The sequence below is a fragment of the Rossellomorea sp. NPDC077527 genome (assembly GCF_044542955.1).
Taxonomy (GTDB): domain Bacteria; phylum Bacillota; class Bacilli; order Bacillales; family Bacillaceae_B; genus Rossellomorea; species Rossellomorea aquimaris_E.
Window position 1 is genome coordinate 517,670 of the sequence record NZ_JBITVL010000003.1, and the last position, 57,671, is coordinate 575,340.

Consider the following 57,671-nt stretch of genomic DNA (forward strand, 5'->3'; position numbering starts at 1 on the left):
TCTGTGGGGTTTGGGGTACAGTGGCAGTAGGATTATTCGATGTTCAAAATGGGGTAATATATGGAGGAGGCGCGACACTCTTAGCTACTCAAGCACTCGGCGTCATCGCTGTCATTGCCTGGACATCCATCACTGTCGGGGGATTCCTCTACATCGTAACGAGAGTATCGAGCATTCGCGTATCACGTGAAGAAGAGCTTTCAGGACTTGACTTTACAGAACATGGATCCAATGCTTATGAATTAAAGGACACTGTGTTGGAATCAAACGTTTCTTCCGTTTCTCCATTCGGTTCTGATTTAGTAGAACGATTGAATTCAATTGGTTCAGGGCAAATGAGCGATAGCGTGAATCAACGAAACACAATTTAATGAATAGAAGGGCTGCTTTTAGCGGCTCTTTTTTTTGTTTGAAATGTTCGATATACAAACATAAGCTCATATGGTAGGCTTTCCAACAGCCTCCATACGAGCTTATTTAAGATATAGAAGAAATGATTTTCTCTTTTGCATCCCTAGACACAAAGTGCTTCTTGGAAAACACATTATAATGATTACCCCTAACCTCATCCAGAATCGCACGATATAATAAGGCAGCTCCCTTTACAGGGGTTCTCGAATACACCGGGTAGAGATGCATAGTACGAAAAGCTTTATCGTAATAATCCTCAGCAAGCTCGGCCATCTCTTCCCATATGGAACAAAAAGCTTCGTTTGCTCTATGTTCAACCAGGTCGTTAATCGTATATTCATATTTCACTAATAAATCCTGGGGAATATATAACCTGCCTCTCTCCAGATCTTCACCGATATCCCTCAGTATATTTGTGAGCTGCATAGCATACCCGAGATGAATGCCATCCTCTCTTAAGTACTGTTCTTTCCCAGGAGCAAGAATCGGCAGGAGCATCAACCCAACAGTACTTGCTACGTGATAAGAATAATCAAGGACATCGTCCATTTTCACATACACTCTTTCACCAAGATCCATCCTTTGACCTTTTATCATGTCCCTGAAGGATTGAACATCCATGTTATATCGCTTGAACACATCATCCAATGCGACCCACATCAGTTCATTCTGGTTATAATCCCCCTTTAAAAAGGATTCGAATTCCACCTCGAATTGACTTAATTCCTCTGAAGGGCTCATGCCTTCATCAACAATATCATCTACCTTACGACAAAATGAATATACAGCCCAAACCGCCTTCTTCTGGTCTTTCGGCAGTAGGGAAAATGCTCTGTAAAACGTTTTAGAATGCAGTTTAATAATATTTTCACATTGATCGTATGCTTCCGAAATCCTGCTCATGCAAGGACACATCCTTCCTTTCAGATTCGATTTTATACTGGTCTTTAAAGGCTTCTGCAACTAGTTTTGCGCCCTGCATGACAATCGGAACTCCTCCACCTGGATGGATGGATGCACCGACCGCAAAGATATTCTTCTCCGCAAACGGTTGTACTTGGGGTCTGAATGGCCCGGATTGTCCTAAACTTGGCGCAATCCCAAAGCTTCCCCCTGAATATAGCCCTTCTTGAACCGCGTCTTCCGGGGTCCTGATCTTTATCCACGAAATCCGTTTCTTCAAGTCAGCGTATCCCCTTTCTTCCATTGTATCCAATACAAGATTGGAAAGATATTCTGAAGCTGATTTCCAGTCTATTTCATCTGAAACTGGAACCGGGATCAAGACATATAGGACGCTTTTCCCTTCAGGAGCTAGTGTAGAATCAACCTTGGAAGGATTAAATACATAAAATGATGGTTCTTTAGGAATTCTCTTATTCTTGAAAATATCCTTCATATTCCCAGAGAAATCTTCATTCAAATAAAATTGATGTATTCTTTTATCATCATAATTCCCGTCGACCCCCATATACAAAAGCACACAGCCTGATGAAGGCTTATAGGATTTCGGTGCCTTCTTCTTCACTAATGTAGATGCAGTGGGAAAATCACCGTTGATAATGACGGATTCGATTTTTTCACGCCGGTCCCCAAGAACGATATGAGTTGCTCTACCACCCGAGGTCTCTATTTCAGAAACAGGTGTACAGGTCTTAATCACAACGCCATTCTTATCGCACGCCTTCCTGAGATGATCAAGCAAACTCGCATATCCGCCTTTGATATAGTAGATGCCGTGCTTGTGCTCACTAAAGGAAACAAGGCTGTAAATAGCAGGTGTGCTGTAAGGATCCCCACCGATGTAAAGTGTTTGCAAACCGTAAGCTGTCTGCAGTTTCCCATGCTGAAAATAATGCTTTAAATTCCCCATCACATTCCGGTAAGCTTTCAACTTAAACAATGAACTCATCGTTTTACGGTTGAGAAAATCCCTCGTTTTCAAAAAGGACGATTCCAGGAACTGAGGTTGCCCGATTGTAAATCGTTCATCCATATCCTTCATAAAACGAAGAAATCCTTCTTCATCTCCCGGGAATTTTTCCTTGATTTCTTCAAATTGCCTATCGACATCAGCATACTTCGTATATGTCAGCCCATCGGCAAAATGGACATCATAAAGGGGGTCGCAGCGGACGAGTTCTATTTCGCCCGTGTCAATTCCAGCCTCCGTCAAGATGGAAAGGAGCATTTCAGGTAATAGAACGATGGTCGGCCCTTTATCAATCTTGTACTCCCCTTCTTGTATAAAAGCAAGACGTCCTCCGATGGTCGCCTCTTTCTCATAGACTGTGACATCATGACCATCCTTTGCCAACAACAATCCAGATATCAGTCCACCAATACCAGACCCTACAACGGCTACTTTCATAAAGCTTCCTCCATCGCCGTTTGTCCTTCCATGAATGAAAAGGACGGATCCTCATTCATCAGCATATTGGTCGAAATCCTTGCTGATTCTAGGATCGTCGGCAGGCCGCTTCCAGGATGCGTCCCCCCTCCGACTAACCAGCAATGTTCCAGTTCTTCAAATTTGTTATGAGGGCGGAGAGCCATCATCTGAGTCAGTTGATGACCAAGGTTAAAGGTGGCTCCTTCATAAATATTGAATTCTGATTCCCAATGATGGGGAGAGATGATTTTCTCAACCATGATATGATCACGGATGTTTTCCAAGCCCGCTTTACGCTCAACCAGGTCTAAAACAAGCTCCCGGAAGGTTTGTTCATTCTCTGACCAATCAATACCGCTTATATTATTCGGTACAGGTGCAAGGATGTACAAGGTGGAATGTCCCGTGGGAGCCAAGGTAGGATCCGTTACACATGCATTTTGAATGTAAATGGAAGGATCACCGGAAAGCGTATAGGTCTCCGTAATTTCTTCAACATTCCTCTTATAATCCTCAGCAAATAGAATACTATGGTGGGGAAGATCATATTGTTTGTCGACTCCCAGATAGATCATAAAAGTAGAACAGGAATATTTTTTCTTTTTCAATTTTTCTTTACTGTATTTCTTCAATACTCCATCTTCAACCAGGTTACTCATCACATGGGCAAAGTCCCCGTTGATGATGACTTCATCTGCCTCGATCTTCTCCCCGTCCTCTGTCATGATTCCCTTCACGACATTTCCATCTTCAATCCACAATTTCCTGACCCCTTCACCGAGATGAATCACACCGCCATGCTCTTTCACGACTTTCTCCATGGCTTTTGATAATTGGTTCAAGCCGCCGATGGGGTGAAAGATCCCGTATTCATGCTCCATGAATGACAGTATGGAGAAAGCACCCGGACATTCCCAGGGGGACATTCCTAAGTATTTTGATTGGAAAGTAAACGCCAATCTCAATTCATGGTCCGTAAAATAATCACTTAACACACTATAAAGGGATTTACCCAGGGACAATTGAGGAAGTGCTCTCAAAACCTTCCAGCTGATATATTGATAATATCTATCCATCGGGCTTTGCAAAATCGGTTTTAAACGGGTCATTTTCTTACGGGTATCATTCATAAAACGCTTATACCCTTCTGAGTTTCCAGGATAATGACGCTCGATTTCCCTGGATAATTGTTCAGGATCCTTATACATTTGCACCTTTTTATCGGTAAATATAAGTTCATACATTACAGAGAGTTCCTTTAAATCCACATAGTCATGAAGATTTCTTCCTGAAGCTTCGAATAATTCTTCTGCAATTTCCGGCATACTTAAGAATGTCGGTCCGATATCGAACGTATAGCCATCCATCGTGACAGAGCCATTTCGCCCTCCTACAAATGATTGCTTCTCAAATATCTCTACATTATATCCCTTACTGGCAAGGAGCATCGCTGCAGCCAATCCTCCGGGACCCGCGCCGATGACAATTATCTTTTTGGCCATTGTGATAGCCTCCAATATCATTTATTTGTACAATTATTATACAATACTTATACAATTGTTTTCCACCAGAATGAACCTTCAAACTGTTTTTTTCAGAATGATCGTCTTCTTTCATTTCTAATGAGCTTGTCCTCCTCATTGGAAACACTAATTAACCGCCATCAGGACTCTTTCCGTTCTATGTTGCTGCTATTAAACAACAACGTTCATTCATTCAAAACTTGAAAGAAGAAAGAGACACAGTAAAGAGAGATTTCTCTTTTTACTATGCCTCCTTTTCAAATCATTATTACTTTAAATCTATGTTTGTACCGTTCTCTTAATTCTCATTCCCGGAATGAACCAATGCCCTATTCCACGATTTCGATATTATAATCCTTGAACCACACATGGATCTGGGCAAGATGAGCAAGTAACTGCGGACCGGTCATGAGTTGGCCGTACCAGGGGACTTCAAAGGCGGCTCCACCCGTTGCGGCAATTTCTTTCAGCTTCTCTTCATCAAACAATTCATACAGGACGCTTGATTGGTCTTCAAGTATCTCATTCAACCAATCACTGACCATTTTCGTATACACGGGATGATGGGTTTTCGGGTACGGACTTTTCTTTCGATACAGGACTTCATGAGGCAGTATTCCCTCCAGTGCCTTTCTGAGGATGCCTTTTTCTCTTCCTTCGTGCATTTTCATCTCCCACGGAATGTTCCACACATATTCGACAAGTCTATGGTCTGCAAACGGTACCCTGACCTCAAGGCTTGCTCCCATACTCATGCGATCCTTCCGATCTAATAATGTCGTCATGAACCATAGAAGATTCAAATAGAATAATTGTCTTCTCTTGGTTTCCACTTCATTCTCCCCTTCAAGCAAAGGGGTTTCCGCAACCGTGCGGTCATATTGCTCGAGGACATATTCCTCCAGATTCAGTTTCTTACTCCACTCTTCCTTTAGAAGGCCCTGACGTTCAGCTGTGGAGCGCATCCACGGGAAGCCTCTGCGATTAAAGTCTTCCGGCCTGTGGAACCATGGATATCCACCGAAGATTTCATCTGCACATTCTCCGGAAAGTCCCACCGTGAAGTCCTGTTTAATTTCCCGGCAGAACCATAGGAGAGACGAATCAACATCGGCCATTCCCGGCAGGTCCCTTACATGAACCGCCTCAATCAGATGATCCTTTAACGCTTGTTGACTGATCTCACAGCGATGGTGGATCGTATCAAATTCCGACGTCATCTTTTCAATCCAAGGTGCATCTGAGTTCGGCTGAAAATCGTTCGCTTTAAAATATTGATCATTTTCCTCATAATCAATGGAATACGTATGGAGATTCCCTTTCCCTTCCTCTTTATAACGATTTGCTGCCACTGCCGTAATCGCGCTGGAATCAAGTCCTCCAGATAAGAATGTGCAAAGAGGAACATCGGACACAAGCTGCCTCTGAATGGCATCCGTAAGCAGAAAGCGTACTTTAGAGACTGTTTCTATAAAGGAATCGGTATGTTCCTCACTTTTCACATTCCAGTACCTCCAACTATTGACCCCTTTTTTCGAGAAGATCATGGCATGGGCCGGACGCAGCTCCTTCACTCCTTTAAACACACCATTTCCAGGAGTGCGGGATGGACCGAGACCCAGCACTTCCGCTAAACCTTGAAGATCCACCTGGGGCCGAACATCGGGGTGAGCAAGCAAAGCTTTTATTTCAGAACCGAATAATAACCCTTCATCCTTTTCGAAATAAAATAAAGGCTTTACGCCCATTCTGTCCCTTCCTATAAATACATGTTCCTTCTCACTGTCCCATACCGCAAAGGCAAAAATACCATTTAAATGATGAACGCATTCCTCCCTCCACTCAATATAAGAGGTTAATAACACCTCCGTATCAGAATGTCCCTTGAAGGCATAACCCTTTTCAATAAGTACTTTTCGCAAATCTTCTGTATTGTATAATTCTCCGTTATAGCAGATGGTGAAGAGATGGCCGTTATGTTGAAGGCTCATAGGCTGCCTTCCACCTGCAGGATCGACTACGATCAATCGTTTATGGCCAAAGGCAACGTGTCGATCCATCCACACGTTCGTTTCATCCGGCCCTCTTTTAGAAAGGGTTTCTGCCATTTTTTCAACAACATCTTTTTGATTCGACAAATCTTGTTTATAATGGATCCAACCTGTAATTCCGCACATGGTGATCATCCTCACTTTCTCGTCAAACAAACTGGGCTCACTGACACATAAATTATTCTATGCTCACAGCCATAAATGGTTAATTGTCTCAATCAATCTTTACATGAATGAAATATGATAATTATGACAAGAAATGTAGTTAAGGAGGGATATTCACTTGAGCAACATATTTCGATCAAACATTTTAAAATCCCAAAAAAGATCCTTTTCCGAAGGCACTGCATTATTCGAAGAGGATACGTGGTTCTTTTTCGAAATCGATGCAGAGGAAGAATCCGAGCTCGAATTTTACCTCAATCATGAATTAAAAGTGTATAGAGATGGGGACTGGCTCTCCGGTGTTCTCTTAGAAGACGGTATCATTGTCACACCTTATGAGCGAATTAGAATCGAGAATGGCGATCGAATTCAAATAAAGAAGAATATATTGTATTCGCTGGAGAATTTATTAGAAGAAATTTCTGATGATGCCTTTCATCAATTTACAACGGCACTGAATAATCTGGGTTACTCTATCTATGATAGTATCTTTTGCCACAATCACCTTGTGTTCCTCGGCAACCAAAAAATCAAAGAAGGCGTGAACTTTATCACCTTCGATAACGGTGTCGAAGTGTGTGCCGTTCAGCATCACTTCACCTATTATAAAAAGAAACGGGATCGCTTCGAATTCACCCTGAGTACAGGTAGACGCATCGTAATTGAAAGTTTCAACCTTTGATTTGCCAACATACTCAAAAAAAATAACAAATGCCTGTCAGCTCTATCGACAGGCATTTGTTATGTTAAGAATCCTGACTCGTCACAAGGTGCAGATTCTTTAAATAGGTGTTCATATTATCCAGCGTCATGGGTCTTTCAATAAGATATCCTTGTGCATAATCGCAGCCAAGCTGGTCCAGAAGCTCTAATTGTTCCATTGTTTCCACACCTTCTGCCACAACCTTCATATTCAAACCTTTCCCCATTGTGGCGATCGACTGAACAATCGCTACATCCGGTGTATGGTCACTCATATTCTGTACGAAGGAACGATCAATCTTCAGAATATGAAGAGGAAGGTGCTTTAAATAACTGAGTGATGAATAACCTGTTCCAAAATCGTCAATTGCAAGCTTCACTCCCAATTCAGCCAGTGATCTCATCACTTCGATGGTATGAGCCGCATCATGGAGCATGATCGTCTCTGTTAATTCCAAACAGAGGTATTCAGGCTGCAGTCCGGATAGTAATAATGCTTCTTTCACATCACAGTGAAATGTAGGATGCTGGAACTGCTGTGCAGACACATTGACGGAAATATAAAACTTCGCATTTTGTTGATCTAACCATTTCTTCAGCTGTAAACAGGATTCCACCAGCACCCATTTTCCAATGTCATAAATCAGTCCCGTTTCTTCTGCAAGCGGAATGAACTCAGCTGGGGAAATTAATCCCCATAAGGGGTGCTGCCACCTTAATAATGACTCGCAGCCGATAAGCGATTGATTTGAAATGTCAATAATCGGCTGAAACGCGACGAACAGCTCCTCCCGCTCTATCGCTTTCCGCAAATGGGCTTCCATTTCAACCTTGCGGGTATTCTCTTCCTTCATCCCCTTGGAAAAGTAAACGGTATTATTCCCACCCTTTGATTTCGCCCATGTCAGAGCAGAATCGGCGTTCCGCAACAAATCGGTCGACTCTTCACCATCCCGCGGAAAAATACCTACGCCTATGCTGACTGAAATGTAGAACTCTTTGCCTTTATACGTGAAAGGTGCCTGTATCGTTTTCAATATATCTTCTGTGATAGCTGAAATAGAGGATTCATTCACATCTTTCGTGAGCAGAACCGTAAAGGTATCTCCACTGAATCGCCCCAAGTATGCCCCTTTAGGCAGAGTGCCCTGGATCCTCAGGGCAAGTTCTTTAATGATTAGATCCCCAGCCCAATGCCCGAGAGTATCGTTGATGATCTTAAAACGGTCCATATCCAGGAATAAAACAGCCATTTCCCTTTTTTTCTTGTTGGCCCTCTCAATATGTTCATCTACTAATTCTCTGAATTTCATTTTATTGGGAAGATCTGTTTCACCATCGAAATAGGCAAGCTGTGTAATCTTCTTCTCGAATTGCCGCTCTTTCGTGACATTTCTACCTATCCCGAAGATCCCTACACACTTTCCATCAACGGTGATGGGGATATTTTTGATTTGAAAGAAATTGACTTCACCGTTTTTGGAGGCAATCGGAAGATCATAATACTGCTCTCTCCCGTCCATCGCACGGTAAAAATGTCTTCTCACACGCCCCACGTCTTCTTCCCTGATAAATTGCAGGGCTGACTTCCCAAGAATCTCTTCTTTCGTGTAGCCAAAGGTTTTTATAAAGGAAGGGTTGAGTGAATTAAATCTCCCACTCAAATCCGTACTATAAACAAAATCTGTATTATTATCGAAGAGTGACCGATAGTACTCCTCTGAGATTTGGATATTTTGCGTCAGTTCCTTGATATCCTTTTCTGCTGTATTGATTAAGTGGGTTAACGACATCATGACATCGGAATCAGGCGTTAACTGAAAATCCACCTTCATATTCCGGATGGGTTCACGTACCCCTTCTGACAGACCAAGATACGTTAAGGAATGGGCCAGAAGTTTCACTTTATCGTCCCTCTGCCCGAATTCACCATAAGTAAAGAATCCACTCACTGGTGATATACGATTGAAATAGGTGAGTTCCTGGTCCGTTACATCACGTATGTATCTTCTTCTTGCAACACAATGATAGACAAAATGGGCTTCCACTGGATGGCGTTTCAATTGGGACAGAAGTTTCGTAGTGGAGTAAATCAAATCCTCCACGCTTACAAATCCAAAGGATACCTTATCCCCCACTCTCACTTCATGACTCAGTTCCACACTTCCATTTGGAAGTACATTTATGATATAGACTGCCATCTTTTTCTTCAATTCCTGCAAAAGAAATGGGAATTCGATGGATGAGTCCGGTAGATCCTTTACAAACCTCTTCCCTAAATAGGTTTCGAGGATCCGAATGGGTTTCACGTCATTCATTTCCTCAAGAATATTCCCCTTTGCCTTCGTAATGTTGAACGTCGGGCCGACTTCCTGCCATTCTTCTATGGCATTGGAACGAACCAATAATTCTTCATGACTCAAAGACGCCGTTACGAATCCGTCGGGTGATATTCCATGATTCGTGAATACATAGGTCGGTCTTTTATTCGGCAGGTCAGACGAAACACCTCCGACGATGACGATTTCATTTCCTTCCTCAGAAACACCTTCCAGGAATTCCTGAACCCCCAGCTGTAAGTGACTGGAAAAAACAATAAAAACCTTTGTATCAGATTTCCTCATCTCTTCGTACAGCCGTTTACCTAGTTGCTTACTTGAACCTGTTTTCTCTTGTAACAGCGAATCGACCTTTGTTTTCTCAAATACCGTAAACGATAAGACGACCTCTGTAACAATCCGCCCATCGCTCACTTGACCGTTTGAACTGCAGCCAATGAGTGTCCCGTAGGGTAACAGCCGATTGATTTGACTTTGCAGTTCTTCGATGACCGCAATTGGGGAATCCCCGACAAAGGCCTGGATCAAAAGATGAGCGTGTTGGTCTAAATCATGCTTATTTATGAATTCGCTTAGGGAGTGCTCGTCATGATATATGAGTTGAAAGGACTTTATCATTTTCTACACCTACTTGATAGACATCGTTTCTACCAAAATACCACAATTCGACAGATTTGGATATTCATTTATATAGAAATGGCCCCGTCAGCATCTCACAGATCACCTTTCTAAAGCCGCAATGAATATAAAAAAAGTTGACCCATTATAGAGCCAACTTCTTCAACCATTATGCAAATGGATGCCAACCTAACGGTAAACGTAAACCTAAATACAGAACAAGTAGTAAAGAGACCACCAACAATATCCAGAACATATTGGTGCTTTTGCCTTTATTCGTGCGGACGAGGACCATTTCAAACATTCCGATCACCCAGATACCGACTAGGCCTTTGATGCCATAAAGAGCTGGGTCAAGTCCTTGGTGCTTCCAGAATAAAAGAGCACCCGTTAAAATGATCAGCAAGTAGAATAATCGTAAAATCATATGTACAATTTTCATGCCTTTGTTCTTTCCTGCATTATGCAAGCCGACGGCTACAAAGAAAAGAATGATGGCAACGACCCACGTTGTAATATGGGCATGTGTAGTATCAAACATAATGAACCTCCTACAGGTAGATAGTTTACGCTCATAATATTACCACAGTCTGTACAACAACAGAAATTTAAACTAGGCCTGTAACGGATTTGTCAAAATTCCCAACCCTTCGATTGTGATTTCCACCTTATCCCCCTTCTTAAGAAAACGCGGAGGCTTGAATCCTTTTCCCACTCCTGATGGGGTTCCTGTCGCAATGATATCTCCCGGTTCAAGAGTCATTCCTTTAGACAGAGTGGATATAATGGTAGGAATAGTAAAGATCATTTCTCCTGTATTGGATGATTGCCTGATTTCACCATTAACCTTTGTTATGATGAACAGGTTGTGAGGATCATCGACTTCATCTTTCGTCACAAGATAGGGTCCCATCGGACAAGTTGTATCCAGGCTTTTCCCAATGAAGAATTGTCCGTGCTTCTTCTGAAGATCACGAGCTGTCAAATCATTCAAAATGGAATAACCAAATACATACTCCATTGCATCTTCAGGTGAAATCCCTCTCCCCTTCTTTCCGATGATGACGGCGAGTTCTCCTTCATAATCAAGTTCTTCCGTGATATCGCCGTGATGAAGCACCGTTTCTTTGTGACCGATGACCGTATTGGTCGCTTTGGTAAACATCATGATGCTTTTAGGGATATCTTGTTCACCACCCATTTCGATGGCATGATCCCGATAGTTTTTTCCTACACACATGATATTTCGCTTCACTCTCGGAATCGGTGCTAGCCATTCCACTTCATTTTGATCAAAAGAAGGGAGGTCCTGACCTTTTTCATTAATAATGTGATCCACATTTTCCAGAAAATCATTTCCCCGTTCAATCCCCTGAATCAATTCACCCGGCAACCCCATAACCCCTGCTAAATCAAGGATTCTTCCGTTCCGTTCCACCCCGAATGTTTCTTTTCCGCCTACCTTATAACTAATGAATTTCACCGCTGTTCATCCCCTTTTCAAGTTATCCTTTTCCCTTTTCAACTACGTTCCTTTTGCCATAACTTAATACCCGCCAAATCTTTTCAACTGGACCATATGTAAACTTGGATAACCATATCTCTGATAGGATCACTTGTATGACATAGATCCCCACTGCGAGCATCGTCCCAGTCGTTAAAGTCACTTCTCCATAGAGTCCAAAACCATATGAATAGAAAAGAAGTGTTCCGATGATCGATTGCATCAGATAATTGGTGAGGGACATCTTCCCAACTGAAGCGAGTGGCTTGCTCCATTTCATGATTTTTTGATTCAACAATAATAATGAAAGGATTATTGCATAAGATACTGATAAGAACGGACCTCCAAAAAAGTCCTGGATATAGGAATAAGCAAAATTATGTTCTATGATGAGTGGCAGTGATTTGATGATGATTCCAAAGAGTAACGTGATTCCTCCAATAATCATCCAAATCTTCTTATAGGATCTTACTTTTTCTAATAGTTGACATTTACTTGCCCCTGCCCCGATCATCATCATTGGCAGGATCGACAGTAACAAGAATATGAGATTGTTAGGTGAATTCACCATATACCAGTCTTGAAAGCGTTGCTCCATGATACTGCTGAAACTTCCCGATGCATAGGCGGCAACTGAATTCTGCAATGCGGCAATATCCGTATACTCAGTCACACCCGTCGGATCTGCAAAGGTCATCAATACTAGTAGTATACTGAAAAAAGCTTGAGGCAACAGAAATAAGATACCACCCAGCCACATCAATGCCTTTCCGGAAAGCCTCATGAATGCCAGAAGAACTAATCCAAACACGGCGTAATTAATCAGGATATCCCCTGACCAGATCAAGAAGGCATGGATACACCCGATTCCCAATAAAATAAGAAGTCTTCTGATTCCAAATCGGTAGAAGGACGTTCCCTTATCCTCAGCCCTTTGCTGCTGGATCCCTAGTCCATATCCGAACATCATGGCGAATAACGGATAAAAGCTTGCTTGAATCAAAACGTCAATCCATGGGTAGAGGGCGACATCTTCAGGCGTCTTCCACCACGTATACGGATCCAAATACAGAAATGGGGAATGAAAAGAAATCATGTTAATGATAAAGATGCCGAGTAATGAGAATCCCCTGATCACATCAAGGCTAACGATACGTTCTGTTTGTTCAATTGGTGACATGGTGTTCATTCATTTTCCTCCGATAAATTAATCTTGATTCCATTCTAACCTGAAAAAGGAAATTAGGCGATTATCACCTATTCATGTTCTTAACATAGAATAACAATAATTAACTTTGTCTTAAAGGTGTGAGTCACAATGCCCGCAATCGTAGGAATTGCTCAAGTCGTCAATGTCGGTTCCAGCGCCGTTTTCCATATTGGGGATGTATTTAACATCAGTCCGATTTCAACAGCCAAAACCTTTGCCGGGGCAGGTTCATTCATAACAGGAAAGGGAATTTCGGTTTATAATGAAAGCTCCTTGACCTACACCGTGGATGACGATGGAGTGGATCAGGGAATAAACTTTAACTTATGAGTGTGATGCCGAATGTCGAATTATTATATTCAACAATCTATACAAATTCAATTTATTAAAATAGGAGGAATGTCCAATTCTTCCATCCTCCAGATTGGAACATGCGGTCAAATTACGACCAATGACTTTCTTTATAATACAGGGGGCTATACCGAGCCTGCCCCTGAAGCCGAGAAAAACGGAAATGGAGGTACTCCTCCTTCTGTTTCACCACTTGTTCCATTGCAAACGCCAAGATAAGTGAATCGCGACAAAAGAAAGAGGTGGCAGTATGAACAATTACTATATGACCCCACAACAACTCTATCAATATATCGAGATGTTGAATTCGAAAATTGTCGCGTTGGAAAAGAAAGTGGATGACCTGTCACAGGAATTAACCACCCTCAGGGATACCCCGAAAATCAATGTTGAGAAAATCGAATATAAATTCGACCAGCTTAAAGTAGAATCTCTCGACGGCACGCTGAATATCGGACTGAATCCAAGCAATTTAAAGGAAACCATTGAAGACCTAGCAGTTGAGCCCAATGTCGATGTTAAAACGATCAAAAACTTAGAGCCTTATAAGGAGAGGATTACTTCAGAAATAAAAGCGTATATCGATTCAGAATTACCAACCCTCATCCAGGATAACGAAATGCAATTCCAGCGTTCTCTTGATCCGTCCTATTACGAAATGATACAGCAGGATCTGCTGAATCAAATGCCACAGAGAATTGACTTCTATTTACAAAACATCCCCTATATTGAATCGAAACAACAGGAAGGAGAATGGGAAAGGAAAATCATCGACAAAATTAAAAAGGACATCGAAACGGCCCTTTTCTCCTTTATGTCTCAAATCCCAGACCATATGGAAGGAATGAAGAACAATGAACCTCCAAGTAATCAATCGTGAATTAACCGTCGGAAATATCGATATTGCAGGGGTGGCCAGTTCCTCCCTCGTTCTCGTTGGGGATGCTGACATCATTCAGCTTGCCTCTGCTTTCGATACCCCTCCGGAATCACTCATCATCGGTCCATTCGTTCCTCTTACCCCTAAGTGATTATGCTTAAGAGATACTCGATCGTCAACTCTTTAGAAGGTGTTACCTTGGCCTTTAGTTCTCTTTATCAGATAGGGGATTCACAAAATATAAATGCACTGTCGAAAGCTTACGCCGTACAGCGTGAGAAGGAATTTTTCTTAACAAGCGAAGGCACTTTCGATTCTGAAGTGTTTACGAGTCCGATAGAGCTCCCCCGCATCAACCCGAATATAAGGGTAAACAGATTAAATCTTTGTCCGATCAAAGTGAACAATATGTATATACGTGCTACATCATTTTCGTCCATCATCCACATAGGGAACACTTGCAATGTGTATATGGAAGGTAGAGTCAAAAATATTCGTCAGCTCGAAAAGGAAAAGGGTGAAGAGGAGCAAAATTTTGAAACAATCGAAGAACCTAACTAGGGTGTTACTCATCTTTAACAAACCGCTTTTCTCATGAACCATCCCGTCGAGTTCACATAGGTTACTAATATAGACAAATCAAAAGAGGATGTTGATTATGCCCGCTTTAGTAGGTCCTGTCGCTATTCTTAACGTAGGTGGGGGAAGTGTTCAGTTTGGTGACACCGCTATTATTTCACCGAAGTCAGCGTCTAAGACATTTGGCGGATCCGGTTCCTTCAATACGGGTCCATTTCAATTAAGCTACAATGTCTTCAGCGTAAGTACCACCTTTGATTGTAACGTCGTAGACCAGCCAATAACCGGAAATAACTAAGACAACAAAAAGCCTATCAGGAGGCTTTTTGTTTTTTTATGAACTATCGTTTCTTTCTGCGTTCTACACTTTTCTTTGTTTTAATTAACTTGGTGGAAGGCTGCTTCCGTATCCATTTAATGAATGCATGGATTTTTTCATCTTTTCTTAAATCTTCAATCGTGTTCAACCTGACTCCCAGTTCATCATTGGTGTACAGGGAGTGTATCTGTTTATGACACGGAATACAAAGCTGCGCAGTGGGCAGGAATGTGCCGCCCACCTCTTTAGGTGTGAGATGATGAACCGTGATTTCGACGTTTCCCCTGGAACATAATTCACATGTGCCGACCGTTCTCTTCCCCATCTTCCATCATCCCTCTATACGTAATTAGTATAGGTTTTCCCTCATCTCTTAAAAAAACACTTCAAAGCATGGCTTTGAAGTGTTTCCGCTTATAATTCCAGTACATGCCCTCCATCAAAGAAGTATAGGTACTTTTCTGATACAGGTTCCTTCCAGATAGATTCTAATGCTCGGGTATATAACTCAATTTGGACTTTATACCTTTCCATTAATACCGGCCTAGCTTCAGAAAAGCCGCCCTGATAACGATCATGGATACCGTCGGTTTTATAATCCAATAAGACGATTCCCGACTCATCTCTGAATACACAGTCAATGACACCTTGTACAAGGATCGTTTCTTCAGGGGCTCCCTCTCCCGTTTCTGAAATTTCACTAAGGGGGACACTCATACTGAATGGAATTTCCCGTTGTATATTGTGAGCCTTAATCATTCGCTGACCAATCCCAGTTCTAAAAAATCCGATGATATTATCTACCGAGATGGAACATTTTTGCTCTTCCGTCAGAATTTCTTTATGAACAAGGGTTGATAAAAGATACTCCACCTTCTCTTCCGTCGGTTCCCCATCTTCGAAAGAAATATGCTGCATGACCGTATGCATGGCCGTTCCCTTTTCGGCTGGGGACAACTCTTTCGACTGCATGAATTGAGGGCGATTATAGACAGGTTTATGATGGCGTCTCAGAATATCGATACTTGACGCTTCGTCTCTTATTTCAAACATCCTCTTCAGCTCTGAGACAGATTGCTTCGAACGAAGATTCGTTGCACGTAAATGAGGGTACTTCCAGGACAGTCGGTGTAAGACTTCTTCTTTATGGACGGACTCCAGTTCCACCGCTGCACCAGTCCTCACGAGTTCTTTCCAATTATCATCCACACTTAAAGACTCTTCATCTTCTGCAATGAGCTCTGACTTATCAATCTTCGTGATTTGAAAGCGGGAAGGATGGCTCAGGATCTCCTCATTGATTCCGCTTCCCTCCGACACTTCTCCCCCCAACTCTTTGCCATGTGGATGACGCATGAGGGACGGACCTATCCAATCAAGATAGGAACTCGCAGCGGCCCGGTCGTAATCAGATAATAACCATTCAGTCTGACTTAAAGCGCCCCTCCATTTTTCAAGCGACTTCTCCAGACTCTTCACAGTGCCGACCAGGAATAATTTCTCCTTGGCACGGGTCAATGCTACGTACAGCACCCTCATCTCCTCAGAGATTGCCTCCATCCGTTTCTTTCGCTTGAACGCCAATTGTGGGAGGGATGGATAACTGATCCGTTTATCCGAATCGGTATATTTCACAGCCAAACCAAGATCTTTATCTAATAAGTATGCTGCATTCAAGTCCATAAGGTTGAATTGCTTAGAAGTGCCGGCGACAAACACAATGGGGAACTCAAGTCCTTTGCTTGAGTGGATGGTCATTAAACGCACCACATCCTCCTGTTCACTCAAGGCTCTTGCTACACCCAGATCATCCCCCCGTTCCCTCATCCTGTCAATGAAACGCAGGAAACGGAATAATCCCCTGAAGGAAGTCTCTTCATATTGACGGGCCCGGTCATATAGTGCTCTGAGATTAGCCTGACGCTGCTTCCCTCCAGCCATTCCCCCTACATAATCATAGAAACGGGTATCGCGGTAGAGCTGCCAGATCAATTCTGTCACGGAACCCTGACGTGCCTTCGTCCGCCAATTCTCGAGGTGATATAGGAACACTTTCACCTTTTCAAAAGTCTCTTCTTCTCTCGGATTGCCCGGTTTCTCGCTGGCAAACCTCTTTAACGCTTCATAATAATTTCCCGCCCTTGAATGGATCCGGACACTGGCAAGACCTTGTTCATCCAGTCCTACAATGGGGGATCTGAGAACCGAAGCAAGGGGAATATCCTGGTACGGATTATCAATCACTTTCAACAGAGAAAGCATAATGGCGATCTCTGTCGCTTCAAAATACCCTGTAGATAAATTCGCATAAATCGGGATACCCTGCCGTTTGAATTCTTCCATGATTTCCGCCGCCCAAGGCATAGAGCGTAGCAGGATGACAACATCACGGTACTGTATCGGACGTTCCGTTTTCGTCTTGGCATCGTAGATCGGTGTACGTCCCTCGATCATTTGTTTTACTTTATTTGCCATGTAACGGGCTTCAAGAACGGATTTCTCAATATCGCCTTCGTCAAAAATGGATAGGTTTTCTTCCTCACTACCGGATGAAGAATCCTCGGTTTCCTGGTTGATGATGGCCACTTCAATGGGAAATTCCTTCTCTTCTGGATAAGGTGCACCCTTTACAAGCTCTGCTTCCCGGTTATATTCCATCTCACCTACAGACGTTCCCATGATTTGTTTAAATATAAAGTTCGTCCCTTCCAATACTTCTTTCCGGCTTCTGAAATTTTGGGATAGATCGATTTTCAATCCTGATTCTCCACTGACTGGAAGGAACCGTGTATACTTTCCTAAAAACAGATTCGGTTCAGCCAGTCGGAAGCGGTAGATCGATTGCTTAACATCCCCAACCATAAATCTGTTTCCAACTTCTTCGCGTTCTTCTGTGATGAGAAGAAGAATGGATTCCTGAACCATATTCGTATCCTGATATTCGTCCACCAGTACTTCTTTAAACTTCTTTTTATATTGTTTTGCAGCCTCTGAAGGAACCAAATCATCATATGAAGGGTCTCTCAATATGTCGAGACAGAAGTGCTCTAAATCGGCAAAGTCAACGAGCCCTTTCTCTTCTTTCACTTGTCTGAAACGTCTGCCGAACTCCACCACTACTTCCGCTAGAGTGTGAATCACACCCTTCATCTTCCTCATATCTTCCAGGAATGTTCCGGGTCTTCTAGAGAAAAAATCCTCCTGAAGCTTCTCTACCGTTTTCTTCCCCTGATCACGAAGCTTCTTGGCTTCATCCACGATGTCCTTATTGAAGTCATCCCCTCGACAAGCCTTTAACTTTGTAAATGGTAAGGTTTGAATGGTTTCATATAAGTGATCCCAAGAAGTAGTAAGACTCCTTTCAAGACTCTCAACAATCTCTATATCACTGAGGAAATTCTCTGCTCTAGGGCCAGGTCCCCCAGGCACTCTGGTGAGTTCCAACGCTCGTTGAAATAATCGTTTGGCTCCATGAAGCTGTAGCCGTATATCGGTCAGCAATGGTTGGATAAAGGCAAGCTGATCAATTTCCACTCCTTCATCCAATTCATACATCTCTTCCAGCCCTAATAGCCATTCATCTGGGTTTGGATGAGAACGGGAAAAATCATACAGTTTCCTGATCATATCCTGCAGTGCCCCATCACTTCGATCGTTCGTGAACGTATCGACAAGCTTAAAGAAGGCATGATTATCCTCTTTGCCGTATTCCTCTTCAAACAGTTCATCCAGGACCTCATCTCGGATTAGGTCTCCTTCTGTTTCATCCGCGATCCTGAAACCAGGATCGATATCGATGAGGTAGTAATATTTGCGTATTACTTCAAGACAGAAGGAGTGAAGAGTAGAAATGGATGCCCGATTCAGTAAGCTCAACTGTTTTCTTAAATGATGGGAATGGGGATCCTCATCAATCGCTTTTTCCAGCGCAACCCCAATCCGGTGCCTCATTTCTGCGGCAGAAGCATTGGTAAAGGTAACAACCAATAATTCGTCCACGTCCATTCTTTCTTCTTCTGCAACGATCTTCTGAATGATCCTCTCCACCAGAACAGCGGTCTTACCCGATCCTGCAGCTGCTGCAACAAGAATATCCTGGCCCTTCGCCCAAATCGCCTTCCATTGGTCGTCGGTCCACGTTACATGATCTGGCTTGCTTGGAATTCTGTCATTACTCATTGGATTCTACCTCCTCTCTCACTTTCCGTAATAAATCTTCCGGTTTGGCTGTCGGCAGCACTCTATAGTCGTTTTCCTCCAACGACTGATCAAATTGACAGACGGATCGGAATGAACAGAACTGGCACGGAGTCCGGTCCTTCAGCTTATAGGGAGCAATCTCCGTCTCACCTGAGATGATGCGGTTCCCTGAAGCTTCATAGAGCTTTCTGACATGTTGACGCATATAATGAAAATCTTCATTTGAAGCCGCTTTTGATCGAGAAGTCAACGATCCATCCTTCTTGATCCCGGCTGAGATGATATCTGAATTCCCGGTATCGAGGGTTTGGTCCATCAATCGGACGATCTCTGAATCTCCTAACACAAGCCCCTTCATTTTAAAGCTTTTAAAAATTTCATTTTCGATCTGATCCATCGTCAGGATCTTTTTGCTATTGATCATCGGATTATGAACGTGGAAATAAAGGACGCCGGCAGGCTTCGCTTCCTTCCCGACGAATTGTTTCGAATTCGTTAAGACAATGTCCAAATACGTCAGCATTTGAAGGGCCAATCCGTAGTATACTTCCGTCATATCCAGATCCCTTGCACTCGATTTGTAATCGACGATTCTGAGATACACCCCGTTCGGATCTTCTGCTTTATCCACACGGTCGATCCTCCCCTGCAGCTCCATCTTCGTCCCATTTCTCAGTTGGAACTGAAACGGTGGAAGTGTTGCATGTGGTCCGAATCCAAGCTCCACCCCGACAGGCACAAACCCGCTCGCCTTCGCGTGTTCACTGAGGATAAGACTGGCCCGGCTGATGATTTGCTCAAGCTTCTGAGCAATATAATAATGCCGGTTTGAGCTTAATAGGATCTGGTGCTGAAGTTTCGGAGCGAGCATGAGTACTGCTTCCTTCGCCAACTGCAGACACTGTGATTTGGAGAGGGATGCCCACGTCAGACCATGACGCTCCACTTCTTCCGATATCCATTTTAAAGCTGAATGGAACATTTCACCGATATCCGGTGCTTCCAGCTTGAAGAAATCCCGCTCTCTCAGCTTCAACCCGTGGCTCGCAAAATGAGAGAACGGGCAGCTGTGAAACAACTCCATCCGTGATACACTCGCCAGAATATGATCCCCATACAACTCTTTGCTCGTATCCTCAGACAGTTGTTGTCCACGATTTTCGTAAAAGAGGCTCGATAAGATATGCCCGGAATGCCATTTCCAATCATTGGACGTTGTATAGAAGTTATACACATCCCACCAGAAATCATAAATGGGATAGTCCCTTTTCTTTAACTGCAGCTGGGACGTCAAATGGGAGATTGTCACATTCGGATGGCAGACGTAATGAAGCTGTTCTTCTTCTGTTAATTCCGATGGTTCATTGATGAGAAGCTTTGTACCCGCTTCCGGGAACATTTCGTTCAATCGTTTGATGAAAGATGAAGGTAGAAGCGCCTTCCCTTCTTCATTGGCGATCGGATAGCTGACGAACAGTCGCTCACTTGGAGTCGTGAAGGCTTTATATGCCACAAACTCCTCATCCAATAGCTTCGTCCTGTTGCTCGGCGCGATCTTGAATCCTCTATGGATCAGCGACTCTCGGTCTTCTTCAGACAGGACACCTTCTTCATTCATTTTCGCTGGAAGGACCCCGTCATTCACTCCAATGATGAACGCAGCTTTAATATCGCCAAGCCTGGATTTTTCCAAGTCCGCAATAATGACCTGATCAATGGCCGGCGGAACTAATGAGAATTCCATCGTTTCAATCCCCGCATCTAGAATGGAGGAGAATTTCTTCATGGTGGTTGTTTCATCACCGAGCATTTCTACATATTGATCGAGAAGATCCATTACTGCTGACCATGCCTGATCATGTTCCCTCGCTGCGATCAAATTCCCCTTCTCTTCTGCTTCAATACGCATCCGTTCAAGCTTTTCAGGTATATCCAACTCTTCGAGATACAAATATAGAGCCTCACAGAACTCCCTGCCAGTGGCCCGCTTCTTTAGTCTTTTACCAAAACGGATGATTGGTGCGGAAATAAATAATCGCAGCTCATTGATCTCATGCTCCAGTTCTCTTTCACGATCGGTCTGTGGTGCATCCACATGCTCAAGCCCCCGGAAACGACGGTATTTCCAACGATCCTTTTTCGTCCACCGGTCCCCCTTTATCCCGTAAGCCAGCACATAGTTCTCAAGTCGGTCCATTTTTTCACGCAAGTCTGTGGGGTTCTTCTGATAAGGGAACAAAAGGTCCGTTTTTACTGCCCTGAAGACTGGTTCATATCTCCAGTTCGTGTTCATGATCTCCAGTGTAGACCGAATAAGCTCAATGAGAGGATGATTTAACATCGTCCGCTTCTGATCTAGGAAAAACGGGATCGCATAATCTTGAAAAATCGTTTCGACTTTATCACGGTATTCCTGGCTGTTTCGTACCAAGACAGCCATATCCTTGTATCGGAACCCTTCTTCCCGTGCAAGCTTCCTGATTTCCCTGGCCACACCTTCTATCTCTGCCCGGCGGTTGGAAGCTTCCAGGAATTCAATGGTCCCACTTCCTCTATCAAAAGGGATGGTCGGCCGCTCTTCAAAATGACGCTCTAAATGAAGCAGGGTTTCACTCTGATAGCGAATTGGCTTTGTCATCATCTCTTCTTCCACCGTCTGCCCTGCCCCTCTGCATATATCCTGAAGGGTATGATACGTTTCATTCGTCATACGATACAGGCTCAATTCGTTCATAGCACCCATCAACTGTTCCGGATCCGTTGTAAGGGCAACCGTTACTTTTTTTGTATGCTGAATAAGCTGATCGATGATGAGATATTCCTGCGGCGTGAAACTATGGAATCCGTCTATGTAAATCTCTGCCTTCTTCAGAAGATCTGAATTTTTCACATGATCTGAAAGCAACTGAAAATAATCTTCTGAATCGATGTATTTCCCGAGAAGCCTTTCCTCGAACTTCTCGTAAATCAACTCAAGGTCATGAAGTTTGTCCTTCAATGCGTTGGACCGTTCATTGTCACCCTCAAACCCGTGCAGGTCGGAGGGAGATATACAATACCGTTTAAATTCTTTGACAATCGCTTCAACATGATGAATGAAACCCGGCTTGTCCGAGGCCTTGTTGAAAATATGAAGATCTTCCTTGTTTTCTTCTATAATCTTGCGGATCATCATGTTCAATCCGACTTCAGATAAATGATAACGGCTCATTCCTCCCGTTTCCTGGAGAACCTTCCACGCAAGGCGTGTGAAGCTGAACACTTGCCCCCGGATCATTCCGTTCAATCCCGGTGTGTTCACGAGCTCATATTCCGATATAAAGGACATTTGGTCCGGTACGATATAGATGATGGGATCGCCATTCGGGGCTTCCTGCAAGCTCCTTTTCATCTCATTCAATATATGGTAGGTTTTCCCCGTACCGGAGCGTCCGAGAATAAAACGTACAGCCATCCTCTCACTCCTTTTCTCATACTCTATCTATTCTAACCCATGGGCCATATGAATTTTTGTATAGGTTCATTATAGTACACAAGTAGAAATCTTTCCTGTCTCAATCTTGATTGAAAATATTTGGAACATCTACACATTGTTTTTTAAAAAATAAGGCATTTTTTCATGAATGCAACAGAAATTCTGCTGGTCTTATTGTGAAGGCATATTGCTATATATTTTCATTGCTTAAAGTGAAGTTTTTCTGGCAGGTACTTTGATTATCTTTTTCATTGCTTGGGAAGGGACGGTGTATCGTGGTCTGAGGAGGTAGGAGATCGGCAATTATTGCCAGACCTCCATCCTTTCCTGTAGATTCGATGTGTGCAGCTCGAATTGGACATTGTCGGGAGTAAGGAAATTGATACTCCATCCTCTGCCTCTCTTTAAAGGTCCCCTTACGATCTGCACCCCCTTCTCCTTCAGCAGATGAACAGCCTCATGGAATCCTTCCTCATCGATGCTGAAAGCGACATGATGGATTCCATAGCCCGCGGACGTAGCGAGATCCTCTTTTTCCTGAAGACAGATCCATACCGGTCCCCATTCCAGATACACATCCTTTCGTCCTTTATGTATGAGGGAAGCCTGCAGGATTTCTATGTAAAAGGGGAGTGAGTCTTCTAGACTTCTAGTGTTGATTGTCAGATGGTTAAAGCCTGAAATGTTCATTAATATCGCTCCTTTTGTGACGATCGACCGTTTTTATAAAAAAGAAAAGTCGTTCGATAGATTTCTAATGTTTGACCATGTGGATGGGGAGCTTATTGCGTCATTTCGGGTGGGAATTGCGTCATTTTTTCTATATTTGCGTCATTATATTTTTTATTGCGTCGTTTTTTCGTTTTATGCGTCATTCTGAACGGTATTTGCGTCATTTAACAAATAAAGGAAATCGACTGAGCGCTCGATCCCACCACCCTCTCTTTCTCCCCACGCCAAAAAAAGAAGGACCTCCTCATCCTTCCTTCCATTCATCCGCTAATAACCCAAATAAAAACATGTCATACCTCTTTCCATCTCTCTGAAGGAATTGACGGTAACTTCCTTCTTTCATGAACCCAAGTGATTCATATAATCGGATCGCCCTCTCATTATACGAAAATACCGTCAATTGAATACGGTATAAATTCAACTCGTGAAAGGCGTATGCGAGAAGACATTCCATTGCTTCTCTGCCGATTCCACTTCCCCATGACTTTTCGTCTCCGATCAAGATGCTGACCCATCCCACTCGATGGGTCCAGAGAATGCCGTCCAATTCTACAAAACCGATGATCCTTCCATCGTCCTTCAGACGGATCGCAAAACGAAAGGCATTCTCTCCCGGATTCATCCATTTCTTGATCTCTTCCTCTGATTTTGGCCTGTGGGGAAGGGCATCGAATAATCTCTGCACTTCTTCATTCAGTCCCCACTCCCTGATGCTCTTCACATCTTCTTCCTGAAATCCTGTTAAATAGATTCTCTTGCCTGTCAATAAACGTTTCATCCGTTTTCACCTCGACATATGTATTTCGAGGGTATTCATCCCTTTTCCTTTATTGCTCCCTGAAATCGTTTCGTCAGCTCTTGTTTATTGACTTTGCCCACATCGGTTTTCGGAAGTTCGTTTATAAAATGATAGTCTTTGGGAACCTTGAATTTTCCGAATTTCTGTAAACAATATGTCTCCACATCTTCAATTGATAAACGCTGTCCATTACGTACAGAAATGAATGCCGTTACGACCTCCCCCCATTTTTCATGAGGCAAACCGATCACTGCACACTCAGAAATTTCCGGATGCTCAGTTAACCAATGTTCAATCTCCAAAGGATAGATATTTTCCCCGCCTGATATGATCATGTCTTTCTTCCGTCCAACGATATAATAATCTTCGTCTTCATCATACTTTGCCAGGTCTCCGGTATGAAGCCATCCGTCTTTTAACACCTCTTGTGTTTGTTCAGGTTTTTGCCAATACTCTTTAAACAAATGGTCTCCACCTAATAACAATTCTCCCACTTCACCCTGTTCAACAGGATTTCCGGCATCATCCACGACCTTTACCCGGTTTAGCATCATCGCTTTTCCAACTGACCCCTTTTTCATACGTGATGGATCGATATAGAAATTATTGGGACCTGCCTCTGTCAATCCATATCCTTCTTTAAATGGGATCTTCTTTTCGTTGAAGAATTCATACACCTTCCCAGGACAAGGCGCGCCTCCTGATAGAAACACTTTCATTTTAGGAAAGGGGGTATATTTGAATTCCTCTCTTTCGAGAAGTAAGTGGTACATTGTTGGGACAAGCAGTACAATGCTGCATCCAAATTCATTCAGAGCCTGAATCGCCTGTTCTGGAACAAACCGTTCAGCGATCACTACCTTTCCACCGATCATCAGAAGGGGAAGGGATAATGCATTTAACCCTCCCGTATGAAAGGTTGGTAAGTAGGTCAAAGTACAATCATCCTTTGTCAGATTCCAGCTTACCACAGTATTCATTGCATTGGCCGTCACCGAACGATGGGAAAGGACAACTCCCTTTGGGCTCCCCGTCGTACCACCTGTATAAATCATCAACCATGGATCCGAGGGAGAGAGTAGATCCTGGGATAATCCTTTATTATTCCCGGAGTATACTTCCATCGTGATTTCGTCTATACAACTCTTCAAACAGCCTCTAGGAACTTGTGTGATAAGGGGATGAAGATTTTCTTTATAAAGGATGAGCTTCGGGGTACAATTTTCTGTAATCGCCCCTATCTCTGAAGGGGATAATCGCCAATTCAAGGGAACAAATACAGCCCCGATCTTTCCACACGCAAATAGGATTTCGAAGCACACCGTATGATTTCTGGCCAGGTACACCACCCGATCTCCTTTCACGATCCCTTTATCCTGCATATATTGAGCCCACTTAGACGCCCGTTCATCTAAAGTGCGGTAACCGATCATCTCGTTCGTAGCGGCATTCATTAACGCAATTTGATCAGGAGAGATCATTGATCGCTTCTGCAACCAATCTGTGACTCTTTCCATATTCATCTCCTCCTTGGAATGGTTGGTTTCATCATAGGAGATATTGGTTACAAATGAGTTACAGGACCGCTCTATCAGGATTCCGGCTACAAAAAAAAGACCTGGAAGACTCCAGGCCCAAACTCTTTACCAAATCATTTCCGCCCACTCAGGGTGATCGATGAATGGATTTCGATTTCCTTGATATTGTTCATATATGATGTTATTTCTGCGGATTTCCCTTTCATCGACGGGATCTTGCTCATTCCACTGCAGAAGTACAGACATTTTGCCCATATAAGGGGCACTTCCGTTGTTTACATTATTGTTCAATTCTAAATCTACCTCGCCGCTGTCTCCCTCATAACGGACATCCATGTAGAAAATCATTCGAGCAACATCACCTTTCACTTCATCACGAGGCTCCCAAGAGTCGCTATCATAGTAGTTCCCCGGGGCTTCGCTATGCTCGGTCCCGCCATTGTCGAAGTCCAGGTTTCCTCTTGTGGAGTTGACTGTCACATCCGTCGGCCGTAAATGATGAAGGTCCGTACCCGGCCCCTGGGCCGTCCCGAAATCTCCGTGAGATTTCGCCCATACGTGCTCACGGTTCCAATCGTTCACTCCGCCTCCGTTTGTCGTTTTCGATTGTGATCTGCCGGAGTATAGAAGGATGACATTATTTGAGTTGTTTGGATCTTCATCCGTATTGCGCAAAGCTTCCCATACAGCGTCATAAGAAAGGGTTTGATGATCATCAATGATGTTATGTAAAGCTGTTTTCAAGGCATCACCGGTTTTCCCTTCCGCTCCATTGTAGTATTCTTCATAAGCCGGAGGATCCGATGGGTCTGATGGAGGATCTGTCGGATCGGTTCCACCGCCTTCCACTGATTCGAACGCAGACGTCGACTTTACTCCCGGATGGGAAAAGTAGGCTGTCAAACTGCCTGTTACCTTGATTTTTTCACCCATTAGTCCCGGGTTACTTTGCAATCCAAAGGTTGAACGGTAGGAAGATGGAATTTGGACATACACCATTTGGTCTGCATTAGCCTCTGATGGTGAAGCAGCTAGTGCCAATGCATAATCGTTTGGAAAGTTATTTGTGATAACGGATGTTGTTGAGGTTGGCTGACCGACCACATACCCTTCAACCGACTGAGTGGAACCATTTTGGTTGGATATTGCTTGATCCACTGTATAAGGAGAACTCCACGTCCCACTTCCCGCAGCACTCATTTGACTCGGAGATACTTGACTGCACGCAATCGTAAAGAGAAATACAATAGCAAAAATCCCTAACACTTTTTTGTGTACAAACTTCAAACTGCTTCGCCTCCTTAAAATGTATTACACATTTAGCGTACAACACCCATTGTCATAATAGGTTTAATTTTGTGTAAATAAGGAAAAATGAGCCAAATTTCACAGCATTTGTGAAAGGAGATGATTTCGTAAAAAAAGAACCGTCCCACTCTAGGACCGGTTCTTCCCTACACTACATTCCCTCTACTAAAACAGAAGCGCCCATGCCTCCACCGACACATAATGACGCAATTCCCTTTTTCAAATCACGGCGCTTCATTTCATGGAGCAATGAAACAACAAGTCGTGCGCCTGTACATCCAACTGGATGCCCGATGCTGATTCCGCTACCATTCACATTCACCTTATCACGATTAAGCCCCAACTCTTTCTCCACTGCCAAATATTGAGCAGCGAATGCTTCATTGATTTCAAATAAATCAATCTCATCCAAAGACCAATTTTCAGTGGTATGTAAGCCTTTCTGAATGGCCGGTACCGGACCGATTCCCATCAGTTTTGGGTCTACGCCCGCTACAGAATACCCGACAATTCTTCCAAGCGGCTGTAACCCCCTTCTTTCTGCCTCTTCTTCACTCATTAAGATCAATGCCGCTCCACCGTCATTCAAGCTTGATGAATTTCCGGCTGTGACGGACCCACCTTCACGAAACGCTGGTTTTAACTTTTGCAGTTTTTCGACTTTAAGTCCTGCACGGGGGCTTTCATCTTTCTCGATGATTTTTTCGCCTTTGCGTTCTTTCACTGCAATCGGTACAATCTGCGAGTCGAAAGATCCATTTTCCATGGCAGTCACTGCACGCTCATGGCTCAACGCCGCATACTCATCCTGCTCTTCACGGGAAATGGAATGGATTTCGGCGAGGTTTTCAGCAGTTTCCCCCATCATAATGCCATGAATCGGGTCTTCAAGCACCTCCCAAACCGAGTCACGGATTTCTCCATGCTGCAATCGTTGACCGAATCGGTGCTGTTTTAAAATATATGGGCTGGAACTCATTGCTTCCACACCACCGGCAAGAACAATATCGGATATGCCCGTTTGAATTTGCATGGCTCCCGAGATGATCGCCTGCATGCCGCTTGCGCATTGGCGCTGGATCGTAAAGCCCGTTGTTGTGTCGTCAAATCCTGCAAGTAATGAAGCCGTCCTGGCCGTGTTTGGCTGATCAGTCCGCTGGATGCAATGCCCAAGAATCACTTCATCAATGTCTCCTTCAGACAATCCGCTTTCCTCCGCGGCTGCTTTCATTACTGGTACTATCAAGTCTGTCGGGAGCAGTTGCTTGAACGCTCCCCCAAATGCGCCTACCGGCGTACGAAGTGCCGATGTGATGACTACATTTCTCATCTTGTCACTTCCCCTTTCTTATGAAATTACATCATAATGCCACCGTCAACATGAAGGACGGTGCCATTTACATAATCGCTGTCATCTGATGCGAGATACAAATAGGCCTTTGCAATATCATCCGGTTTTCCTAATCTCCCCAGCGGGATCATGGCTTTCATTTGATCGATGACTTTCTCAGGAACACTCGCCACCATGCCCGTCTCCGTAAATCCGGGGGCGACTGCATTGACATTGATTCCTTTTCGACCTAATTCCTTCGCCCACGTTTTCGTCATCCCGACGACTGCTGCTTTTGTAGCGGCATAGTTGGTTTGACCGACATTTCCGTAAACTCCGCTGACAGAGGAGGTATTGATGATTTTGCCTTTACCCTGAGCGATCAGGTGGGGCAGGACTGCCTGGGTACAGTTGAACACCCCGGTTAAATTGACATCGAGCACCTTCTGAAAATCTTCGGAAGAAAGCTTATGAACCATACCGTCCCTGGTGATTCCGGCATTGTTGATCAATATATCGATCTTGCCGAACCGCTCTTTTACTTCTTTAACAAAAGAGTCAACGGAAGAACGATCTGCAACATCCCCTTGAAAAAAGGCTGCTTTTCCCGTTCCTAGATCATTCAGTTGTCGTGCTTTTTCTTCCCCGGTCTCCTGGTTGAAGTCCACAAGGGCAACATGACATCCTTCTTTTATAAATGTTTCAGATGCTGCGTATCCAATTCCGTTTGCTGCGCCTGTAATCAAGGCGACTTTCCCTTCAAGCCTCAAGCCAGTTCCTCCTTCTTTTGCAAAAACGATTGGATGATGTGAAGCAACTGATCCAAATCGTCTATGAGTGGTGAATGTCCACTATTCTTTAATTCTACAAATTGTGCATTTTCTCCTATATCCTCAACAATTTCCTCAGTCATTTCTTTCGTGATGACATAATCCCTGTCACCCCTTAATACCAGCACAGGAATCGAAATCGATCCTGCTTTCTTCGTTCCTTCAACAAGACCATTATGGGCATTGCTTATATTGAACGTATTGAGAGCCTGATAGATATGAGCCAGGTTCCGTTGTGTCCTCATATCATCGATGTATTCTTCGTAGCGTCCCTCATCGGGCTGGGCATGGGTATAGATAAGGGCATTCCATAGGCTGCGGAGAAACGCCCTGTCATTCTCATCATAGGCCGCTTGTACAGGGAAGGTCTTCCCCTTATCAACCATCACTTCATCTATTGTGCGTAGGCGATTTCCGAGATCCGGGGTACCGTCTTCTTTTGTACCGAAGAATGGATATCCCCTTGTCGAAGCAGATGCCAATAAGATAAGATTGTTACAATATTCAGGGTGATCAATGACAAATTGCATGGCCACCGCTCCTCCGGTGGACCAACCGACCATTGAAAACCCCTTGAGATCAATTCCGTCCACCCAATCCTTCAGATCGTCTGACAAATCTTTGATACTCTCAATTCCCCTGTGATAACTGGACTCTCCAAACCCTCGCAAATCAACGGCATAAATCTTATAACGTTCATCCATATTATCCAGGACAACATCCCAATGCTTAGATGACGTCATATTTCCGTGTACAAGCACGAGAGGAATATGTCCCCCGCTTCTTTCACGATAAGCGAACGTTTCACCATTCCCAAGCAATACTTTCTTCAGTTGAACACTTGTCATATCGTTTTCCCCCTTTTATCCACTTCCCCAAATGACGGTGGTTGCGCCCCAGGCGTACCCAATCCCGGCACTGACCAGGACCACCAAATCCCCATTCTTTAGTTTCCCTCTTCCTTCCGCCAGTTCCAATGATAAGATTTGATCGAACTGGCCAATATGACCGTATTCCTCCAGATAAATCGACTGCTCTTCGGAAAGACCCAATTCCTTTAAGACATAATGATGGGCGGACCTTTTCATGTGGAGCATGGCTACATAAGAGATGTCTTTCTCTTCATATCCGCTTTTATAAACCGATTCCCGGACAACCTTCAAGAAATGATCCATGGATTTCTGTTCCAGTCTTCTTTTCATTCCTTCAGGATCGGTCACATCCAGCTTATATCGGTGGAGAGAGTCTTTCGTCAACGGTTCCTTCGTTCCTCCTACCGGTACGATGACGTCTTCTGAAAATGAGCCATCCGTGATGATGGACGTTTCCAATACTGTATTTTTTTTGAGCTGTTTTTGGAGGATCATGGCCCCTCCCCCTGCCGCCAGGTTAAACATAAAACGTGTCCTGCTATTCTTGTAATCAATGAAATCACTGTTGCGATAGCCTCCTGCCAGGAGCACTGTTTTAATGGCAGGATCTGTTTCCAGCAGGCTTTTTGCGAGCTTCATCGCCATTATGGTGGTTCCGCAGCGCAAGGCAACATCGAATGACCAGGCATTGTATGCTCCGATTTCTTCCTGGAGCTTAATACTGGCAGTCCAGAGAGGGTACTCTTTATGCTCTTCCCCTACGTATATGACCACATCAATATCCTTTGGGTCGATGCCCGCTTTTTCAATGGCTTTTCTAGCAGCCCGGATACCCATGACGCACGTATGGTCATCCTCACTTGGAATCGTTTTCTTTTTGATCCCCATTTTGCTTTCTACAACCTCTAATGGAAGTCCTGCTTTTTCCGCAATTTGTTTACCGGTCATAGTGGATGAGGGTAAATATATTCCTGTACTCAGTATGCCGATTGTCATGAAGATCCCCTTCCTTTTAGCTTGCGATGTTTTTCTCTACTCTGCGCTCTTGCTTTATCCGTTTTCTATTTTTGACTTTCTTGAAGGATCCCACAATACCTGCCGGGAAGAACATCACGGCCAGAATATAAAGAATCCCGAAGAAAATGATCCAACGTTCAAAGATTGGATACGTTTTGGCGAGCTCCGTCAGCCAGTGGTGGGCAAATTCAATCAAACCTGCGCCAACAATCGGACCGATGAGCGTCCCGACTCCGCCGATGATGGTCATCAATAACGCATCAAGGGTCACATCCATGGTAAATACACTGGTATTGACAAATCGTAAGGACAACCCGTACAAAGAACCGGCAAAGCTTGCCGTCACACCTGCAATCACACTGGCTAAAATTTTATAATGGAGAACCTGGAATCCGATTGATTCGGTCCTCTGCTCATTCTCCCTGATTGCCTGGAGAACCGATCCCGCTGGAGATTGCGTGAATCTCTTTAATAGCCAAAAAATGACGGCCATCGCACCTAGACAGACGAAGTAAAAGACTAGTCGATCCTTGACTAAATCAGGTGTCCGAAACGTGAACCCATCATTCCCAAAGGTCAGGGTTCTCCATTTTTCAGCCCCTACGAGGAATAACCCTGCAAATGCCAGTGTCAACATCGCATAAAAATGGCTTTTAAGACGTAACGTCAAGAGTCCCACAATGTAGCTGACTATTCCTGCAAGCACTGAAGCGACAAAGATGGAGACCACAAGCCAGAACATGGTTGGTTCCATCCGATCGAGGAATATACCGGTGGAATATGCCCCGATTCCGAAGAACATCGCATGCCCAAAGGAGACAATGCCTGTATATCCCAGAAGGAGATCATAGCTCATGGCGAAAATGCCAAAGATGAATACCTGCGTCAGAAGAATCATCATGCTCCTGGAATCGTTAAAAAATGGGTAAACGATTAAGACAGCCAGTGTCATTCCTAATAATAAGTTTGACTTAAATTTGAGAATCTTCACTTTCTCACCCCTTTACCGTGAATAATCCCTGCGGTCTAAATATAAGAACGAGTGCCATTAAGATCATGTTGATTGCGAGAGATAATTCCGGAACATAATAGGTCATGAATGAACCGGACAACCCAACTAAAATCGCTGCAAATAATGATCCCGGAAAGCTTCCCATCCCTCCGATCACCACTACGATGAAGGCAAGGATCGCAAATTCCATCCCCATTTCGGCATAAATGACGCCAGAATATGGAGCAAGCAGGATTCCCCCCAATGCTGCAAGAGCGGACCCGACCATGAATACATACAAAAATACTTTCTTGATATTGATCCCAAAGGCTTCCACCATTTCTTTATTCATTACCCCTGCCCTAACGATTAATCCGATCCTTGTTTTATTCAAGATGAGCTGTACGATCGTGAAAATGATCAAACCAATAATAATAATAAATACACGATATTTAATGACAATGATATCCCCGATTGCCCAGCTTCCTGCTAAATATTCAGGTGCTTTGGCCGACAACTGATTCGGCCCCCATACCACTTTCAATAATTCCGAGAGAACGAGCATAAATCCCAGGGTAATCAAAATTTGCTGCACATGATTTCCATACACAGGCTGTATGATAAATTTCTCTGTTACCAAACCCAATATCAATCCCGTCACAATCGCCCCGATGATTCCGATCATAAAGCTCCCCGTCACAGAATACACCCAAACCCCGCTGTAAGCCCCCCATGCAAATAGTCCACCGTGGGCAAAATTCAATACATCCATTAATCCGAATATGAGCGTCAATCCAGCTGCCAGCAGAAAGATCAGCATCCCTGTCGCCAATCCATTCAGTGCCAGGTTAATGATGAGGTCCATCCCATCCCCTCCTCACGCGATTCCTAAATATTTCTTTTTCAATTCTTCATCCTTGACCAACGATTGCATCTGTCCATCGTGAACCGTAGTACCATCGTCGATAATATAGAATCGGTCGCCGATCTGACTCGCCATCAAGAAATTCTGCTCTACGAGGAGAATCGTCGTTCTCTCTTTCATTTCTTCAATCGAGTGCATCACCTTCTCGACGACAATCGGTGCGAGCCCCTTACTTGGTTCATCAATCAAGATAAGCTCATTATTGTTCAAGTACGCCCTTGCGATGGAAAGCATTTGCTTCTGCCCACCGCTTAAATTTCCGCCAGCTTTCTTCCAAAACTTCTTTAGATCCGGAAATAGATCAATGATCCAAGTCATGCGATCCTCGGTCTCTTGATCCTGGGTTTTCATGGCTACTTTCATATTCTCCTCCACTGTCAGGTCGCCAAATATCCCCTGATCCTCGGGCACATAGCCGATGCCTTTTCCCGCTACTTTAAAGGTAGGAAGACCTTGGATTTCTTCCCCTTTATAGATGATTGTTCCTGACGATGGCGGGTTTAGTCCCATGATGCTCCGGAGACTGGTCGTTTTGCCTGCGCCGTTTCTCCCGAGCAGGACGGTCACCTCCCCCTTTTTCACTTCAAAGGAGACGCCTTGAAGGATGTGATACTGCCCGATATACGTTTCGATTTGATCTACTTTAAGCAGTGTGTTCATCGTATAGTCCCCCTAAATATGCCGATTGTACCTGCTCATTTTTCATGATTTCCTTCGGATGACCATCTGCAAGCAACCGTCCATTGAACAACACCATGATGCTGTCTGATAAATCCATGATCATATCCATCTTGTGTTCAATGAGGACGATGGTTTTTGTTCCTTGGGATTTGATGGTCCGGATCACTTCGAGAATCTGCGGGACTTCTTCCAGTGACATTCCTGCTGTCGGCTCATCCAGAAGTAAAATTTCCGTATCCAGAGCAAGGAGCATGGCGATTTCAAGTTTTCTTTTTTCTCCGTGCGCAAGGTTGGCTGCAAGGGCGTCCGCTTTACCCGATAACATCACAAGCTTCAATAATTCATACGATTCGTCCATCATGTCACTGAATGATTTTATATTCCGATGCATTACATAACGGATTCCACGCTTTGACTGAACGGCTAATCTTACATTCTCTAAAACCGTTAAATTCGGAAACACATTGGTCATTTGAAAGGAACGGCCAACCCCCATGCGGGCACGTTTTGTCGGGGACAATCTGGTGATCTTCTTTCCTTTAAGGAAAACATCCCCACTCGTTGGCTTTAACTGTCCGCTCAATAGATTAAAGAGCGTCGTCTTCCCTGCTCCATTGGGCCCAATGATCGATTTGAATTCCTTTTCAGGTACAGACAATGTCACATCATCAACGGCTGTCTGGCCACCAAACCTAATACTCAGATTCTTGGTTTCTAAGATACTCAACCTGCTTCACCTCTCTTAGATTTCATGAAAGGGGCTGACTGAATGCGTCGAAACACCATGTCAGTCACCCCCTTTTTCATTTCTGTATGTCCCTCTTAGTTACGGATTGGAGGAGCCGTTTCTTCAGGAGAAAGCTCTCTAATCAATACCGGAACAGGGTATGGGACTCCCTCTTTCTTCTCGAGCTTTATGGCATACAGCGTTTGAAGGGCCTGATGATCCTCTTCTCGGAACGTCATCGTTCCTTTCGGCGTCTCAAAGCTCATGCCTTCCATCGTTTTAATCAGTTTATCCGAATCAAGATCGCCTTCTGTCTTCTTAATCGCCTCGACAATAGAGATGGCTGAACTCATCCCACCAGGGGTAAAGAGATCCGGTACTTCCCCGTCAAATTTCTTTTTATGCTCTTTCACCAGCCAGTCATTGACCTGATTGTCCGGAAGTTCATGGTAATAAACGGTGAACCCTTCCATCCCAACGAGGGGTTCCATGGTCGATAGTGCCGCAATGTCAGGTGCACCGGTTGATATTTTGATTCCTTTTTCTTGAACCTTCATATCTGCGATTTGATTCCAAGGGGAGTTGGCACCCGCCCAGATGACAAACAGATAATCCGGTTTACTATCGATGACCTTCTGGATATTGGATGTAAAATCGGTAGCGGCAGGATCGGCATATTCCTCAAGCACCACTTCTGCTCCAAGCTTTTCGGCCGCTTCTTTGAATGCTGCCACCCCGTCACGTCCAAAAGAATAATCCGGTGCCAAAGTCGCAATCTTCACGCCATCCTTCGCAATCGCGGCTGCACCTGCAACAGCATCCTGTGAAGAGTTGCGGGCCGTGCGGAAAATATACGGATTAAACTCGGACCCCGTAATACTATCTGCTACTGCAGGTTCGACAATCATGACCTTTTCATATTCTTCTGCAAGAGGCAGTACGGCCAACGTGTCACCCGAGCTTGATGATCCAACAAGGAAATCGACTTCATCTTCCTCTAATAATTTAGTCGCTTTCTGAACGGCCACCTCAGGCTTCGTTTCTGTATCTTCAAATACTACTTCTATCTTCTTTCCTGCTACTTCCATCGTTCCATCCGTCGCATATTCAAGCCCCAATTCAAACCCATGCTTCGTTTGCTTTCCATAAGACTCCAGTGCTCCTGTCAAAGAAGCCAGGACCCCGATTTTCACCGTCTCCTGTTCTTTACTTCCTTCATCTTCCGAGCCTCCGCTGCTTTCCGAGCTGCAGGCACTTGCCGACACCAGAATGCATGACAACACCAGGATAAAAGCTGTCCATCTAAACGATCGTTTCATATTTTCTCCCCCTCAAGATATGAACTAAAGCGATAATAGCTTTGTTTTCATATTAGGGGAGGAGAGTTACAAATGAGTTACAGGGTGTATTGATTTCTTGATATAATTGGATATATACGGTAATAGGCTTGTTTTTTGTGTATTTTGCCTTGATTCTGAACATCTTGGGCTCGATTCTGAATCATTCCGGCTTTAAAATCCCAAGAAATGGCCGGATTCCAATCTCTTCAGGTCGGGTTTATCAAATATCTAGAAGACACAAAACCCATTTCTTCACAAAATCTATTAATCACCCATGTTCCCTGCTCCCGTTTTCCTATATAATGAATCTACTAAATGTTAGTGAAATTGGAGGATTCATCCTTGCATATATTTCATCAATTTCAGCGTACCATCATTAAGAATTACCTTTTAGGAAGTTTCATTGCTGTGTTCGGTGTCGGTTCTGTGTTCATTTTTCAAACACTTGCCTTAAAGGAAAACGAGTTCATTGCCATGGGAAGCGTCATTTCCCTTTCTCTTATCACGATGTTCACCTGTGAATTGCTTGTGTATCAGAAGCATATTCACCCTATTAAACTCATCTATCAAAAACAGGATGGTCCCAACAAAGTGGACCTCCTTTTAACTGCTTATCAACAAGCGGAAAAGTTTCCTATTTTAACAGTTCAACGAATTATGCTTCCACATTTTCTAGGTTTGGCTCTTCCATCAACTGTTATGACGATAATGTTCATTCATACACACGCTCTTTCTTTTCCGTACTCTTATATTCTTTACGCTTGGTGTGGTGCTTTTTTAGTGGCGATCCTTCATGCGTTGATCGAGTTCTTCTTAACCTTTAAAGCGTGTCACGGTCTACAGGAGGACCTTATTCGAAAAACAGTTGAAACATATGGAATCGACCCATCTAAGCAGTCAACAATGTTTATCAGTCTGAAACGAAAGATTTTGGCCGCTTCCTTATTTCTTGCCCTGTTCCCTATCCTGTTGTTTTCACTCGCTTCACAAATTCGCTTATCGATTGAAGACTCCACCCTTTTAGTAGACTACTGGAAATGGGCCGGGGCACTGATCCTCATCATTACGCTCCTTGCCTTTTATGGCGCGGTCCTCATATTCAGAAGCATTGAGGAACCTGTAAAGGAGCTCGTCGGTCGCTTTGAAAAAGTGGAGAAGGGCCATGTTTCAACCGTCACGAATACGTACACGGATGAGTTTTCACATCTTTTCTCCGGATTTAATCATATGGTAGAAGCCATCAATCTCCGGGATCAGAAGAACCAGCAGCTCCTAGACCAATTTTTCGCCGTTGTGGCCGGCACCCTGGATGCCCGCGATCCATACACAGCAGGTCATAGCAAGCGGGTAGCGGAGTATTCCGTTTTGATTGCCAAACAGAGCAACTGGTCTGTAAGAGAGATTGATTTACTTAATAAATCTGCCCTCCTTCACGACATCGGAAAGATCGGGATCCGTGATGACGTGCTTTTAAAAGAGGGGAAGTTAACAGAGGAAGAGTTTGACCAGATAAAGCGCCATCCCGAGATCGGAGAAGAAATTGTCAAGGGAGTACAGCTCACGGAAGAACTTCTTCCCATCTTACCTGGTATCAGGCACCACCACGAGCGTATGGATGGATTAGGATATCCCGACCGATTAAAAGGAAATGAAATCCCCGTATTCGGTCGATTGATTGCTGTTGCAGATGCTTTCGACGCCATGACCTCTAACCGTCCTTACCGCAGAGGCATGCCCCATGAGAAGGCGTTCTCCATTCTGAAAGAAGGGAAAGGTACTCAGTGGGATGAGCAATTTGTTGATGCGTTCTTGAAGGGAATGGAGACTGAATCCGATTCTGTAAAGGAGACAGGCTGATGACGATGCATTCTCAAACCAAAAAGGATCAGATCGTTAACCGATCTGATCCTTTTTCAATAATGAGTCTTCTTACTACCCTCTGCACCAATGACCATTTCATACATTTGCCTGGTCGCCGTCATCGGATCGACGCCCAGTTCAGACTCTAGGTGATGTTTGCAGCGTTTAAACCATTTTACGGCCTGGGGACGATTATTCTTCTGATAATAGCTGTACATGAGAATCCTATAGGCTTCCTCCCAGAGTGGATCAAGTTCAATGATTTTGAGACAAAAATCGATGGCTTCATCCATTTTTTCCGCTCTGACTGCGAGCTGGGCCCGTTTCTCCAATCCTCTCAAATAGAGGAGAAGAAGCCTTTCCCTTTCCTTCTCGGTCCACCATGTTCCTTTTCGGTCGGGTAAGAACATGCCATTGTAGTGATAAAATCCTCTTTCAAGATATTGGATGGACTTCTCCACACCATTCTCCTTTAAACCTTCCGTCATCCAACTTGTGAATTGTTCTGCATCGTATTCAATATTAGCCGCAGGATTCAGTCCGTACCCTTCCTGATGCCTGTCGATGAAGAAAGCTTTCTCCCTCGCTTGTCGATTGGGCTCCAATGCATTGTTCAATGCGTTAAGTGCCACCTTGAAATCACGATCTGAACCTGTACCCTCTGGCCACAGCTCTTCAATGATTTCTTCCTTTCTCTTTAATTGTTGCCCCTGGATCAGGAAGTATTGAAATAATTCCTTTGCCTTTTCCCTTTGCCACTGCTTCTCTAAAACCAATTGATCCCCTAAACGTATTTCAAATCGTCCTAGGGTTCGGACCTTGATTGAGTAGCCCGGGTGAGAGGAATTGGAATCATACCCTAATCTGGTTAATAGTTGATGACAGTACGAACTATGAATCCCTTCTTGATATGCTTTCACTACTAATGGAATCAGACTTTGAAGGTCTTTCGGTCCAAATGTAGTCGGTTTGAAGAAGATAAACTCATACTCACCCATTTGAACTTCATTCAAACAAGAGGTCATACTTTCTATAAACAAGGGGGTGTCATCTATTTTATAAGCAATCGCGCTTTTCCACAGCTCTGTCATCATTTTGCCATACCGGTCACCGCAGGAATCGAGTTGTCTGCCAGCCCGTTCAAAGCTGCCTTTTGCCTCTTCGAATTCTTCCCTGTAGTAGTCCGTGATTCCGACGCTCAAAAGGATGAGGGAATGCAGCCACATATCCTCTACTTTTTCCGTTTCATGCAGCGCCTCTTCAGCCAGTTCCTTCGCTCTTTGAAAATCCCCTTCTCTTGCAAAAAGAATCGACAGACCCATATACGGCTCCGCTTTCCCTCTTGAAACATTGATCTTATTCATTAATTCCAACGACGTTTCATAGCAGCTTCTCGCCAGGGACGAATCGTAATCGCTGATCAATTGGACGGCATGCCCCATCCTGATCCATCCACATGCTTCTACAAACGGAGATTTCCCTTTGATTCCCTGGCTGATCCCCTGCTGGGCCAATGCTTTGGCTTCGCTTCCATTACCCATGAACGATTGGATAAGGGAAAGCAGCAACTCCTTCTCCCGATGAGATTGAGGAAGCTGATCTTCGCCTTCCTTGTAGAGGAGAACCTGTTTCGCTTCTTGGAGTTTGCCTGTACGGAGGAGCATCCTGGCCTTAAGATTGCCTTCTTCTTTTATAAAACCATTCATCTTCCCTTTGTCATACCATTGCTTGGCCTGTATCGCTTTACCTGAGTTCACCAGGTTTTCTGCAACCAATACGTATAGACGATTCATTTCCTCCAGATACTTTTCCTCCCCGGCCTCCAAGCAATCGATCGCCTTTAATAAAAACCGCTGTGCTTTCCCTGGTTGTATGGTATCCAGATAAATTCTGCCGATCCCTTCATACGCTTTACTCAGCATAACCGGGTCGTTTATTGCAAGTCTGATCCCACTCGTGTAAGCTTTTTCGGCTTTTTCATAAAACGACCGGTATCGAAAGAATTCTCCCTGATAAAACCACAAAGAATAGTAAACATCCTTTAATGACTCGGGTATTTCCCCCAAATAGTCACCAAGGGTTTCGAGCTGTCCGCCTTTCATCATCCCTTCAGCTTCCCGTACAAGGATGGCACATACAGCTTCGATGTTATCCATCTTCATATAATGAAAGATCGCTTTCTCCCACTTCCCACGGCCTTCAAAGAATCTGGCGCACTTTAACTGAAGTTCCTTATAAAGTCCAAGGTTTTCTTCTTTTAATTTACGTTCTAAAAAAGTTTGAAACAAGGCATGAAGACGAAAATGGTGTGCACCTTTCATTTCCTGAAGGAGGGCATTTTTCTCAGACAACTGCTTTAGCATTTGTCCGGATCCCGGCAGCTCAAAGATGGCTTCGCATGTGGTACCATCTATTTCATCCAGGATTGAGATTTGCTTAAGGAACTGCTGCACGATTGGTGTTTGCTTGGAGAACACCTCGTGGGCCAAATAATGAAAGAGTTCTTCCAGGGAGGAATGCTGCCCCACTATGAGAATATCCGGGTTGTCCTGTAGCTGCGAATGAATCATACTGACAGCAATCACCCACCCTTCGGTCAAGTCACAGATCGCATCAAGCTGGGATTCCGAAATGATGGTTTCATGAAAGTCCGTCAGCAGCATTTCCATCTCTTCTTTCGTCAAACACAAATCACTTTCAGTTATCTCCAGTAATTGACGGGATATTTTCATCTGTATAAATGAGGCCCATGAAGGTTTTGTACGTGTAGAAAGAAAAAAATGTATATGATCGGGTAAATATTCGATGATTTTCTCCATCCACTGATTGATGAGAAACGAATGATCCACAAGATGATAGTCATCAACAATGATGGTAAAGGAATGGGGAATCTTCATGCATTCATTAATAAATAATGCACTTAACCGATAGATATCGTCATCTTTCATATATTGACCCATGGACCGGACCTGTTCCTTTAGTTCTTCTCCAAAATGCGGGAACTGCTTTTGGATACTGTACACGATATTAGTGACGAAAGGGACGAGTCCGTCATCTGTCTGAGTGACGGAATACCAACAATAATCAGGTTTTACATCCTGCAAAAACTGGCTGATAGCCGTACTCTTCCCATAACCTGCCCCTGAATGAATAATCACTAACTTATAATCTGTAACCGTTCTCATTTTTCTCATTAAGCTTGGGCGCCTAATGTAAGAATCTTTGACAACAGGCGGCACAAACTTGGTTTCAATGATTGGAAATTCTGTCACAAAACCACCCTCGAAACGTACGAATTTTCTTACTATTCTACCATATTATATTGAATATAGGAGGACAACTAGTACATAATTCGCAAAAAAAGAAGACAACTCGCATTTGAGCCGCCTTCTCTTTTACTCTATTCTCTAAATTGTACATCCCATTCATTGATCGGCCAATAGCGAAGGTCCACTTTCCCGACAATCTGTTCCCGATCCACAAACCCGAAGTAACGACTATCCATGCTTCCACGGCGATTATCCCCAAGTACGAATATCTTCCCCTTTGGAACTGTTTTCTCACCGGTGATTTCCTGAAGGGTAAAGTCACCCGTCAGCTTACTCCCAATATACTCCTGCTTGAATTTCTTTAAGTAAGGTTCAGGATAATACTCTCCATTTACATATAGCTTGTCGTCTTTATAAACAATTTTATCTCCTGGCAATCCGATGATTCGCTTCACATAATCTTCTTCTTCATTTGCATGAAATACGACCACATCAAAGCGGTCCAATTCCCCGATATGATAACCTATTTTATTGACAACCAATTTATTTCCATCCTGAAGTGTCGGCATCATGGACTCGCCTTCCACCACATAGTTGGAGAAGAGAAAGGTGCGAATGATGATGAAGATGATTAATCCAATTCCCAGGGCTTTGATCCACTCGAGTCCTTCTCTTTTTACCTCTTCTCTCAATTTGATTCCTCCTGCTTTTTCCGTTCAATTCGTTGGTCTATTTCCATTTTCTTATTCAGATGTATCTCAATTCGTTTTCCTATAAACCATAATACGAAAATAATGGCTACAACAATCACTGTACGTATGGGTTGTTTTACTAATGATATAATATCATATCCGATAAAGCTTATGGTGAATATCATCACCATTTTCCCTGTCACCACTGCCAGCATATATTGAGCAATGCTGATGGAGGACATTCCTGCCACCACATTTACTAAAGCAGATGGAGTAAACGGGAAACATAACAGAATGAATAATGGTCCAAACCCATGCCTGTCTACCCATTTGGTCAACCGATTCACCTGACGGTTCTTTCTTAAGAAGCGGAAAACACGTGTCTCCCCGTACCTCCTTACCAAGAGGAATACAATCAGGGCACCGAGGGTCGCTCCGATCCATGAAAACAGAAACCCCCACCATAATCCGAACGCATTCGCATTGGCTGTCACAAACACGACCAGTGGAAGGAACGGAAGAAACGCCTCCAACAACGGAAGCAGGATCCCTGGAATCGGTCCAAATGAACGATATTGCTGAATTAATTCCATCATATTTTCAAGCGTAAACCAATCTTTTATCGTATTGATATTCATATTATATGTTTCCCCTTAAACGACCATGAACAGATATACTCATTTCGTCTTCACTACTTCCTATTTTCATCATATCACACCAGGACAGGATTTCCATACGGTATTCTTTCGCGTCGTTTTTATTAATACAAGGTTGCCTAAAGTTGTGGGTTGTAAACCTTTTTCTGGAGGGGAATTTCTGGTGATGAGGGGTCCTGACATGTAAAATCTATAATAGTAATGGAAGATAAATCTTCATCCAGCTGTTGATTCCCCTGTCTGTCCATCCGTTATGATCGACTTCTCTCCACTTATTATCGACCTTCCCCTCCGCCTTCATTCCGCACTAAAAAAGCTGCCTTCCCCAAGGAAATGGCAGCTGCCTTTCTATAAATACTTCCCGAACCAATCGACGATTTCCTGTAATCGGGCTTCCCGCAAGGATGGCTTTCCAGTCCGGGACAGATTATGGTTGGATTCCGGGATGCGGACGAATCTCGCCTCTTTGTTCTCCCGTTTCAACGCAATGAAAAGCTGTTCGGCCTGCTCAATCGGACAGCGGTAATCCTTTTCACTGTGAAGAATCAACAGGGGTGTGTTCATATGCTTCACGTAAGCGAGTGGTGAGTGCTTCCAAAGGGTTTCAATGTCTCCAAGATCACTTTGGATCTGCCACTCGGAGAAATAGTAACCGATATCACTGACTCCGTAAAAACTGATCCAGTTGCTGATGGAACGCTGGGTCACAGCCGCCTTAAATCTGTCGCTGTGCCCGATGATCCAGTTGGTCATGAAGCCGCCGTAGCTTCCACCGGTTACGCCCATGCGGTTTTCATCAATAAAAGGATATTCCTCCAATGCATAGTCCACTGCACGCATGATATCTTCATAATCTCCACCGCCGTAGTCACCCCTCACGGCATCGACGAACTCCTGGCCATAACCATGACTGCCTCGTGGATTAACATACAAGACAACATAGCCACTGCTCGCGAGCACCTGGAATTCATGAAAGAACGTATTCCCGTACATTGTATGCGGGCCGCCATGTATCTCAACGATAAGCGGATATTTCTTTCCTTCCTCGTATCCGACAGGTTTCAAGATCCAGCCTTGAACCTGCCAACCTTTCGCCCCTTGGTACATGAATGATTCGGGAGAAGCCACGTCACGAGCTGCCAGCCAATCTCCGTTTAAATCGGTGACTTTCGTCAGTTCTCCAGTCGGTACGTGAAGCGTAAACAATTCACCAGGCTCTGTCGGCTTACTCATCGTAAGCAGGATGATTTGTCGATCAGAATCCAGATCGAATCCATAGACATGCTGCTGCTCCTGTAAAAGCGCAGGATAAATTGCCCCTTCAATATGTGCATAGTAAAGAACGGTATTGCCCGCATCGGAGGCTAGGAAATAAAAGCTTTCATTGTCCTTTGACCACTGTATTCCCGTTTGGGAAGATCCCTGGATAGAGTCGCTATTGAGAAAATCCCCTACGGGAACGTCCATCCCTTCTGTCAGGCAAACGGAGCGTCCCGCCTGTAGGTCATGAACCCATACCTTATTATGAGTAGCGTTCTCATATTCACGATTATGACCCGTATAGGCAAGGTGCTTTCCGTCCGGGGACCAGCTTGCTTCTCCGTAGTACCCATGCTCCCCGTTTATTTGTTGAAACACTCCTGATTCAAGGTGCAATAGGTATAAGTCGGATTGAAACGAGAAGTCCCTATTGGTTGTCTTGTCCGTCGAGATGGACAGATATTTTCCGTCCGGGGACCAGGAGTGAAGGGCGTAATCATGCTTGTCATCCGTAACTCTTCTCATTTCTTTCGTTCCTATATCCACGCATACGACCTGTGAATATGAATCATCATGGAAGCCGCGATCATCGCTTTTATATTTCATGCTTGTGGCAATAAACGGCTTTGGCTTCTTCTCTTTTTCTTCCTTGTGATCAAACGTCTCGCCTTTCTCTAAACGAATCGACAAAGCAATCTTTTCACCGCAAGGAGACCAGACAGGATTCGAGACCCCATTCGGGCAGGCCGTGACCGGCTCTGCCTCCCCTCCATCCCGGCTGATCAAGTATAGCTGATTGACACCGGACCGGTTGGAGATAAAAGCGATTCCCCCTCCATCTGGTGACCATCTTGGTGACGAGATTTTTTGTTTGCCGAAGGTCCACTGACGGGTGGACTGATTTTTCAGATCGATACTATGTAAGGTTGAAACATATTCATCTTTTTCTTCGCATAAAACAGTTTGAACGAACAAGGCCTCTTCCCCACTTGGTGAGAGCCTCGGATCTGATACTGCTTTTAATTTGTAGAGGTCTTTTATCGTCATGCCTTTTTTCATTCCGGCACCTTCCTTTCTTTCTGTTCCCTTTCTATTTCGCCATTGGAAAACCTATTCCCTTCACGGATAAAAACCTGTATTCCTCTTCATAATAGAAACAAATTCAAATTCTACAACTTTCCCTATTGAAAGTAAATTGAAATCAACGTAAAATAAAAATACGAACACATGTTCTAATCTAAGGTGAAAAGGAGTCTTTTCATATGACAAGAATCCCGGAAAATGATCGAAATATTTTGGAGCAGGCGATTTATCTGCCCATGGTACTGACGATTTTGAATCGCGACCTGCAAATCGTCGACAGCAGTCCATTTAAATTAAAGCGTCCTTATTTAGAGTTGATCGAGGAGACGATGAAGGTCATTCAAGGGGAACTCGCACACGTTAAAAAGTATATGCGAACGAATAAGATGAAAGTTGAACGGATGCAATCGGATGATGCATTCACGATGTATATGTTTCTGTATAAAGGATATGAAGAGCACCATAATTACTTTAATCCGCGCCTCAGGAACCGGGTGGAGGATTTAATGAGGCATTATTTGTACCGACGCTTTATGGAAACAAAGACTGACACAACAAAAGAAGCGTGATGTTGTCTCACGCATCAGTTTTATGGATGTGTCTATTAAGATAAAACATTTTAACATTACCCGTTTCGGACTGGACCTTCGCATTATATTTACTTTCCATCTCTGCGATTCGCTGTGTATAGGCAATACGCAAATCAGAGGTGCGGAGCATTTGATTTTCAAAGGAACTGTATGAGATGGGGACCGTGCAGGTTTCATTATTTTGGAGAAAAATCCGTGTTGATCCGTTTGTCATCCGTTCATACCCCCGGACATGGGAATGAGAGACCCAGGCACATTCCTGCTTGACTGGAGAAGATGTCGGGAATAGATAAATGGACAGATCAGGATTTACCATGATGGGGGCTTTGTAGATGATACCCGTAAGTTTTTTTGTACCTTCTTTTCTGCCCTCATAAGCTGCTTGTGGTCCACGAGCGCCTTGTTCAACGTCGAAAGATACTTCTTGACCTTCGTCAAGAGATTTGAAACCTTCACCTTGGATCGCTGAGAAGTGTACGAATACGTCGTCTCCACCTTCAACTTCGATGAATCCGAAACCTTTTTCTGCGTTGAACCATTTTACTTTACCGTTTTCCATGTTTGTTGCCTCCTAAAAGTGCATGATGCACCATGTATTACTATTCTTGCGATATCAGGTGAAAACCAAATCTTGTTCTTCCCTCGTATACCGGACAAAAATAATTCTTTTATAGAATAACAGTATTAATACAAATAAGCAAGTTCTTGAAGAAGAAGTTTTTAAAGTCAGACCTCTTACATATTTTTACTGAAGGACATCTTCTGATAAAAACAGCCTTCGATTTGATAATTAAAGCGTACTTCCTTCCACATTTTAAACCTCCACCTTCCTACAGCCACTTGCTCCAATATGGATCTAACCGTTTTCGGAAGGCTGTTCACGTAAACATTTTAGCTTTAGGATGTAGCGAGTAGTGGTTGATTACAGCGAGAAATGTTCGCTTTCCGCGGGGCTGGCGGTGAGTCTCCTCGTGCTAAAGCCCAGGTCTCAAGATCCAACTTCGGCAGCTAGCCCTTCGAGGTCATAAGCTAATGGGTCTAAGAAGGCAAAAGGACGTCTTTTTAGACCATTCAACTTATGCTTGTCGGGGCTGAAGGAACCTCCCCTGCTTTTCGGTACTTTCCTGCGTTTCCTCCAGAAGTCTTCGCGAAAAGTCCTTATGAAAAACACATCCTACGATTTAATAACTGAGGTTCCTTTCCCAAATAATAAACTTCCTTCTTCTTAATCTACCTATTTCAATGGATGTAAACGTTTTAAAAAGATTGACATGAACAGGAACCTAAATAAGAGAAAAAGTTGTGGTATAATGAACAAATACGAAAGGGAGTGCCCAATGAAATCCACAAAAAATCGATTCAGTAACGGTTCCATGGTGACAATCAAGGAGACTGGTGAGACAGTGACAATATTAAAGTGGCAATACGTTAAAAACATGAAGCGTTATTCATATATTGTAAAGGAACACCCAGGCACATTTTACTTTGAAGAAGAATTGGAAGTTAACTAAAACGGCTCAATCTCAGATCAAGAATACGATTTTGACAAGGACTCATACAGAATTCTGAAGAGTCCTTTTTTCAATTAATATTTTCACATAGAAAAAAGCCTGCATCCTAATTAGGATGCAGGCTTTTTTCTATGTATGACCTGTGAGGGATTCGAACCCACGACCCCTTCCCTGTCAAGGAAGTGCTCTCCCACTGAGCTAACAAGTCGCGATGTGATGCAAGGTACATATTCTATTATATTCATATAGCGGGAATTGTCAATGGTATTTTCGTTATTTATTCTCGAATTTTATATGTTTGTATAAAAGAACGTTCGTTCGCATATACTGTCAGTATTAATCCCACCAGGGGGCACACATATGATAAATCAAATTCAGCGTTCATTAGAAGAACGACTCCCGATCGAAATGATCTATATGAATAAACAATGTGAATGTACCAAAAGAAGAGTGCTGGTTAAGAGGATTGATACGGACTTTATCACGGCATATTGTTTATTCAGGAACGATATCCGCAGGTTCAGAATTCAGGATATTTTGGCTGTTTCTTATCTTCCTCCCCATCATGTCAGAACAAATCACTGACCCTCCGTTCCTTATAAAAAGGCTGAACCCTCTTTTTATGGGCTCAGCCTGGTTTGTTTATGCCGTTGCTCTTGTCGGTGTCTTGTCTTCTCTCTTAATAAATAATTGAAGCGCAAGCATAATACCGAATAAGACCAAACCAATAATATCCGACATGCCTTCTGGATAAATCAGTAATAAACCGGCGGCTACACAAAGGAAACGTTCAATGACAAATACTCTTCGGTACCAATAACCGATCATCCCGGCCCCTATTGCCATCATTCCCGTCACGGCCGTAAAGACGACCCATATTAACCTAGGAATGGTTGTATCGATCATTAACAGTTCTGGAGACAATACGAACATATACGGTATGATAAAGGCTGCTATGGCCAATTTAGCCGAATTGACACCCGTCCGTATCGGTTCTCCTCCGGATACCCCTGCCGCCGCGAAAGCAGCAAGTGCTACAGGAGGCGTAATATCGGCAATGATCCCGAAGTAGAATACAAATAAGTGAGCAGATAACTCAGGTGCACCCAATAAAATGATGGCAGGTGCTGCAATCGTGGATGTAATGACGTAATTCGCTGTAGTAGGAGAACCCATCCCCAGTACAATTGACGCAATCATGGTAAATACTAATGTAAGGATCAGCTTACCTTCTGTCGAATTCGTTAAATCAGCAGCCAAGTCTACCAGACCATTTGCGAGGGTCAATCCTAAACCGGTCTTGGTCACGACCCCTACGATCATTCCGGCAGCAGCAGTAGCCACGGCTACTGACAAAGCTGTTCTGGCCCCATCAACAAGAGCGTCTACAGCATCCTTGAAACCGATTCTTGTATCTTTTCTTATCGCACTGATGGCGATAGTGGCAACAATTGACCAGAGCGCTGCTCGCATAACGCTCATACCACTGACTAACAAAATGATGACTGTCAAAATCGGAAGCAGCAAATAAATCTTCTTGAATACTTCTTTCCGGTTAGGCATTTCTTCATCGGTTAATCCACGAAGACCGATTCGCTTTGCTTCAAAGTGTGTCATGATCCATATTCCTGTGAAATAAAGAACCGCAGGAATCGATGCTGCTTTCGCAATATCCCAATACGAAATGCCACCAATGAATTCGACCATCAGGAATGCGGCAGCCCCCATGATCGGCGGCATCAACTGTCCTCCCGTGGACGCAGCTGCCTCTACACCACCAGCGAACTCTTTACGATACCCGAGTTTTTTCATCATTGGGATCGTAAATGAACCCGACGTCACGACGTTCGCAACCGAGCTTCCACTGATGGTACCTTGAAGGGCACTCGAGAAGATCGCAACCTTGGCTGGCCCACCTACACGCTTACCGGCAATGGACACAGCCAGATCATTAAAGTACTGACCTACGCCCGTCTTCACAAGGAATGCCCCAAATAATAGGAACAGGAAGATAAAGGTGGCTGAAACATATAATGGTGTTCCAAGGATCCCTTCACTCGTGAAGAACATCGTTTTCACGATATCGTCCCAATCATACCCTCTGTGTGCAAGGAATCCAGGCATTAATCGACCATAATACATATATAGGATGAAGGCAGATGCAATGATGGTAATCGGTAACCCTACCGCCCGTCGTGTTGCTTCCAATACAAGGACCATGGCTGCGAAACCAACATAAAAGTCCATTTGAGTCATTAATCCTATTCTACTTACGATATCATCCTGCATGATCGGCCAGTAAGCACCTATCCCTACAGAAATGGCTGAAAGAACGATATCATACCAGGCAATCTTATCCTTCTTTAAATACTTCTTACGTGCAGGAAATAACAGGAATACTAATGAAAGGGCAAACCCTAAGTGTATCGACAATAACAATTGCCTTGGGATGAATTGAAAGATGGATGCTACTAATTGGAATAATGAAAATGCCAATAATCCGAAGAAAATGATCCATTTGAACATTCCATGATGTAATTTTCTAGTGGAAGATTCCGGATCGTATTTCTCTAATAACTCTTGTTGTTGCTCTGCAGTCAATGATTCAAACTCTTTATCTTTTTCCAACTACAGTCACTCCTTTCCACTGATCATAAAGTGATTGTTTCTTTAATTGAACCCGGACGACTGACCCTTTAACAAAATAGTCGGCTAAAGGATATTCCCTTCCGTCAAGTACGAGTCGGTGATTTGCGACGACTTGTCCGATCCTGATATCAATATAAGGAAACACTCTTTCCATATTAGAAATTAAATATTTGCCTTCCTTCGTCACTTCAAAAATTTCATTTCCTTCTGCATTGGCAGGCATCCCAATGGCAGTATCTTCATATAGTAGTTTTGTTTGTTGAATTTGATTTGATGATGTCGGCTCATAAAACTCCTCTACTTCTGATAGATGAATAGAGTGGGTATACCGAACCGAAAACGATTGATTGTCGGGGAGGCTGAAAAGAACAGTGTCCCCTGTTGTACTTCTCGGCTCTATGACCAAAAAGGTGTGTAAGGGCATAAAGATGATGAATACGATACATAGAATAAGGAGAATCGCTCCAAGTGATGTGTATTTCTTCATAAGAATTCCCCACCATTCCATTTTTTCATCCGGCAGATAGAATTAGCTTATACCAAAACAAAAGAATAGACCGTTGCGGCCTATCCCTTTGTCCATCTTCTGGTGAGAACCTATTCCATTGAAATTCCTTTTTCATCAAAGTATTTCTTTGCACCTGGATGTAATTCAATTCCCATACCTTTAAGTCCGTCTTCAGCTTTGATCAACTTTCCTTTGGCGTGGGTGATTTTATCCGTGTTTTCAAAAATGGCTTTAGTTACATCATAGATGACATCTTCAGAAATGTCAGCGCTGGTCACTAACATGGCACGAACCGCAACCGTTGTCACAGCTTCGTCTACCTTGCTGTAAGTACCTGCAGGAATTTCATCCTCTGAGTAGTAAGGGTACTTCTCAATCAATTCGCTGACTTTGTCTGACTCGACAGGAACGATTGCGATATCTTCTGTCGCAGCCAAACCTTCAACCGCTCCAGTCGGAGTACCCGATGTGATAAACGCGGCATCGATCGTTCCATCCTGGATACCAGTGGTTGAATCATCAAATGATAAATTACGAGCTTCTAAATCTTCCAGTTTAATTCCGTGTACTTCAAGGATTTGTGTTGCATTCAATAGTGTACCTGAGCCAGCTTCACCAACGGAAACAACCTTCCCTTTAAGATCTTCCACAGATTTGATACCAGAATCCTTCGTTGTAACGATTTGGATTGTTTCTGGATAAAGAGTCGCAATCCCTCTTGCGTTTTCTACCTTGTTATCTTTGAACATTTCCGTACCTTCAGATGCATAAGACGCAATATCTGTTTGTGTAAAAGCGATTTCAGTTTTGCCATCTTTAATTGCGGCCATATTCTCGGCAGATGCTCCTGAAGTCGATGCGTTGGAGTCAATTCCAGTTTCATCTTTAATGATTTTAGCGAAGGTTCCACCTAACGGGTAATATGTACCCCCTGTTCCACCTGTTGCAATTCCAATGAAGTCAACCTCTTTGTTACCTTCACCATCAGATGATGAACCTCCACCTGATCCGCCACCACAAGCAGCAAGAATGACAGATAGAACTAGAAGTAGTGCAGTGCTTAGAAAGAGACTGCGTTTTTTCATATTCTAATTCCCCCTTATTAAATTTTGTACATTAACGAAATAATTGTAACACAGGCTGTAACAATCTTGTCAAATCAAATACATAAAGTTTTAACATTTTTCATAAAAACCCTTTAAAACAATCCCCATCATAACCAGAATCCAGACGAGAACCTCTTTGGAGCGAACGTTCATATGTATAGGAAATGTATAAAGCGTTCACATATATCACATCTACATTTCACCTGTGACGAAAATCTGTCCACATAAAAAGGACTGAAGATTTTCAGTCCCTGCTGTTATATATCAGAATGTGGTTCAACCTATTAATTCTTCATCCTCAAATTTCAGCTTGTCTTCTTCGGAAATATTTTCTTCCTTGTCCCTAATATTATGGGCTATCCTTGATGATGCATTGGCAGCGATGCTTGCAACGATATCATCTAAGAAGGTGTGTACACCTTTCCCATTTTTCGTATCCAATTCCCGGATAATGCCAATCTTGTTTTTATCAAGATGACCAAATGTCGTTACAGCAATGCTTCCATATCCAAGGGCGGCACCAAGCGCGATGGTCTCATCGACTCCAAACAGTCCTTCGTCCGTTTCGACAATCGATTGAAGGGGCTCGGAAAGTTTCTTCTCTTCCGCAAGCTGATCCAATTCAACCCCGACCAAAATGGCATGCTGAATCTCCCTTTTTAACAACACTCTTTTCACACTATCAATACAATCCTCCATTTGAAGATCAGTATTATATGGATACTGCATTTCATACACAATTTCGGCTATATCTTCTATCGTAACACCACGATCTTTAAGTCTTTTTAATGCCGCTTTGGTAACATCTCTCGAGTGTACAGGTTGATTCATACTAATACCCCTCTCTGGCAGTTCGTTTCCTATCTAAATTATAACACTCTTTCGAATATTCGTATTGGAATTTGCTTTCGGGTATTATTTAATAGAGTATGATACAATCTTCCTGTAAACGTTAACACTGAGCATAGGAGGCTATCGTCATGACAACTGCAAGAGGAAACGTAACTGAATTGAACCTCTTTAGTAAAGAACTAAATGAAGAGATGAAGATGCTGGTTTATTTACCAGCCACATACTCTCCACTTTATAAATATTCCCTTCTCATCGCACAGGATGGTAAAGATTACTTCCAACTTGGACGGATCCCCCGCCTGGCGGATGAACTGCTTTCTAACAGGGAGATTGAAAACATGATCATTGTCGGGGTCCCATACAAGAATGTAGAGGATCGCAGAAGGAAATATCATCCCCACGGTGAAGAAAACGATGCTTATATTCGCTTTCTGGCACATGAATTGGTTCCCTATTTAGATGAGCATTACCCCACCTATCATATGGGGTTGGGTCGTGCCCTTGTAGGCGATTCATTGGGAGCAACGGTGTCGTTGATGACCGCTTTGAAATACCCGAACACATTCGGTAAGGTCCTCCTTCAGTCCCCTTTTGTCAACGAGAAAGTATTGGATGCTGTAAATGAGTTCACACAGCCACATCTTCTTAGCATCTACCATATTATCGGCCTCAAGGAGACCGAGGTGAAAACGACTGACGGAAAGGTAAAGGACTTCTTAAAACCAAACAGACAGCTCCATGAAAAGTTCGATCAAAAGAAATTCTCTTCTTTTTATGATGAATTTGACGGGGACCATACTTGGAAACATTGGCAGCCCGATTTAAAGCGCGCATTAAAAATGATGTTCAGCTGACAAAGATGATTCTAAGCAGGCAAGGGGGCAACCCCTTCCTCTTATGAACTGCACCATTCTGGCTGAATCACTCCGTTCCTCTTTCGTTCGCCCTATATTAAATTTTTGAAAAATTTGCTATACTGTACATATGACAATGATAGTTAAATAGAGGAGGATTGAAGAAAATGAATTATGGTATAGTCATTTTCCCATCGAAAAAGCTTCAAGATATCGCGAACTCTTACAGGAAACGCTATGATCCTCATTATGCATTGGTCCCGCCACATTTGACATTAAAAAACGTCTTTAGTGCAGATGATGATCAAATTAAAGAGATCGCCGGGAAACTTTCCGCGATTTCAAAAAAATACGATCCGTTTCATTTAAAAGTGTATAAAGTCAGTTCTTTTCAGCCTGTAAATAACGTCATTTATTTCAAGGTCGAATCAAAACCTGAGCTGCAAGGGCTTCACGATGATATGCATAAACAGAACTTCATGGGTGACGAGCCGGAATTCGCTTTCGTTCCTCACATCACCATCGCCCAGAAGCTTTCCAATGATGAACACTCGGATATTTTCGGATCACTTAGTATGCTCGGAATCGATCATGAGGAAACAATCGATCGTTTTCACTTGCTGTATCAGTTAGAAAACGGATCCTGGACCGTTTACGAAACATTCCGTTTAGGAAAGGAAGAGTAAACGTGGAAGTCCAAGTTGCCAAGACTGAAGAACAGATCCAAGATGTTTTCAATGTTCGAAAGACGGTTTTTGTCTTAGAACAACAAGTTCCCCTCGAAGAAGAGATCGATGAATATGAAAATGACTCGATCCATTTTGTGCTATATGACCAGAACAAAGCTGTTGGTGCGGGGCGTTTTCGTATTCTCGAGGGTATTGGGAAAGTGGAAAGAATCTGCGTACTGAAATCCACCAGGGGGAAAGGAGCAGGGCGTTCATTGATGCTTGCCATTGAGGAATACGCAAAGCAGCAGCCACTGTCTCATTTGAAATTAAACGCTCAAACCTATGCCATCCCATTTTATGAGGGATTGGGCTATGAGGTGGTCTCGGATGAATTCCTGGATGCAGGCATCCCTCATAAAGCCATGAAAAAATCCATTTAAAAAGAACAGGGATCCAGATTTAGGACTGGATACCCTGTTCTTTTTTTGTTTAACGCAATCGTATATTCAGAACATATCTCGTCGATAATGGAAAGGTATATGGAAAGGGGGAGCTCCATGGCAATCAAGTCCATCGCCGTCGAATTAATCGTTGGATATTTCGCTTTGCTCATTTTGACAAAAATCCTGGGAAAAACACAAATCACTCAAATATCAGCCTTTGATTTCATATCCGCATTAATTCTAGGCGAGCTTGTAGGGAACTCCCTTTATGACGGGGAAACAACAGTCTTTCAAATTCTCTCTGCCATTTCGATCTGGGGAAGTTTAATCTTCATTACTGAGTTCTTCACCCAAAAATCAAGACGTTTTAGGCATATGTTAGAAGGGACCCCATCATTAATCATCAACAAAGGGCAAATTAATTACGATCAACTGAAAAAAAATCATCTGGATTTGAACCAGCTTCAGCACTTGTTACGGGCGAAGGATGTATTTGCTATCAGAGAATGTGAATATGCGCTCTTGGAATCAGACGGTACGTTGAGCGTCATTCGAAAGCCTCTTTACGATATGGTACAGAGGCAGGATCTTCAATTGCCATTCAAGTCCGCCACCCTCCCTCTATCATTGATCGTAGATGGAGAAATTGTTCATGATAATTTAACTCTTGCAGGACAGACAGAAACCTGGTTATTGAATGAAATGAAAAAACAAGGCTTCCACTCCTATAATGAAGTGCTTTACGTGGAGTGGGAAGATGGGAAAACCCTTTTTATTCAAGGATATAAAGGGGCTGAATGATCAATTCATTTTCTCGAATTGAAAATGACAGGTGTTTCTTGCGTTCAAGACTTGTAAGGTAGGCTGTAACCGATGTTCTAAAAAGCAGCCACTGCCCCACATTCGCTACTTTGATACCAAGCAGGTCCAAATATCTCTTCATGATGTGATCGAATGTATCTCCGTTGGGGCTTTCATTTACCAACCCTACTAGAGCGTTCATTCTATCTTCGTGAAGTTCCACATTTTCCTTCACGGTTTGAATTATATTTTCTTCGAAGCTCCCATGTCCCGGTATGGCTCCTTTACATGATATGTGAAGGAGTTTTTCTAATGATTCCAATGTTTGGTCCGCATCCACAATAAAGGGAATCACATGCTTCTTTAACGTTTCACTTCCAAAATAACTATCTGCTGCAAATAAAATGTGCTCAACCAAGACTCCTACCTGACTATACGAATGTCCCGGTAAATCTATAACATCAAATGAGAACGGACCTATGCTATTATTTCCCGTACTGAGCTCTTCGTCCACCTCAACTGCCTGTCCTTCAAGGAATTTATTACGCAAATCCTTAATCGGCATCGCACCATTGAATAAATAAATCGGTTCCAGAATGGGATTCTCCATGATGGCTCTTTCCAATTTAGGGGCAAAAACAGGAATGTTGTATTTCTTCTTAAGGTGACGGGCACCGCCGAAATGATCTGTGTGGGCATGGGTGATGATACAATAATCAAGGGGGAGTCTTTCTTCCTCCAATATCCTGATTACTTTCCTCATAGCGGAGTCATCCAATCCGCTGTCAATTAAAAGCCCCTTTTCCTCTTTCACACAATAGCCGATCGTAACGGCACCGGTAAACGCATAGCAATGTTCTGTGTATTTCTGAAGTTTCACGATCATACCTCCATCAAATCTGTTCCCTATACGTATTCGTTAAAGTGTTTTCCTTTTCCTGTTAACTGAGCCAATAAAGTTGATGGGATGGGTGTTTTGAAAGATGCCTGATTTATCGCTGAACGTTGCTGGGAGTGATGATCTTCATATCGAATTTCTGTTTCTCCAGTATTGGTCTGTGATTTATTTTTCAGTGGTTTGATGGGTTGTACGGGGAAATAGCTGAACGGGTGTTTATCAACTTTTATATCTCTTTCCTGATATTGTTTGTACTGATAGTGAGGAATTGGTGCAATGTATCCCATTATTATGACCTCCTTGATTTTATGTACCCCATTTAAGATTTTGAGAAACGTCCGGACGCATCTTTACCTGCCAAACAAGCTACTATTAAAAAGCAGACTGTTTTCCTAAGCATTGTTGCTTTTGAACAAGAGTGAGGATGTTGCTTTCCGCTCCAGGTGCTCGCTTTCCGCGGGGGCACAGACTCAGGTGACAGAGCATTGGCAAGTCCTAGTCTGTGAAAAATAACAACAATCTTTGCGAAAAGAGCAAAAAAAGAAAGAAGAATTAACATAAAATACGTGAGTTCACACTCCTTTATGTCCATTCTTCTTATTTTTGTGAGTATTCTTTTATTTCTTTCCTTTGTTTAACATATTAGAAATGGTACTGAAATCCAACTGCTTCCCGTCATTCACGATCGATTGGACAATTTTATCTTCCATTTCCTTGTTTACAGGTTTATTCGCAATTTTAGATACGCGCTTAATGACGCTTCTTACCGTAGCTTCATCTTTGAAATTTGCATTTTGTAAAGAGTTCGCAAGCTCTAACACTTCGTTCATGTTAACGCCTGTCTTCTTCTCTAAATTCTTGAAAAAGTTATTATTCATTTCCATCACGCCTCCTTTTAACTATAAGCATCATATGTAAGAAACCCAGGAGCGTGAATTAAATATGAAATATTTTTACAACACAAAACAAAAAGACAAAATCCCTCCAACTTGAGGATTCTGCCTTTTGTACCCCTTTCTAACAGAAGCTAGCTCCAACGATAATCAAGAGAATGAAAAGCACAACGATCAAGACAAACGTTGAGCCATATCCGCCTCCGCATCCATAACCACATCCACCGTAGCCATATCCATACATTTAGTATCACCTCTCTTTTACCTTTAGTCTCTTATAACATATGTATATAGAGAGGTTTGCGTATGGGCTTTCTGATAATTTATTGTGTGTTTGTCCAATCAAACAAGTCGAAAGTTAAATTGCCTTCTGCATCTAATTGTGCAAGAAAGATGGATTCCACCTTCAGTTCCCTCTTAGAGATCTCACGAGTTAACCATGGCAAGGGAAATCCTACTTCCGAGAGGGCTTTTTGATCGATTTTCCCGTCCGTGATAACAGCCTGTGGTGGAGTGGATTTTTGTGATATTTCAAATACATCTTCACGTACAAGGGGCTGCTTTTCTTTCTTCAGTAGAACACTTAAATCCCCGTTTGTGTCAAGCGATGCAAATTCTACATCGGCAGCGCGGAACACATCCTTTTTCCGTAATTGTTCAAGTAACTCATCAACGGAATACTTCTCTTTCTTCAAAGCTTTTTCATCGATATTGCCTTCCTTTATGAATACCGTAGGCTTTCCTTCAGCAAACCTTCTAAACCGGATGCTCTTTAATGATAGGAAAGAAAACAGCAGTGGAAATGCAAACCATAATAGGATACTCATCAGCCCTTCACTTAAGGGCAGGCCCAGGTCCATTGATAGAGTTCCAGCAATGCTCCCCACTGTGATTCCTGTAATATATTCGAAAAAGGATAATTTCGAAAGCTGTTTCTTACCTAATAATTTGGTGATGGCAAATAGGGAAAGCAGGATAAATATGCTTCTGAGTGCCACCTGTAAGTATTCAGGCATCTTATTTCACCTCTATCATCCCTTTGGTTTGAACAGGAGAGCTCCAATGAAACCGAATATGATGGCGGAAGAGATACCGGAGCTCGTGACTTCAAACATTCCGGTAAGGACCCCCACCAAGCCATGTTCCTGGGATTCCTGCATAGCCCCGTTTACAAGTGCGTTACCAAAGCTCGTAATGGGAATGGTCGCTCCCGCTCCGGCAAAATCAATCAGGGGCTCGTATAAGCCTAATCCGGAAAGCACTGCA

At 43.3% G+C, this 57,671-nt stretch carries 54 protein-coding genes, 1 tRNA gene and 2 pseudogenes (2 of these 57 running past the window's edge); 16 read left to right on the forward strand and 41 right to left on the reverse strand.

The annotated features are described in order from the left end of the window. A protein-coding gene (locus ACIGG7_RS12545) for an ammonium transporter (protein ID WP_397549922.1) crosses the window boundary here: on the forward strand, nt 1-371 show its end. 1,018 nt of this gene lie to the left of the window's left edge; the window shows 371 of its 1,389 coding nt (coding positions 1,019-1,389); the start codon falls outside the window, past its left edge; it ends in the stop codon at nt 369-371. Nucleotides 372-477: 106 nt separating this feature from the next. Here ACIGG7_RS12545 and ACIGG7_RS12550 read toward each other — a convergent pair whose 3' ends face one another. The 4 genes from ACIGG7_RS12550 to asnB form a co-directional block, all read right to left on the reverse strand. Next, nucleotides 478-1,314 carry a phytoene/squalene synthase family protein gene (locus ACIGG7_RS12550; protein ID WP_397549923.1) on the reverse strand — a complete coding sequence of 279 codons (837 nt, stop codon included), beginning with the start codon at nt 1,312-1,314 and terminating at the stop codon, nt 478-480. After that, a complete protein-coding gene (locus tag ACIGG7_RS12555; protein WP_397549924.1) occupies nt 1,280-2,782 on the reverse strand; it encodes a phytoene desaturase family protein in 1,503 nt (500 codons plus the stop codon). Before ACIGG7_RS12555 ends, ACIGG7_RS12550 begins: the two co-directional genes overlap by 35 nt. Further along, nucleotides 2,779-4,305, reverse strand: coding sequence for a phytoene desaturase family protein (locus ACIGG7_RS12560; protein ID WP_397549925.1), 1,527 nt, complete (start codon nt 4,303-4,305; stop codon nt 2,779-2,781). Before ACIGG7_RS12560 ends, ACIGG7_RS12555 begins: the two co-directional genes overlap by 4 nt. Before the next feature lie 350 nt (nt 4,306-4,655). Continuing rightward, nucleotides 4,656-6,512, reverse strand: coding sequence for an asparagine synthase (glutamine-hydrolyzing) (asnB, locus tag ACIGG7_RS12565; RefSeq protein ID WP_397549926.1), 1,857 nt, complete (start codon nt 6,510-6,512; stop codon nt 4,656-4,658). A gap of 148 nt (nt 6,513-6,660) precedes the next feature. On the opposite strand from asnB, the gene ACIGG7_RS12570 reads away from it, so the two are divergent. Next, nucleotides 6,661-7,224 carry a DUF2777 family protein gene (locus tag ACIGG7_RS12570; RefSeq protein ID WP_397549927.1) on the forward strand — a complete coding sequence of 188 codons (564 nt, stop codon included), beginning with the start codon at nt 6,661-6,663 and terminating at the stop codon, nt 7,222-7,224. Nucleotides 7,225-7,288: 64 nt separating this feature from the next. Here ACIGG7_RS12570 and ACIGG7_RS12575 read toward each other — a convergent pair whose 3' ends face one another. The 4 genes from ACIGG7_RS12575 to ACIGG7_RS12590 all read right to left on the reverse strand — a co-directional run bounded on the left by ACIGG7_RS12575 (nt 7,289) and on the right by ACIGG7_RS12590 (nt 12,894). Beyond that, nucleotides 7,289-10,201, reverse strand: a complete 2,913-nt coding sequence (locus ACIGG7_RS12575; protein WP_397549928.1) for a bifunctional diguanylate cyclase/phosphodiesterase — start codon at nt 10,199-10,201, stop codon at nt 7,289-7,291. Nucleotides 10,202-10,370: 169 nt separating this feature from the next. Continuing rightward, the gene (locus tag ACIGG7_RS12580) at nt 10,371-10,742 is read right to left on the reverse strand and encodes a YisL family protein (protein WP_397549929.1); all 372 of its coding nucleotides are present in this window, start codon (nt 10,740-10,742) and stop codon (nt 10,371-10,373) included. A 72-nt stretch (nt 10,743-10,814) separates the two neighbouring features. Beyond that, nucleotides 10,815-11,684 carry a fumarylacetoacetate hydrolase family protein gene (locus ACIGG7_RS12585; protein WP_397549930.1) on the reverse strand — a complete coding sequence of 290 codons (870 nt, stop codon included), beginning with the start codon at nt 11,682-11,684 and terminating at the stop codon, nt 10,815-10,817. Nucleotides 11,685-11,706: 22 nt separating this feature from the next. Further along, nucleotides 11,707-12,894, reverse strand: coding sequence for a DUF418 domain-containing protein (locus tag ACIGG7_RS12590; protein ID WP_397549931.1), 1,188 nt, complete (start codon nt 12,892-12,894; stop codon nt 11,707-11,709). A 129-nt stretch (nt 12,895-13,023) separates the two neighbouring features. On the opposite strand from ACIGG7_RS12590, the gene ACIGG7_RS12595 reads away from it, so the two are divergent. The 6 genes from ACIGG7_RS12595 (at nt 13,024) to ACIGG7_RS12620 (ending at nt 15,023) form a co-directional block, all read left to right on the forward strand. After that, the gene (locus ACIGG7_RS12595; RefSeq protein ID WP_397549932.1) at nt 13,024-13,245 is read left to right on the forward strand and encodes a spore germination protein; all 222 of its coding nucleotides are present in this window, start codon (nt 13,024-13,026) and stop codon (nt 13,243-13,245) included. Between the two features lie 12 nt (nt 13,246-13,257). After that, nucleotides 13,258-13,485 carry a spore germination protein GerPB gene (locus ACIGG7_RS12600; protein ID WP_224941587.1) on the forward strand — a complete coding sequence of 76 codons (228 nt, stop codon included), beginning with the start codon at nt 13,258-13,260 and terminating at the stop codon, nt 13,483-13,485. Between the two features lie 31 nt (nt 13,486-13,516). After that, on the forward strand, nt 13,517-14,146 hold the full coding sequence (gene gerPC / locus ACIGG7_RS12605; RefSeq protein ID WP_224941588.1) for a spore germination protein GerPC: 630 nt from the start codon (nt 13,517-13,519) through the stop codon (nt 14,144-14,146). Then, the gene (locus ACIGG7_RS12610; protein WP_224941589.1) at nt 14,121-14,297 is read left to right on the forward strand and encodes a spore gernimation protein GerPD; all 177 of its coding nucleotides are present in this window, start codon (nt 14,121-14,123) and stop codon (nt 14,295-14,297) included. The genes gerPC and ACIGG7_RS12610 overlap by 26 nt, the downstream gene beginning before the upstream one ends. Nucleotides 14,298-14,299: 2 nt before the next feature. Next, nucleotides 14,300-14,707, forward strand: coding sequence for a spore germination protein GerPE (locus ACIGG7_RS12615; RefSeq protein ID WP_224941590.1), 408 nt, complete (start codon nt 14,300-14,302; stop codon nt 14,705-14,707). Nucleotides 14,708-14,804: 97 nt separating this feature from the next. After that, nucleotides 14,805-15,023, forward strand: coding sequence for a spore germination protein (locus ACIGG7_RS12620; protein WP_224941591.1), 219 nt, complete (start codon nt 14,805-14,807; stop codon nt 15,021-15,023). Between the two features lie 43 nt (nt 15,024-15,066). On the opposite strand, the gene ACIGG7_RS12625 is transcribed toward ACIGG7_RS12620, so the two are convergent. From ACIGG7_RS12625 to ACIGG7_RS12700, 16 genes are all read right to left on the reverse strand, one after another. Then, nucleotides 15,067-15,369, reverse strand: coding sequence for an HNH endonuclease (locus ACIGG7_RS12625; protein ID WP_224941592.1), 303 nt, complete (start codon nt 15,367-15,369; stop codon nt 15,067-15,069). 89 nt (nt 15,370-15,458) lie between these two features. Next, complete coding sequence (addA, locus tag ACIGG7_RS12630) at nt 15,459-19,223, reverse strand: helicase-exonuclease AddAB subunit AddA (protein ID WP_397549933.1); 3,765 nt, start codon at nt 19,221-19,223, stop codon at nt 15,459-15,461. Beyond that, the gene (gene addB, locus ACIGG7_RS12635) at nt 19,216-22,698 is read right to left on the reverse strand and encodes a helicase-exonuclease AddAB subunit AddB (RefSeq protein ID WP_397549934.1); all 3,483 of its coding nucleotides are present in this window, start codon (nt 22,696-22,698) and stop codon (nt 19,216-19,218) included. The genes addA and addB overlap by 8 nt, the downstream gene beginning before the upstream one ends. Before the next feature lie 324 nt (nt 22,699-23,022). Then, entirely contained in the window at nt 23,023-23,409 is a 387-nt protein-coding gene (locus tag ACIGG7_RS12640) for a VOC family protein (RefSeq protein WP_397549935.1), read from the reverse strand. A gap of 286 nt (nt 23,410-23,695) precedes the next feature. Continuing rightward, nucleotides 23,696-24,229, reverse strand: coding sequence for a GNAT family N-acetyltransferase (locus tag ACIGG7_RS12645; protein WP_224941596.1), 534 nt, complete (start codon nt 24,227-24,229; stop codon nt 23,696-23,698). Between the two features lie 35 nt (nt 24,230-24,264). Beyond that, complete coding sequence (locus ACIGG7_RS12650; RefSeq protein ID WP_397549936.1) at nt 24,265-25,767, reverse strand: class I adenylate-forming enzyme family protein; 1,503 nt, start codon at nt 25,765-25,767, stop codon at nt 24,265-24,267. 126 nt (nt 25,768-25,893) lie between these two features. Beyond that, nucleotides 25,894-27,018 carry an endonuclease gene (locus ACIGG7_RS12655; protein ID WP_397550051.1) on the reverse strand — a complete coding sequence of 375 codons (1,125 nt, stop codon included), beginning with the start codon at nt 27,016-27,018 and terminating at the stop codon, nt 25,894-25,896. A gap of 229 nt (nt 27,019-27,247) precedes the next feature. Next, nucleotides 27,248-28,426, reverse strand: coding sequence for a thiolase family protein (locus ACIGG7_RS12660; protein WP_397549937.1), 1,179 nt, complete (start codon nt 28,424-28,426; stop codon nt 27,248-27,250). Nucleotides 28,427-28,452: 26 nt separating this feature from the next. Then, nucleotides 28,453-29,196, reverse strand: a complete 744-nt coding sequence (fabG, locus tag ACIGG7_RS12665) for a 3-oxoacyl-ACP reductase FabG (protein WP_397549938.1) — start codon at nt 29,194-29,196, stop codon at nt 28,453-28,455. After that, nucleotides 29,193-30,104 carry an intracellular short-chain-length polyhydroxyalkanoate depolymerase gene (gene phaZ / locus ACIGG7_RS12670; RefSeq protein ID WP_397549939.1) on the reverse strand — a complete coding sequence of 304 codons (912 nt, stop codon included), beginning with the start codon at nt 30,102-30,104 and terminating at the stop codon, nt 29,193-29,195. The genes fabG and phaZ overlap by 4 nt, the downstream gene beginning before the upstream one ends. A 15-nt stretch (nt 30,105-30,119) precedes the next feature. Then, nucleotides 30,120-31,124 (reverse strand): 3-oxoacyl-ACP synthase, encoded by a 1,005-nt coding sequence (locus tag ACIGG7_RS12675; RefSeq protein ID WP_397549940.1) that lies wholly within the window; start codon nt 31,122-31,124, stop codon nt 30,120-30,122. Nucleotides 31,125-31,140: 16 nt separating this feature from the next. Continuing rightward, nucleotides 31,141-32,097: a branched-chain amino acid ABC transporter permease gene (locus ACIGG7_RS12680; RefSeq protein WP_224941697.1), complete on the reverse strand. Its 957-nt coding sequence runs from the start codon at nt 32,095-32,097 to the stop codon at nt 31,141-31,143. A gap of 43 nt (nt 32,098-32,140) precedes the next feature. After that, entirely contained in the window at nt 32,141-33,001 is an 861-nt protein-coding gene (locus ACIGG7_RS12685; RefSeq protein ID WP_397549941.1) for a branched-chain amino acid ABC transporter permease, read from the reverse strand. 12 nt (nt 33,002-33,013) lie between these two features. Beyond that, nucleotides 33,014-33,721, reverse strand: coding sequence for an ABC transporter ATP-binding protein (locus tag ACIGG7_RS12690; RefSeq protein ID WP_397549942.1), 708 nt, complete (start codon nt 33,719-33,721; stop codon nt 33,014-33,016). Next, complete coding sequence (locus tag ACIGG7_RS12695; protein ID WP_397549943.1) at nt 33,705-34,469, reverse strand: ABC transporter ATP-binding protein; 765 nt, start codon at nt 34,467-34,469, stop codon at nt 33,705-33,707. Before ACIGG7_RS12695 ends, ACIGG7_RS12690 begins: the two co-directional genes overlap by 17 nt. Before the next feature lie 95 nt (nt 34,470-34,564). Next, the gene (locus ACIGG7_RS12700) at nt 34,565-35,788 is read right to left on the reverse strand and encodes a substrate-binding domain-containing protein (RefSeq protein ID WP_397549944.1); all 1,224 of its coding nucleotides are present in this window, start codon (nt 35,786-35,788) and stop codon (nt 34,565-34,567) included. A gap of 363 nt (nt 35,789-36,151) precedes the next feature. Between ACIGG7_RS12700 and ACIGG7_RS12705 the strand changes: the two genes are divergently transcribed. Further along, nucleotides 36,152-37,666 carry an HD-GYP domain-containing protein gene (locus ACIGG7_RS12705; RefSeq protein ID WP_397549945.1) on the forward strand — a complete coding sequence of 505 codons (1,515 nt, stop codon included), beginning with the start codon at nt 36,152-36,154 and terminating at the stop codon, nt 37,664-37,666. 56 nt (nt 37,667-37,722) lie between these two features. Here ACIGG7_RS12705 and ACIGG7_RS12710 read toward each other — a convergent pair whose 3' ends face one another. From ACIGG7_RS12710 to ACIGG7_RS12725, 4 genes are all read right to left on the reverse strand, one after another. Further along, nucleotides 37,723-40,941, reverse strand: a complete 3,219-nt coding sequence (locus ACIGG7_RS12710; RefSeq protein ID WP_397549946.1) for an AfsR/SARP family transcriptional regulator — start codon at nt 40,939-40,941, stop codon at nt 37,723-37,725. Between the two features lie 128 nt (nt 40,942-41,069). Continuing rightward, nucleotides 41,070-41,630 (reverse strand): signal peptidase I, encoded by a 561-nt coding sequence (gene lepB, locus ACIGG7_RS12715; RefSeq protein WP_224941608.1) that lies wholly within the window; start codon nt 41,628-41,630, stop codon nt 41,070-41,072. Then, entirely contained in the window at nt 41,627-42,268 is a 642-nt protein-coding gene (locus ACIGG7_RS12720) for a TVP38/TMEM64 family protein (protein WP_397549947.1), read from the reverse strand. Before ACIGG7_RS12720 ends, lepB begins: the two co-directional genes overlap by 4 nt. A gap of 366 nt (nt 42,269-42,634) precedes the next feature. Beyond that, a complete protein-coding gene (locus ACIGG7_RS12725) occupies nt 42,635-44,605 on the reverse strand; it encodes a prolyl oligopeptidase family serine peptidase (protein ID WP_397549948.1) in 1,971 nt (656 codons plus the stop codon). Nucleotides 44,606-44,808: 203 nt separating this feature from the next. On the opposite strand from ACIGG7_RS12725, the gene ACIGG7_RS12730 reads away from it, so the two are divergent. Next, entirely contained in the window at nt 44,809-45,198 is a 390-nt protein-coding gene (locus tag ACIGG7_RS12730; protein ID WP_224941611.1) for a YhjD family protein, read from the forward strand. Nucleotides 45,199-45,205: 7 nt separating this feature from the next. Here ACIGG7_RS12730 and ACIGG7_RS12735 read toward each other — a convergent pair. Further along, nucleotides 45,206-45,592, reverse strand: a pseudogene (locus tag ACIGG7_RS12735) (competence protein ComK); the annotation flags it as partial. A gap of 3 nt (nt 45,593-45,595) precedes the next feature. Beyond that, a pseudogene (locus tag ACIGG7_RS12740) lies at nt 45,596-45,778 on the reverse strand (cold-shock protein); the annotation flags it as partial. Between the two features lie 778 nt (nt 45,779-46,556). Between ACIGG7_RS12740 and ACIGG7_RS12745 the strand changes: the two are divergent. Next, nucleotides 46,557-46,730, forward strand: a complete 174-nt coding sequence (locus ACIGG7_RS12745) for a hypothetical protein (protein ID WP_167562135.1) — start codon at nt 46,557-46,559, stop codon at nt 46,728-46,730. 136 nt (nt 46,731-46,866) lie between these two features. Here the strand turns inward: ACIGG7_RS12745 and ACIGG7_RS12750 are convergent. Continuing rightward, a tRNA-Val gene (locus ACIGG7_RS12750) sits at nt 46,867-46,938 on the reverse strand. 152 nt (nt 46,939-47,090) lie between these two features. Between ACIGG7_RS12750 and ACIGG7_RS12755 the strand changes: the two genes are divergently transcribed. Further along, entirely contained in the window at nt 47,091-47,315 is a 225-nt protein-coding gene (locus tag ACIGG7_RS12755; RefSeq protein WP_397549897.1) for a hypothetical protein, read from the forward strand. 57 nt (nt 47,316-47,372) lie between these two features. On the opposite strand, the gene ACIGG7_RS12760 is transcribed toward ACIGG7_RS12755, so the two are convergent. The 4 genes from ACIGG7_RS12760 to ACIGG7_RS12775 form a co-directional block, all read right to left on the reverse strand. Further along, nucleotides 47,373-49,358 carry a TRAP transporter permease gene (locus ACIGG7_RS12760; protein WP_224941500.1) on the reverse strand — a complete coding sequence of 662 codons (1,986 nt, stop codon included), beginning with the start codon at nt 49,356-49,358 and terminating at the stop codon, nt 47,373-47,375. After that, nucleotides 49,345-49,866, reverse strand: coding sequence for a DUF1850 domain-containing protein (locus ACIGG7_RS12765; RefSeq protein ID WP_224941501.1), 522 nt, complete (start codon nt 49,864-49,866; stop codon nt 49,345-49,347). Before ACIGG7_RS12765 ends, ACIGG7_RS12760 begins: the two co-directional genes overlap by 14 nt. A 110-nt stretch (nt 49,867-49,976) precedes the next feature. Beyond that, entirely contained in the window at nt 49,977-50,972 is a 996-nt protein-coding gene (locus ACIGG7_RS12770; protein ID WP_397549898.1) for a TAXI family TRAP transporter solute-binding subunit, read from the reverse strand. A 297-nt stretch (nt 50,973-51,269) separates the two neighbouring features. Then, a complete protein-coding gene (locus ACIGG7_RS12775; protein ID WP_224941503.1) occupies nt 51,270-51,824 on the reverse strand; it encodes a phosphatidylglycerophosphatase A family protein in 555 nt (184 codons plus the stop codon). Between the two features lie 149 nt (nt 51,825-51,973). Between ACIGG7_RS12775 and ACIGG7_RS12780 the strand changes: the two genes are divergently transcribed. The 4 genes from ACIGG7_RS12780 (at nt 51,974) to ACIGG7_RS12795 (ending at nt 54,614) form a co-directional block, all read left to right on the forward strand. Further along, on the forward strand, nt 51,974-52,699 hold the full coding sequence (locus ACIGG7_RS12780; protein ID WP_224941504.1) for an alpha/beta hydrolase: 726 nt from the start codon (nt 51,974-51,976) through the stop codon (nt 52,697-52,699). 167 nt (nt 52,700-52,866) lie between these two features. Beyond that, entirely contained in the window at nt 52,867-53,385 is a 519-nt protein-coding gene (locus tag ACIGG7_RS12785) for a YjcG family protein (RefSeq protein WP_224941505.1), read from the forward strand. 2 nt (nt 53,386-53,387) lie between these two features. After that, a complete protein-coding gene (locus ACIGG7_RS12790; RefSeq protein ID WP_397549899.1) occupies nt 53,388-53,810 on the forward strand; it encodes a GNAT family N-acetyltransferase in 423 nt (140 codons plus the stop codon). A 117-nt stretch (nt 53,811-53,927) separates the two neighbouring features. Then, entirely contained in the window at nt 53,928-54,614 is a 687-nt protein-coding gene (locus ACIGG7_RS12795) for a DUF421 domain-containing protein (protein ID WP_397549900.1), read from the forward strand. Here the strand turns inward: ACIGG7_RS12795 and ACIGG7_RS12800 are convergent. From ACIGG7_RS12800 to spoVAE, 6 genes are all read right to left on the reverse strand, one after another. Further along, nucleotides 54,586-55,494, reverse strand: coding sequence for an MBL fold metallo-hydrolase (locus ACIGG7_RS12800; RefSeq protein ID WP_397549901.1), 909 nt, complete (start codon nt 55,492-55,494; stop codon nt 54,586-54,588). The two genes, ACIGG7_RS12795 and ACIGG7_RS12800, sit on opposite strands and share 29 nt — an antisense overlap. A 26-nt stretch (nt 55,495-55,520) precedes the next feature. Next, the gene (locus ACIGG7_RS12805; RefSeq protein ID WP_224941509.1) at nt 55,521-55,799 is read right to left on the reverse strand and encodes a hypothetical protein; all 279 of its coding nucleotides are present in this window, start codon (nt 55,797-55,799) and stop codon (nt 55,521-55,523) included. A gap of 330 nt (nt 55,800-56,129) precedes the next feature. Then, nucleotides 56,130-56,390 carry a sporulation-specific transcription regulator SpoVIF gene (spoVIF, locus tag ACIGG7_RS12810; protein WP_219169420.1) on the reverse strand — a complete coding sequence of 87 codons (261 nt, stop codon included), beginning with the start codon at nt 56,388-56,390 and terminating at the stop codon, nt 56,130-56,132. A 139-nt stretch (nt 56,391-56,529) separates the two neighbouring features. Continuing rightward, nucleotides 56,530-56,649, reverse strand: a complete 120-nt coding sequence (locus ACIGG7_RS12815) for a YjcZ family sporulation protein (RefSeq protein WP_224941510.1) — start codon at nt 56,647-56,649, stop codon at nt 56,530-56,532. Nucleotides 56,650-56,728: 79 nt separating this feature from the next. Further along, nucleotides 56,729-57,421, reverse strand: a complete 693-nt coding sequence (locus ACIGG7_RS12820) for a DUF421 domain-containing protein (protein ID WP_397549902.1) — start codon at nt 57,419-57,421, stop codon at nt 56,729-56,731. A 15-nt stretch (nt 57,422-57,436) separates the two neighbouring features. After that, nucleotides 57,437-57,671: the 3' portion of a stage V sporulation protein AE gene (gene spoVAE / locus ACIGG7_RS12825; protein WP_224941512.1), read on the reverse strand. The gene runs 122 nt beyond the window's last position; the window shows 235 of its 357 coding nt (coding positions 123-357); its start codon lies beyond the right edge, outside the window; its stop codon occupies nt 57,437-57,439.

Coding starts and splice junctions, on each gene's coding strand:
- ACIGG7_RS12610 (WP_224941589.1), top strand. CDS start 14,121: ATGAACCTCCAAGTAATCAATCGTGAATTAACCGTCGGAAATATCGAT.
- ACIGG7_RS12615 (WP_224941590.1), top strand. CDS start 14,300: ATGCTTAAGAGATACTCGATCGTCAACTCTTTAGAAGGTGTTACCTTG.
- ACIGG7_RS12550 (WP_397549923.1), bottom strand. CDS start 1,314: ATGAGCAGGATTTCGGAAGCATACGATCAATGTGAAAATATTATTAAA.
- ACIGG7_RS12755 (WP_397549897.1), top strand. CDS start 47,091: ATGATAAATCAAATTCAGCGTTCATTAGAAGAACGACTCCCGATCGAA.
- ACIGG7_RS12820 (WP_397549902.1), bottom strand. CDS start 57,421: ATGCCTGAATACTTACAGGTGGCACTCAGAAGCATATTTATCCTGCTT.
- ACIGG7_RS12590 (WP_397549931.1), bottom strand. CDS start 12,894: ATGAACACCATGTCACCAATTGAACAAACAGAACGTATCGTTAGCCTT.
- ACIGG7_RS12730 (WP_224941611.1), top strand. CDS start 44,809: ATGACAAGAATCCCGGAAAATGATCGAAATATTTTGGAGCAGGCGATT.
- ACIGG7_RS12675 (WP_397549940.1), bottom strand. CDS start 31,124: ATGACAATCGGCATACTGAGTACAGGAATATATTTACCCTCATCCACT.
- ACIGG7_RS12575 (WP_397549928.1), bottom strand. CDS start 10,201: ATGATAAAGTCCTTTCAACTCATATATCATGACGAGCACTCCCTAAGC.
- ACIGG7_RS12560 (WP_397549925.1), bottom strand. CDS start 4,305: ATGGCCAAAAAGATAATTGTCATCGGCGCGGGTCCCGGAGGATTGGCT.
- addB (WP_397549934.1), bottom strand. CDS start 22,698: ATGGCTGTACGTTTTATTCTCGGACGCTCCGGTACGGGGAAAACCTAC.
- ACIGG7_RS12620 (WP_224941591.1), top strand. CDS start 14,805: ATGCCCGCTTTAGTAGGTCCTGTCGCTATTCTTAACGTAGGTGGGGGA.
- ACIGG7_RS12775 (WP_224941503.1), bottom strand. CDS start 51,824: ATGAATCAACCTGTACACTCGAGAGATGTTACCAAAGCGGCATTAAAA.
- ACIGG7_RS12745 (WP_167562135.1), top strand. CDS start 46,557: ATGAAATCCACAAAAAATCGATTCAGTAACGGTTCCATGGTGACAATC.
- ACIGG7_RS12700 (WP_397549944.1), bottom strand. CDS start 35,788: ATGAAACGATCGTTTAGATGGACAGCTTTTATCCTGGTGTTGTCATGC.
- ACIGG7_RS12725 (WP_397549948.1), bottom strand. CDS start 44,605: ATGAAAAAAGGCATGACGATAAAAGACCTCTACAAATTAAAAGCAGTA.
- ACIGG7_RS12645 (WP_224941596.1), bottom strand. CDS start 24,229: ATGAAACGTTTATTGACAGGCAAGAGAATCTATTTAACAGGATTTCAG.
- ACIGG7_RS12795 (WP_397549900.1), top strand. CDS start 53,928: ATGGCAATCAAGTCCATCGCCGTCGAATTAATCGTTGGATATTTCGCT.
- ACIGG7_RS12680 (WP_224941697.1), bottom strand. CDS start 32,097: ATGACACTGGCTGTCTTAATCGTTTACCCATTTTTTAACGATTCCAGG.
- ACIGG7_RS12625 (WP_224941592.1), bottom strand. CDS start 15,369: ATGGGGAAGAGAACGGTCGGCACATGTGAATTATGTTCCAGGGGAAAC.
- ACIGG7_RS12780 (WP_224941504.1), top strand. CDS start 51,974: ATGACAACTGCAAGAGGAAACGTAACTGAATTGAACCTCTTTAGTAAA.
- ACIGG7_RS12685 (WP_397549941.1), bottom strand. CDS start 33,001: ATGGACCTCATCATTAACCTGGCACTGAATGGATTGGCGACAGGGATG.
- ACIGG7_RS12690 (WP_397549942.1), bottom strand. CDS start 33,721: ATGAACACACTGCTTAAAGTAGATCAAATCGAAACGTATATCGGGCAG.
- ACIGG7_RS12595 (WP_397549932.1), top strand. CDS start 13,024: ATGCCCGCAATCGTAGGAATTGCTCAAGTCGTCAATGTCGGTTCCAGC.
- phaZ (WP_397549939.1), bottom strand. CDS start 30,104: ATGACAAGTGTTCAACTGAAGAAAGTATTGCTTGGGAATGGTGAAACG.
- ACIGG7_RS12600 (WP_224941587.1), top strand. CDS start 13,258: ATGTCGAATTATTATATTCAACAATCTATACAAATTCAATTTATTAAA.
- ACIGG7_RS12785 (WP_224941505.1), top strand. CDS start 52,867: ATGAATTATGGTATAGTCATTTTCCCATCGAAAAAGCTTCAAGATATC.
- gerPC (WP_224941588.1), top strand. CDS start 13,517: ATGAACAATTACTATATGACCCCACAACAACTCTATCAATATATCGAG.
- spoVIF (WP_219169420.1), bottom strand. CDS start 56,390: ATGAATAATAACTTTTTCAAGAATTTAGAGAAGAAGACAGGCGTTAAC.
- ACIGG7_RS12770 (WP_397549898.1), bottom strand. CDS start 50,972: ATGAAAAAACGCAGTCTCTTTCTAAGCACTGCACTACTTCTAGTTCTA.
- addA (WP_397549933.1), bottom strand. CDS start 19,223: ATGAGTAATGACAGAATTCCAAGCAAGCCAGATCATGTAACGTGGACC.
- ACIGG7_RS12660 (WP_397549937.1), bottom strand. CDS start 28,426: ATGAGAAATGTAGTCATCACATCGGCACTTCGTACGCCGGTAGGCGCA.
- ACIGG7_RS12650 (WP_397549936.1), bottom strand. CDS start 25,767: ATGGAAAGAGTCACAGATTGGTTGCAGAAGCGATCAATGATCTCTCCT.
- ACIGG7_RS12765 (WP_224941501.1), bottom strand. CDS start 49,866: ATGAAGAAATACACATCACTTGGAGCGATTCTCCTTATTCTATGTATC.
- ACIGG7_RS12640 (WP_397549935.1), bottom strand. CDS start 23,409: ATGAACATTTCAGGCTTTAACCATCTGACAATCAACACTAGAAGTCTA.
- ACIGG7_RS12555 (WP_397549924.1), bottom strand. CDS start 2,782: ATGAAAGTAGCCGTTGTAGGGTCTGGTATTGGTGGACTGATATCTGGA.
- ACIGG7_RS12815 (WP_224941510.1), bottom strand. CDS start 56,649: ATGTATGGATATGGCTACGGTGGATGTGGTTATGGATGCGGAGGCGGA.
- ACIGG7_RS12805 (WP_224941509.1), bottom strand. CDS start 55,799: ATGGGATACATTGCACCAATTCCTCACTATCAGTACAAACAATATCAG.
- asnB (WP_397549926.1), bottom strand. CDS start 6,512: ATGATCACCATGTGCGGAATTACAGGTTGGATCCATTATAAACAAGAT.
- ACIGG7_RS12580 (WP_397549929.1), bottom strand. CDS start 10,742: ATGTTTGATACTACACATGCCCATATTACAACGTGGGTCGTTGCCATC.
- ACIGG7_RS12720 (WP_397549947.1), bottom strand. CDS start 42,268: ATGAATATCAATACGATAAAAGATTGGTTTACGCTTGAAAATATGATG.